Origin of the sequence: Halodesulfovibrio spirochaetisodalis, from assembly GCF_001672295.1 — a bacterium.
GTDB lineage: Bacteria > Desulfobacterota > Desulfovibrionia > Desulfovibrionales > Desulfovibrionaceae > Halodesulfovibrio > Halodesulfovibrio spirochaetisodalis.
In genome coordinates, this window is sequence record NZ_JXMS01000026.1 from 1 (window position 1) to 43887 (window position 43887).

The 43887-nt window shown below is 47.0% G+C and carries 33 protein-coding genes; 21 read left to right on the forward strand and 12 right to left on the reverse strand.

Annotation, left to right across the window (positions count from 1 at the left end; all coding sequences use genetic code 11):
• The first annotated feature begins 532 nt into the window (after positions 1–532).
• The 4 genes from SP90_RS12805 (at position 533) to ahcY (ending at position 7621) form a co-directional block, all read left to right on the forward strand.
• Entirely contained in the window at positions 533–3022 is a 2490-nt protein-coding gene (locus SP90_RS12805) for a glycosyl hydrolase family 18 protein (RefSeq protein WP_066856957.1), read from the forward strand.
• Between the two features lie 131 nt (positions 3023–3153).
• Positions 3154–4875, forward strand: a complete 1722-nt coding sequence (locus SP90_RS12810; RefSeq protein WP_066856959.1) for an Ig-like domain-containing protein — start codon at positions 3154–3156, stop codon at positions 4873–4875.
• A 363-nt stretch (positions 4876–5238) separates the two neighbouring features.
• Positions 5239–6159: an ArsR/SmtB family transcription factor gene (locus SP90_RS12815; protein WP_066856962.1), complete on the forward strand. Its 921-nt coding sequence runs from the start codon at positions 5239–5241 to the stop codon at positions 6157–6159.
• A 22-nt stretch (positions 6160–6181) separates the two neighbouring features.
• Positions 6182–7621 (forward strand): adenosylhomocysteinase, encoded by a 1440-nt coding sequence (gene ahcY / locus SP90_RS12820; protein ID WP_066856965.1) that lies wholly within the window; start codon positions 6182–6184, stop codon positions 7619–7621.
• A gap of 77 nt (positions 7622–7698) precedes the next feature.
• Here ahcY and SP90_RS12825 read toward each other — a convergent pair whose 3' ends face one another.
• Entirely contained in the window at positions 7699–8124 is a 426-nt protein-coding gene (locus tag SP90_RS12825) for an MOSC domain-containing protein (protein ID WP_066856968.1), read from the reverse strand.
• Positions 8125–8277: 153 nt separating this feature from the next.
• On the reverse strand, positions 8278–9267 hold the full coding sequence (locus tag SP90_RS12830) for a MerR family transcriptional regulator (RefSeq protein WP_082936447.1): 990 nt from the start codon (positions 9265–9267) through the stop codon (positions 8278–8280).
• A gap of 510 nt (positions 9268–9777) precedes the next feature.
• Between SP90_RS12830 and SP90_RS12835 the strand changes: the two genes are divergently transcribed.
• The 3 genes from SP90_RS12835 to SP90_RS12845 all read left to right on the forward strand — a co-directional run bounded on the left by SP90_RS12835 (position 9778) and on the right by SP90_RS12845 (position 12820).
• Positions 9778–10755, forward strand: coding sequence for a TRAP transporter substrate-binding protein (locus tag SP90_RS12835; protein WP_066856972.1), 978 nt, complete (start codon positions 9778–9780; stop codon positions 10753–10755).
• A 223-nt stretch (positions 10756–10978) separates the two neighbouring features.
• Positions 10979–11533, forward strand: coding sequence for a TRAP transporter small permease (locus SP90_RS12840; RefSeq protein ID WP_066856974.1), 555 nt, complete (start codon positions 10979–10981; stop codon positions 11531–11533).
• Complete coding sequence (locus SP90_RS12845; RefSeq protein ID WP_066856977.1) at positions 11534–12820, forward strand: TRAP transporter large permease; 1287 nt, start codon at positions 11534–11536, stop codon at positions 12818–12820. It abuts the gene before it with no gap.
• A gap of 232 nt (positions 12821–13052) precedes the next feature.
• On the opposite strand, the gene cobT is transcribed toward SP90_RS12845, so the two are convergent.
• The gene (gene cobT, locus SP90_RS12850) at positions 13053–14204 is read right to left on the reverse strand and encodes a nicotinate-nucleotide--dimethylbenzimidazole phosphoribosyltransferase (protein ID WP_082936448.1); all 1152 of its coding nucleotides are present in this window, start codon (positions 14202–14204) and stop codon (positions 13053–13055) included.
• A gap of 155 nt (positions 14205–14359) precedes the next feature.
• Here cobT and SP90_RS12855 point away from each other — a divergent pair, with 155 nt between their 5' ends.
• The 9 genes from SP90_RS12855 (at position 14360) to ilvD (ending at position 22350) form a co-directional block, all read left to right on the forward strand.
• Positions 14360–15718 (forward strand): trypsin-like peptidase domain-containing protein, encoded by a 1359-nt coding sequence (locus SP90_RS12855; protein WP_231895569.1) that lies wholly within the window; start codon positions 14360–14362, stop codon positions 15716–15718.
• 208 nt (positions 15719–15926) lie between these two features.
• On the forward strand, positions 15927–16115 hold the full coding sequence (locus SP90_RS12860; RefSeq protein WP_066856980.1) for a ferredoxin: 189 nt from the start codon (positions 15927–15929) through the stop codon (positions 16113–16115).
• Positions 16116–16490: 375 nt separating this feature from the next.
• Complete coding sequence (locus SP90_RS12865) at positions 16491–17162, forward strand: YkgJ family cysteine cluster protein (RefSeq protein WP_066856983.1); 672 nt, start codon at positions 16491–16493, stop codon at positions 17160–17162.
• Positions 17162–17551 (forward strand): hypothetical protein, encoded by a 390-nt coding sequence (locus SP90_RS12870; protein ID WP_066856985.1) that lies wholly within the window; start codon positions 17162–17164, stop codon positions 17549–17551. Before SP90_RS12865 ends, SP90_RS12870 begins: the two co-directional genes overlap by 1 nt.
• The gene (locus SP90_RS12875; RefSeq protein WP_066856987.1) at positions 17541–18173 is read left to right on the forward strand and encodes a tetratricopeptide repeat protein; all 633 of its coding nucleotides are present in this window, start codon (positions 17541–17543) and stop codon (positions 18171–18173) included. The genes SP90_RS12870 and SP90_RS12875 overlap by 11 nt, the downstream gene beginning before the upstream one ends.
• On the forward strand, positions 18151–18810 hold the full coding sequence (locus tag SP90_RS12880) for a DUF3833 family protein (protein ID WP_269449361.1): 660 nt from the start codon (positions 18151–18153) through the stop codon (positions 18808–18810). Before SP90_RS12875 ends, SP90_RS12880 begins: the two co-directional genes overlap by 23 nt.
• Before the next feature lie 226 nt (positions 18811–19036).
• The gene (gene ftsE, locus SP90_RS12885; protein WP_066856991.1) at positions 19037–19744 is read left to right on the forward strand and encodes a cell division ATP-binding protein FtsE; all 708 of its coding nucleotides are present in this window, start codon (positions 19037–19039) and stop codon (positions 19742–19744) included.
• Positions 19744–20616, forward strand: coding sequence for a cell division protein FtsX (locus tag SP90_RS12890; protein ID WP_066856992.1), 873 nt, complete (start codon positions 19744–19746; stop codon positions 20614–20616). The genes ftsE and SP90_RS12890 overlap by 1 nt, the downstream gene beginning before the upstream one ends.
• A 66-nt stretch (positions 20617–20682) precedes the next feature.
• Positions 20683–22350, forward strand: coding sequence for a dihydroxy-acid dehydratase (ilvD, locus tag SP90_RS12895; protein ID WP_066856993.1), 1668 nt, complete (start codon positions 20683–20685; stop codon positions 22348–22350).
• A gap of 202 nt (positions 22351–22552) precedes the next feature.
• Here ilvD and SP90_RS12900 read toward each other — a convergent pair whose 3' ends face one another.
• The 6 genes from SP90_RS12900 to SP90_RS12930 form a co-directional block, all read right to left on the reverse strand.
• A complete protein-coding gene (locus SP90_RS12900) occupies positions 22553–23107 on the reverse strand; it encodes a hypothetical protein (RefSeq protein ID WP_066856994.1) in 555 nt (184 codons plus the stop codon).
• Positions 23108–23538: 431 nt separating this feature from the next.
• Positions 23539–24093: a hypothetical protein gene (locus SP90_RS12910; RefSeq protein ID WP_066856998.1), complete on the reverse strand. Its 555-nt coding sequence runs from the start codon at positions 24091–24093 to the stop codon at positions 23539–23541.
• A gap of 22 nt (positions 24094–24115) precedes the next feature.
• Positions 24116–25489 (reverse strand): RHS repeat domain-containing protein, encoded by a 1374-nt coding sequence (locus SP90_RS12915; RefSeq protein ID WP_066857001.1) that lies wholly within the window; start codon positions 25487–25489, stop codon positions 24116–24118.
• A gap of 368 nt (positions 25490–25857) precedes the next feature.
• Complete coding sequence (locus SP90_RS12920; RefSeq protein WP_066857004.1) at positions 25858–26334, reverse strand: hypothetical protein; 477 nt, start codon at positions 26332–26334, stop codon at positions 25858–25860.
• Between the two features lie 2 nt (positions 26335–26336).
• Positions 26337–26864, reverse strand: a complete 528-nt coding sequence (locus tag SP90_RS12925) for a hypothetical protein (RefSeq protein WP_066857007.1) — start codon at positions 26862–26864, stop codon at positions 26337–26339.
• Between the two features lie 302 nt (positions 26865–27166).
• A complete protein-coding gene (locus tag SP90_RS12930) occupies positions 27167–30142 on the reverse strand; it encodes a DEAD/DEAH box helicase (RefSeq protein WP_231895570.1) in 2976 nt (991 codons plus the stop codon).
• 218 nt (positions 30143–30360) lie between these two features.
• On the opposite strand from SP90_RS12930, the gene SP90_RS12935 reads away from it, so the two are divergent.
• A complete protein-coding gene (locus tag SP90_RS12935) occupies positions 30361–32067 on the forward strand; it encodes a Na+/H+ antiporter NhaC family protein (protein ID WP_066857010.1) in 1707 nt (568 codons plus the stop codon).
• Positions 32068–32627: 560 nt separating this feature from the next.
• On the opposite strand, the gene hypF is transcribed toward SP90_RS12935, so the two are convergent.
• On the reverse strand, positions 32628–34964 hold the full coding sequence (gene hypF / locus SP90_RS12940; RefSeq protein WP_066857013.1) for a carbamoyltransferase HypF: 2337 nt from the start codon (positions 34962–34964) through the stop codon (positions 32628–32630).
• A gap of 239 nt (positions 34965–35203) precedes the next feature.
• Here hypF and SP90_RS12945 point away from each other — a divergent pair, with 239 nt between their 5' ends.
• Together SP90_RS12945 and SP90_RS12950 are read left to right on the forward strand one after the other, a co-directional pair.
• On the forward strand, positions 35204–35773 hold the full coding sequence (locus tag SP90_RS12945; protein ID WP_066857016.1) for a cupin domain-containing protein: 570 nt from the start codon (positions 35204–35206) through the stop codon (positions 35771–35773).
• An 8-nt stretch (positions 35774–35781) separates the two neighbouring features.
• Positions 35782–37431 carry an AMP-binding protein gene (locus tag SP90_RS12950; protein ID WP_066857019.1) on the forward strand — a complete coding sequence of 550 codons (1650 nt, stop codon included), beginning with the start codon at positions 35782–35784 and terminating at the stop codon, positions 37429–37431.
• Positions 37432–37507: 76 nt separating this feature from the next.
• Here SP90_RS12950 and SP90_RS12955 read toward each other — a convergent pair whose 3' ends face one another.
• Positions 37508–40138, reverse strand: coding sequence for a c-type cytochrome (locus SP90_RS12955; protein WP_066857022.1), 2631 nt, complete (start codon positions 40136–40138; stop codon positions 37508–37510).
• Position 40139: 1 nt separating this feature from the next.
• Positions 40140–41201, reverse strand: a complete 1062-nt coding sequence (locus SP90_RS12960; protein ID WP_066857025.1) for a hypothetical protein — start codon at positions 41199–41201, stop codon at positions 40140–40142.
• Between the two features lie 435 nt (positions 41202–41636).
• Between SP90_RS12960 and SP90_RS12965 the strand changes: the two genes are divergently transcribed.
• Complete coding sequence (locus tag SP90_RS12965; protein ID WP_066857029.1) at positions 41637–42425, forward strand: type III pantothenate kinase; 789 nt, start codon at positions 41637–41639, stop codon at positions 42423–42425.
• A gap of 77 nt (positions 42426–42502) precedes the next feature.
• Positions 42503–43792 (forward strand): phosphopyruvate hydratase, encoded by a 1290-nt coding sequence (eno, locus tag SP90_RS12970; protein WP_066857032.1) that lies wholly within the window; start codon positions 42503–42505, stop codon positions 43790–43792.
• Positions 43793–43887 lie beyond the last annotated feature (95 nt).

Consider the following 43887-nt stretch of genomic DNA (forward strand, 5'->3'; position numbering starts at 1 on the left):
TTTTTTTCTTAATTCATGACTATATTCTTTCTAAAAAGATTATGCATCGAAATAACAGCATTTTAAAACTAGAAATAATAAACACAGTTCACACTATACATTGTTATGAAAATTAAATCTCTTTTATCACAGTACGTATAACAAATTTTCTGAAGACATCTGCCACAAATCCCATACAGCGTACATTGTGAAACAAGGCAACGAACATCCACTCTATTGTTATAGACAAGTCAGATGGAATGTAATGGCCACAAATGCTTTGCCAGAATCAGCAAGGGTGACACTGACGGCAACAGAGCAATTTCTTCGAAAATTGCCACAATACTTGTGCGCAAGCGCATACCAATGGAAATCGCGAGAGGGGAACGGCACAGAGGATAGTCCAAGGCGTATTTCAGGACACTTCTGTGTACGGATTAAAACTCGGGGGGATAGGACAAACTATGGGGAAGGACCCCGAAATGGAAGGAGACACCATGAAAAAAACCTGAGTTGTGTTACTAAACACCACCCTGTCACGTGGCTCGTAGCATTGCTACTTTCCTTTAACCTTTTCCTAGGAACAGCATTTGCTGCTGTTGACACTGGTGGACCTGCTAACACCAGTGATCATCAAAAAAACGTTATTGGCTACATCACAAACTGGGATGCATGGAAAGAACAGAAAGCAGGAGTTCCACAGCAGGGTGGCTTGACCCACATGAACGTGGACTTCAGCAAATACAACATCCTCAACTTTGCTTTCTTTGGCGTTGCTAAAGACGGTTCAATGCACAGCGGGGACTACAGAAACAAAGACATCTACAAAGAAGGCACTGTTCAGGAACCTGCCGGCCTGCTTAACACCGATGTTTACAGCAGCTTTGACCTTCATATTCTGTACGGTGAAATGGAAGGTGTATGGTGGATTAGCGAATCTGTTGCCCAACAGGCAAACGCTCTTGGCTTCCAGACAACCGCAGGTTCATCTACATGGTCCAATCCTGCATGGGGCGTATACAACCAGCCACTCCCGCTTCCTCTTCCTAAACAGGGTGGAGCAAAAGGTCTTATCGCAGAAGCGCATGCGCGTGGCGTAAAGCTTATGGCTTCCATCGGTGGTTGGAGTATGTGTCGCCACTTCCCAGAAGTAGCAGCAGATCCGACAAAACGTGCTCGTTTTATGAAAAGCGTTAAGCAACTCATGGACATGGGCTTTGACGGCATTGATATTGACTGGGAATACCCTGGCCCGTTCACTGGCATGAACTTTACAGGTTCTAATGCAGACTACGCTAACTTCCTCACTCTCATGCGTGAAATCCGAGCTACCATCGGCAACGACAAACTTCTTACCGCTGCATTTTCTGTTGATGTAGAAAAACTGAAAGGTTTTGACTGGGTTGAACTCAATAAGGTTATGGATATGTACAACTTCATGACTTACGACTTCAACGGCGGCTGGTCTGACAAAGCTGGTTTGAACTCAAACGTTCACAAATACCAGAATCAGGATATTGAACGCTTTAACTGGGATACACTGCGTGACTACATCATCGGTGCTGGAATCCCGCTTAACAAAGTTAACATGGGTATCCCGTTCTACGGTCGTGGTGTAATCTGCGAAGGTGAAGCAGGACTCAACAAAGCTACCGTAAAACGTGATGAATTTATCCAGCCTGATGGTAACATAATCACATGTGCAGACTACACAAACTGGCCTAAAGAAGTATACGACGGTACCCCTAACTACTTCTTCACCAAAGAAAAAGCATTGGCTTCCGGAAGTGGCTGGACATACCATTGGGATACTGAAGCACAGGCTCCGTACCTTACTAAGGGGTCATACTTCCTGAGCTTTGAAGATCCAAGATCAGTTGAAGTAAAATCCCAGTACATTGTGGATAACGGCTTTGGCGGAACCATTGTATGGACAGTTTACGGCGACCTTGAACTCAAGGGAACCGCTACAACCTATGGTTCAAAGCTTGTTAAGTACAGCGATGTACGCTCTGAACTCGTAAATAAAATCAACGAAGTCTTTGCAACAGGATCATCCACTGCTCCTCCTCCACTTACAGCTACTACAGCTAAGTCCGTTTCTTCCACAGTCGGTGTAAGCACATCCTTCTCTGCTGCGGCTAGCGGCGGTAAAGCACCTTACGCTTACGCATGGACATTTGGTGACGGAAAGACAGCTACTGGAAATCCTGCGAGCCATGCATACGCTTCTGAAGGAACATACCCTGTTGTTGTTACGGTAACAGACAGTGCAGGAAAGAGAATCTCTGCAAGCAGCACTGCGTATGTAACCGGCAACACCGTACCTGAACCTACTCAGTTCTCAGTAAGCCTTCCTGCATCTATCAATGCAACAGTTGGCACACCGCTGGAACTTAACGCGACCGTTGAAGGTGGCACAGCTCCTTATTACTACTCCTGGGGCATTATCTCAGTCGGTACAATCTCAGGCAACCCAGCAACTCATACTTTTACAGCACCTGGTACATATAACGTACTTCTCAACGTGTTTGACGCGACAAACAAAATCGTAAGTGCGTCAACAACCATTGTTGTAACTGAAGAAAATACCATCCCTACCCCGACTCCAGATCCATTAAGTGCAGTCGCAGGTGGCCCATACTCCGGCAAGACTGGTGAGTCTATCACCATGACAGGTCGCGCTTCTGGTGGTGAGGGGTCATACACCTATGCATGGAGCTTCGGTGATGGTACCTCTGCAACAGGCCAGACTGTGAGCCACAAATACTCTACTTCCGGCAGCCACACTGTGCGCCTCACAGTAACCGACAGCAGTGGCAAGAGCACATCTGTTCAAACAACTGCGTCCATCACCAAGGACACTACAACTGCGACTTGCGGTGGGCTTTCCCCTTGGACTGCAAGCGCAACATACGTAGGCGGCGACCGAGCTTCTCACAATGGCCACACATGGGAAGCAAAATGGTGGACCCGCGGAAACGAGCCAGGCACAGGCGGCCCTTGGGGGCCTTGGAAAGATCTGGGCGTTTGCTCCAACTAAATCCCCCCTATCCCATTATCATGTAGATAATGGAGCCCGGTTTACCTTTTCCCCTAGCAGGTAAACCGGCCACATACCGATGGGATGAAGGCTGCCACAACGGCCTTCATCCCTATCTAAAAGGAAAGCCAATGAGAAAATTAGCAATCATACTCTGCTCCATGGCGTTGCTCACTGCATCATGCTTGTACTCCATGGCTGCATTTCCCCCGAAAGTATTTGCCCCGTATGTCGATGTCTGCACATGGCCAACATTCTCCATTTCAGAATATCAAAAAAACACATCACAAAAGTACACTACGCTCGCTTTTATTGTCAGCGATAGCTCCGGTAACCCTTCATGGGGCGGTTACTATCCTGTAGCGGACAAATTTTATCTTGAAGAAATTGAAGCAGTGAGAAAAGCCGGTGGCGATGTTATTGTTTCCTTCGGTGGCGCCAGCGGCACCGAACTTGCGCTCAAGCACGGAAACGTTGCAGAACTTCAGGCAGCATACCAGTCTGTTATCGACACATACAATCTGACCTGGGTTGATTTTGACATTGAAGGCGCTGCTGTAGCTGACCGTCCTTCCATTGACCGACGCAACAAAGCCATTGCAGGTCTTCAGGCTGCAAACCCAGAACTCAAAGTCGCATTCTGCCTGCCTGTCCTTCCTCAGGGACTCACAGGCCAAGGACTGTTTGTAATCCAGAACGCAAAACAGAACGGGGTTCGTGTAGATCTTGTGAACGTTATGGCAATGGATTACGGCGACTACCCTGCACCGAATCCAGAAGGCCAGATGGGCAAATACGCTATTGATGCAGCAACCAACACCCATCGCCAAATGATAGACATCGGCGTGAACACACAGATCGGTATCACACCAATGATTGGCCAGAACGATATCATGTCCGAACGCTTTTATCTGAAAGATGCGCAGCAGCTCTTCGAGTGGGCCATTGCTCCTGCCCAGCTGCCATGGGTCGGCATGCTTTCCATGTGGTCAACAGGTAGAGACAACGGCGGTTGTGCCGGATCTCTTTCTGCAACATGCAGCGGCATCACGCAGGATGAATTTGCCTTCACCAAAATCTTTCAGAAATATGCAATGGATGACACTGGAAACAACTTTCCAACCGTTGCAATCACATCTCCGGCAAACAAAACTTCGCTCAAAGCAGGTGCTGATATACTTGTTAAAGCAACTGCCAGCGACAATGACGGCACCGTAGGAACTGTTGAGTTCTTCCTGAACGGAGAATCTCAGGGTTCTGATGCTTCCGCACCGTTCGAAATGCTCATCAACGACCTGACAACCGGAACCCATCAGCTTCTGGCTGCCGCCACTGATGATGCAGGAGCAGTAACCAAGTCTGCACCTGTGACAGTTTTTGTCGGTAATGTTTGCACATACGATGCATGGCAAGCTTCTAAAGTCTACACTTCAGGCAACAAGGTTTCCTTTGACGGCCATCAATGGGAAGCGAAGTGGTGGACACAAGGCAACCAGCCTGGAACCGGCGGCACCTGGGGTGTATGGAAAGATCTCGGCACATGCGGTAGCAGCAGTGCTGTTACACCTCCACCAACTGGTGAAACCGACGAAACACAGACTAGCGGCACTGAAACTGGAAGCACACAAACAGGTGAAACACAGACAGGTGAAACGCAGACCGGTAGCGAACAACAGACTGGAACAACAGGCTGTTCTGTTCCTGCATGGCAATCTGCAAAAGTCTATGTAGCCGGAGATCAGGCTTCATTCGAAGACCACCTTTGGAAAGCCAAATGGTGGAGCCAAGGAACCGAACCCGGTTCTGACGGTCAGTGGGGCGCGTGGGAAGATCTGGGAGTCTGCAGCAAGTAGTAATTTGCTACTGAAAAAGACAGATAAAGCCAGATGCCACAGCTTGCATCAATAACGAAAGCGGGGCTGCACAACATGTTGTGCAGCCCCGTACTGTTTCTTCACACTAACCAGTATGGCTCATAGCGAACCATCTACCTTAGATTATGTAATCAGTTCTCGAAAAACAGCTGTTCTGCAACAGCAGCCTAAGACATCATATCTACCCAATTTTAAATACAAAACGGACAAACACTGCTCCCTCAAACGCTTTGATTTTCAAGGTTGATTGGCTTGACCGTATCCCTAAACTTAGATAAAGCTGTATCAACTTTTCTTGATTCAACTCAATCAAGACAGCCGAAAATAGCATAGGAACAAATTATGTCGACCATACTTCCTGTATTCAAGGCGCTGGCAGATGAAACCCGCCTGAGACTATTGCATGTTCTCAACAGGTACGAGCTTAGTGTTAACGAGCTGGTTACCATTCTTGAGATGGGGCAATCCCGTGTTTCCCGTCACCTCAAAATCCTTACAGGAGCAGGACTTCTCAGCTCCCGCCGTGACGGATTATGGGTTTTCTACAGTGCACCGCCTGAAGGTGAAGGAAGAGAGTTCATTGATGCTGTCGCACCGTTTATCGACAGCGACGAAACGCTTGATTCTGACATGGAAATGGCAGCCACTATCATTGAAGAACGAGTCCGCAAGACAAAGCAATTCTTTAATGCCATTGCTGAAGACTGGGATCAGCTCAACCGTGAAGTTATCGGTGAGTTTGATTTACCGGGTGCTATTATCGAGCGTATGCCCCGCTGCAAAGTTGCTGTGGATTTAGGCTGTGGAACCGGAACACTGCTTGAGCGCATGCTTGAGCGTTCGCTTAACGTTATCGGTGTTGACGGCTCCCCGCGCATGCTTGAGCTCGCCAAGCGCAGACTGGTTGAAGACGAAGACCGTGTGTCACTGCGCATCGGTGACCTTGAGCACCTTCCGCTTCGTGACGGCGAGGCAGACTTCGCCACCATTAACATGGTGTTGCACCACCTTTCCCACCCGGGAAAATCGTTAAAAGAAATCCGACGCGTTCTCCGCAAAGGCGGCCTGCTTGTGCTGGCAGACTTTGACAAACACGATAACGAAAAAATGCGTGTTGATTACGGTGATCGCTGGCTCGGTTTTGATATGAGAAATTTAGCCTTAAAACTCACAGAAGCTGGCTTTGCGTTACGTCAAAGCACAATGCATCCTGTGCGTAACGGGCTGACAATTCATTTAATTGTAGCAGAAAATACACAATAAATTTCTTAGGAGAAATTGAGAAATGACTGACGCAAGCCGCGCTATCAAGCTTGATCTTAGCCTTGAAAATAAAGTTGCTGACATGTCTCTTGCTGACTTCGGTCACAAAGAAATGCAGTTGTCCGAACGTGAAATGCCGGGTCTCATGGAGACCATCAAAAAATACAGCGACGCAAAGCCATTGAAAGGTCTTAAAGTTATGGGTTCCCTGCACATGACTATCCAGACCGCAATGCTCATCAAAACGTTGCACGCTCTTGGCGCTGATATCCGTTGGGCATCCTGCAACATTTTCTCCACTCAGGATCACGCAGCAGCAGCTATCGTAGATTCCGGTATGGCAAAAGTATTCGCATGGAAAGGCGAAACTCTTGAAGAATACTGGTGGTGCACTGAGCAGGCTCTCACATGGCCTGACGGTTCCGGCCCTGATCTCATCGTAGATGACGGTGGCGACGCAACCATGCTTATCCACAAAGGTGTAGAAGCAGAAAAAGATTCTTCCATCGTAGAGAAAGCATACGACAACAAAGAGTTCCAGATTGTTATGGATCGCGTTGCTCTTTCCCTGCAGGAAACCCCTGGTAAGTGGACTCGTATCGCAGAGAAAATCAAAGGTGTTTCTGAAGAAACCACAACTGGCGTACACCGTCTCTACCAGATGGAAAAAGAAGGCAAACTTCTCTTCCCTGCTATCAACGTTAACGACTCCGTTACCAAATCCAAGTTCGACAACCTCTACGGCTGCCGCGAGTCTCTTGCAGACGGTATCAAACGCGCAACCGACGTTATGATCGCCGGTAAATCCGTTGTTGTTCTCGGATACGGTGACGTTGGTAAAGGTTGTGCACAGTCAATGCGCGGCTTCGGCGCACGCGTAGCAGTAACTGAAATCGACCCTATTTGTGCACTTCAGGCTGCAATGGAAGGCTACGACGTTGTTACTCTTGATGATGTTGTTGAAACTGCAGACATCTTTGTGACCGCAACCGGTAACTTCAACGTTATCACTGGCGCTCACATGGAAAAAATGAAAGACGAAGCCATCGTTTGTAACATCGGTCACTTCGACAACGAAATCGAAATGGCATACCTCGAAGGCGACAACGGCTGCACCGTTCTTAACATCAAGCCTCAGGTAGACAAATGGACACTGAACTCCGGTCGCTCCATTATCGTGCTTGCTGAAGGCCGTCTTGTTAACCTTGGTTGTGCAACAGGTCACCCTTCTTTCGTTATGTCCAACTCCTTCACCAACCAGGCACTTGCGCAGATCGAACTTGCTTCCAACGCTTCTCTGGAAAACAAAGTGTACACACTGCCTAAGCACCTTGATGAAGAAGTTGCACGTCTCCACCTTGACCGCCTTGGTGCAAAACTCACCAAGCTTACTGATGCACAGTCTGAATACCTCGGCGTTGCTCAGGACGGTCCTTTCAAAGCAGACCATTACCGCTACTAAACCGGTAATACTTATTACGCATAAAAAAGGCTGCCCCTTACACAAGGGCAGCCTTTTTTTACTATTTTAATAACCTGCTATAAAAGCGTAATCTCATCGCCCGCAGTGATCTCGCCTCCCTTCAGAACCTTTGCAAAAATCCCTTCAGTCGGCATAACACAGAACCCTACGGCTTTGTGAATTTCACACTTGGAATGACATTTTTTCCCTATCTGTGTCAATTCAAGCAATGTGGAGCCAATGGAAAACTGTTGCCCCACGCGTAAAAAGGTAATGGGGAATCCACTTACCAGTAGATTCTCTGCAAAATCACCTGCTTTCAAGGTCGGCAGTTTATGGCGCATCTTATCGACGCTTTCCACTGCCAAAAGACTCACCTGCCTGCCACTACCAGCATGGGCATCGCCCTCAATGCCATGATCTTCAATCAGCATTGCAGAATCTACAGGCTTTTTTTGCTCACCTTTCTTTTTACTCACACAAATTGCTAAAACTTGTCCCATCTCAATACCCCGTTATTCTTAAAACAATAAAAGAAGTACGCACTTTTTAGTCTAACAACAGTACGTCAGGTTGATACCGTACTACCATCTTTCAGACACAGAGTACACACAGGCACGCAGAACGCACCGTTCTATTGCCTTAAAAAACAAACATTAACGGGAGTATACGTCAGAAATAAAATCTTGCAGAGCGCCGGGAGTAATTTCATGACCATTTGTTGTCATATCTTTAATGACCATAACGGAACCACGCAGTGTAGAGGTCTGCGCCATTGTAAGACAAATATTATGAGGAATCTGTGCGCGTTCCTGCAACAGATCAAGCTGCCAGCCGGAATTATTCTCTGACCAGCGGACAGTATACGCATCTTCTTCAACAAAGTGCGTCATCAAAGAGGCCCGCAGATCATTAAGGGTAATACGGCTGTTACCCCGTCCGACCAGCGGCGTATATTCACCCTCATTGTCCTGAATAAGCAGCGGGAGAGCGAGCATCTTACGTGGTGGGTCGTGGGAAATGACTTCGCGCAACGGTACCATACGGTGCACAGTCGCTTTTCGTCCATGTTCATCAATCTCTTGCGCGCTGTCACCTTCAGACACGGTAATGCCTTGTTCCATTGAGCAGGATACAGCTTCCCATAACGCTTCTGTACGGTCAGCCAAGGCACGGATTTCTTCAAGCACAGGGTCTGTGGAAGATTGAGGAGCAGCAGCAATATCAGGCACACCAAGCTGTTGTAATCGTGCTTCAATAGATGCCATTTTTTTCAGCATCTGTTCCTGTTTCATAGAAAGATTAACCATGCTGGTGGCAAGGCTGCTCATGGCCTGTTTGTAATCATCAGGCAATACAACTTCAACAACCTCTGCCTCTTCCTCCTGTTGTTCAAAAACAGGTTGAGCGACAAATTCAAAACGATCAGCAAGGCGCTGGTGTGTTTCTTCAATAGAAAGACCGGAACTGAACAAGTCCCGGATAGCGCGGCAGACTTCAAGCGCCTCTTCTGTGAACTGAATCGGCTTTCCCTTACTTGCTACAGGGATACAGTCTGGAAATTTACGTCGGTAACTTTTAATAGTTGTTTCTGAGACACCCAGAATTCGGGCAATTCTTTTGTGCGTCAAAGGCATCTGGCTCATGATTTCCTCGCAACTTCGGTAGTATAACGATATCGTAATCGATAAGTTATTTATCAGAAGAGTGCAACTGCCAGTCCTGAACAAGACGTTCACTCTCAACAAAAAAGTGCTGCGCCATATACAAACATTCAACTCGCAAATGAGGTATACTTACTACCGGACTACGCAGATTCCTTACTACACTTCTCCCAGAAAAGCAGATTACCGACTTGTCCCCACTCCTCACGAAAAAACAAACATCAAAACTACGTTGTTCTTTTGACTACAGTAGACACCCCAGTAAAAGCACATACTCACAACACAACCAATCATATCAAAAAGGTATATTGACTTTTGTGTCCGTTACAATACAAAACGGGCTACCGTTATATGGTTACTTGTCATTTTCTTTTCAGAATATCAGCAAGTATACCGTAGGTAACAATCATAAATTATGTGAATACAATTACTTCAGAAAAAATGAACAGCGAGACCGTTGCTTCTGACATCAGAAGGTTACTGGGAGACCTTATGAAGTTTTCAAAAATACTGATTCTCGTCATCGCGGCGATCTGTTTTACACTTCCGGCAATGGCTGCAACGCAAGTCCAGCTTGCTGTGGTGACCAAACCGGGTTCTGCACAATATGTTGCGGCTGAAAAATTTGCAGAGCTTATTAAAGAACGCTCCAAAGGCGAATATAATATCAAGCTCTATCACTCAGGATCACTGGGCAAAGAAACAGAAATTTTGCAGCAGGTTCAGCTTGGTGCAATCCAAATGGCTATTGTCACACTCGGGCCATTTGACACCTTTGTACCTGAGATCAAAGCAGTAGCGTTTCCGTTTCTGTTTAAAGATTACGAAACAGCAGACCGTGTGCTTGATGGCCCTGTAGGTCAGGAGGCACTGGACTCTCTGGCACAGGCCGGATTTAAAGGTTTGCAGTTTTCCGAAAACGGATTCCGCAACCTCTCCAACAACCGTGGAGCAATCCATTCTGCCAAAGATGTGAAAGGGCTTAAGCTCCGCGTCATGCAGTCCACCTTCCATAAAGAGTTATGGCATACTCTTGATGCGAACCCGACCCCTATGGGCTGGCCTATCTACTCTGAATTACAGCAGGGAACCATTGACGGACAAGAAAACCCGTTATGGGTATTTGAAGAGTACAAGCTGTACGAAGTCCAAAAGTACCTCGCCCTTACCGGCCATGTTTATTCAGTACACATCGACATTGCCAATCTTCAATGGTTTGAATCGCTGCCGGAAAAAACACAGGCTATATTCCAGACTGCAATGCGCGACGCTGCAATTTACCAGCGAAAAGTAAACCGCAAAAAAGAAGCTCAGTACCTTGCAAGCCTCAAAGAAAAAGGCATGATTGTGGATGAGCATCCGGACATTGATTCCTTCCGCACTAAAGTGGCACCTATGAAAGAGATGGACATGTACAAAGAGCCTAAAACTCGTGCTCTGCTCACCAAACTTCTTAACGCCACTCAATAACTTTTTCCAACAACCCACAATTGAGGCCGTGCTGTAGTGCGGCCTTTTTTTTCGTCCGCTATATTCTTCTTGCGCCAAACGGGTAAAAAAGAGGAAGATAGTCTATTACTGAGACAACCGCTTTGTATTTGGATTTCAGTATAAAAATCCATGTACCCGTCTCGAGAACTCGGCGAATACTACACAGAACCTCTTTCAAACCCACTCTTACTCAGGACTTCTTATGTTCCGCAGCGTTGCTTCGTTAATAATGTCCATCAGCAATTGTCTGGACACTGCCTGTCGTTGGCTTATATGCGCATGCGCTCTTGCCATGGCTGCTGTTACAGCCTCTCAGGTTTTTTTCCGCTACGTTCTTAACAATTCACTGTTCTGGTCTGAGGAACTCGGAAGAGTGCTACTTATTCAGCTGACTTTTTTTGGTGCAGCAGTCGCCTTAAAAGCACATGCCCATATCGGTCTGGATTTTCTGGTACGCAACATGTCCGAAAAAGGTCGCAAATACGCTGCCCTGCTGGTGCAGATACTTAGCTCCATCTTCTTTGCTGTTATGATGTGGTACGGCTTCCAGTTCGCCATGTTCCTTAAACTACAATCAACAGCCACACTTGGCATATCCCGCATGATTCCATTTTTGGCTGTCCCTGTGAGCGGAGCAATCATGCTCATACACTCCGTGTCCTGCTTCTTTGAAATTCTGGAATTCACTCCGCATCATGATGCACTCTGTGAGACCATTCATAATGGCTGCAACACAGCTGACCACAAGGAGCAATAAATGACACTGCTCCTCTTTGCCATGCTGATTATTCTGTTCTGCCTCAACGTGCCGATTGCTATTGCCGTCGGGTTAAGTGCTGTTATCGCGTTTGTTATTGACGGCAATATGAACATGATCCTTATTACCCAACGTCTTTATGCTGGAGCAGACTCTTTTCCGCTCATGGCAGTGCCGTTATTCATGATTGCCGGTCAGCTTATGGGGGCTGGCGGTATCTCCCGTCGCATAGTCAATTTCGCTGATGCGCTTGTGGGACATTTACCCGGTGGCCTTGCTGCGGTATCCGTCGTTTCCGCCATGTTCTTTGCCGGTATTTCCGGCTCAGCCGCTGCGGACACCGCAGCCGTGGGTGCCATCCTTATTCCGTCTATGGTTAAACGGGGCTACACTCCTGCCTTTTCCGGTGCAGTTCAAGCCGCCGCGGGTTCCATCGGAGTTATTATTCCACCTTCAATCCCTATGATCATCTTCGGAGTACTCACCGGTGCCTCCATTGGAAAACTTTTTGCTGCTGGCATCTTGCCCGGTATTCTCATGGGAGTAAGCCTGATTGGAGTCTGCGTGTGGAATGCCAGACGCTCCGAAACAGCAGATACCTCAGCAAGCAGAACCTTCTCCTTTGCTCAGGTATGTAAAGCTGGCACCTGCGCCATCTGGGCGCTTGGCGCGCCGTTCATTATTATCGGCGGCATATTAGGCGGTGTGTTTACAGCCACTGAATCAGCAGCGGTTGCTGTTGTGTATGCGTTATTGGTGGGTCTGTTTATTCACAAAGAAATCTCACTCAAGGAACTGCCTGACTTGTTCATTTCTGCCAGCATCACTTCAAGCGTGGTTATGTTCATCATTTGCGCAGCATCTATCTTCTCGTGGTACATGGCAATTCAGGAGATTCCTGCAAGCATTGCCTCTTCCATTCTTTCACTCACGGACAACCGTATCCTGCTGTTACTGCTCATCAACCTTCTGCTTCTCCTTGCCGGAACTATTCTGGAAACAACCGCAGCACTCATTCTATTTGTTCCTGTCCTTGTCCCAATGCTTCCTACACTCGGTATCGATCCTGTCCAGCTTGGAGCCATAGTTGTGGTGAACCTTGCCATCGGCATGCTTACCCCGCCTCTGGGAGTCTGCACCATTGTTGCCTGCTCTATTGCGCACACGCGTATCGGCACTCTGGCCAAAGCTATTCTACCGTTTCTGTTGGTGTTGTTATTCGACCTGCTGCTCATTACGTTCTGGTCTCCATTAACAACCCTTCTCCCAAATCTATTCTTTACATAACAGATAGTTAAAAAAGTTTTCAACAACATGTTCGTAACATGTAGATTACTTGTGCGCTTTTTTCAAAAGTTATGAACATTTTTATGAACAAGTTATGCACATCTGACATATTTTCAATAAAACAAGACAGTAAAGATAAATTCATCAGGCTTTGAAGACAAAAAAAGACTGCTCCATGGAGCAGTCTTACTAAATTCATTGTAACGGAGAACCCAAAGCCCCCATTCCCATTTTAGCGGGGAAGATTATCAGGCGGGTCCACACGTACATCATCATATGTAGTCATCTGGTTGTACGTATTACACGCACAACGCATCAGGAACAGTGCAAGTGGTACACCGCTGCCCTCACCAAGGCGCAGCCCCAGATCATGCAACGGGTCAATATCAAGCTGCTCCAAAATCTTTTTATGCCCTGCTTCTGCGGATGCGTGAGAAAAGAAAGCATAATCTTTCACAGACGGGCAAAGTTTCCACGCGGCAGTATAGGCAGCCGTTGCAATAAAACCATCAAGAAGGACAAGCTGGTTATTAGCGGCGCCGCCAAGAATCAATCCAGCCAGCGCGGCAATCTCATACCCACCAAGTGATGCTAAAATTTCCACAGGATCACCGGATTCAATGGCATCAGCATGCAAGCCCAGCGCACGTTCTATCACGCGAACTTTCCGCTTAATTCCTTCCGCGTTTATGCCGCCTCCGGCTCCGGTAATATCTTTAGGCAGGAGCTGCAAAAAGGAACAATACAACGCCGTAGACGGGGTCGTATTGGATACACCCATTTCGCCTGTGCCAATAGCCGGACACCCTTCAGAATGCGCTTTATCCGCCAATGCTGCACCTATCAGCAACGCTCGAATACACATCTCACGACTCATCGCCGGTGCTTTGGAAATATTTTCAGTTCCCTGCGCAATCTTACATTGCAGCAGCGAAGGGTGATCAGGATAGGTTCCACCTTTGGAAGCAAGATCAACCACGCACAGTTCAGCGCCTGCAGTGTCTGCCAGCACGTTAATCCCAGCACCACCATCACAGAAATTCTGCACCATCTGGCGGGTTACATCCTGTGTAAATGCAGACACACCCTCTTCGTTTACTCCATGATCACCAGCAATGGCGTAAATACGAAGCGGGTCTGCCACGATTCCATGCGTCTTATTTTGAATACAGCACATGCGCACAGCAAGTTCTTCCAGTTTCCCAAGGCTCCCTACCGGCTTCGTCAGATTATCAAGACGATGCACAGCAGCAGCACGTAACGAATCAGAAACCGGCTCAACCCGATGCAGCAGATCGCGCAGCAGTGCTTCATTCTCTGCTGTGTCTTCGTAGGTAGAAAATGCTTCTCCTGCGAATGCGTACTCCGGTATGGAAGATTTCATGAATTCTCCTGAAATAGTGTGGAAGAGTAGATACCGCAACGCTGTTTCGATGACTTCATAAAGCACAGGTCTAGCTTTTTTCTTCAGACATCCTTACAGTCTGCGATAGCTTAACCCTAATTTTATACAACTCACCAAGAACAGGATAAAGGTATATGATGCGTCGACTCTTCGCAATCATCCTTACAATAATGCTGACTCACAGCATGGCATTTGCTGAAAATAACTACGAAAAACTGCAAAATGAAGGCAGTGTCCGCATTACGCCGGTAGTATCGGCAGTTCACAAAGCGGCACCTGCTGTTGTGAGCATCAGCACTGACAGAATTGTTGAACGGGCCGTAAATCCATTTGCGAACCTGCTCCCCCGCAATCCGTTATTCGATGACTTTTTCCAGCAAGGTCGCGGACGCAGAAAGGTTAAAGAGCAAACTCTCGGTTCCGGTGTTATTATTGATTCGCAAAATGCCATTGTCTTAACAAACGCCCATGTCATTCAAGGTGCAGCACAAATTAATGTTACGCTACTTGATGGCAGGATGTTTACAGCCTCCATGCTCGGCTCTGATCCTGACTTTGATCTTGCCGTACTGAAACTTGATGCAGCAAACAATTTGCCTGAACTGCGCATGGCACAGTCAGACGATTTAATGCCGGGCGAAACAGTTATTGCCATCGGCAACCCGCTCGGCTTCAGTCATACAGTGACAACAGGGGTAGTATCAGCGCTCGACCGTTCCATAAAAACGCAAACATCAACCATCACCGACCTCATCCAAATAGATGCAGCTATTAATCCGGGGAACAGCGGCGGCCCATTGATCAACCTTGCCGGAGAACTGGTGGGAATCAACACCGCTATGTTGCGTCAGGCTGCAAACATCGGTTTCTCCATCCCTATTGATAAAGCCCGCAGAGCTGTGACAGAGCTGCTTGAAAGCGGCCACATTGAACCTGTATGGCTTGGTATTTCCGGTCAAAACCTCGATGAAAGCACAGCTAAATGGTTACAACTGCCTTCCACTAAAGGTCTGCTCATCACATCCGTATATGAAGGAACATCTGCCCAGCAGGCAGGACTCCTCTCCGGTGATACCATAGTCAAAATTAATGGCAATGCAGTGACAGACCATAGACATTACGTACAGTTACTGAAGAACATGACCAAAGGGGAACAGGTAGAAGTAACCTACATCCGTAATGGAGAAACATATTCCAAACCGGTTGACGCTCAAGCATACTCAGAAACTCTTGCAGCAAAGCAAATCCAACAGCGCTGGGGCTTCACAACAAAAGAAGGGGACACCTACCTGACCATTGCTTTTGTTCGTCAGGGCAGCCCTGCAGATAAACTTGGTCTGCGCGCAGGAGACCTGCTTGTAAACATCAGCGGGAAAAAGATTACTGACATGTCTCAACTGTATCAGGCATTTTTCACACACAGGTTGGATTCATCACTCATTTTACTCGTTGCGCGTGATGGAAAAGGCTACCGCGTCCGTATGGATATCTAGCTTATTTTACATAGATATTTTTTTTCTGGCGTGATACCCACACAAAAAAAACTGCAAAGCATGCAGATAATGTTTTTCAGGTCTTGACACTGAAGACAGGTCAGGGCTAATTGCAGGTTTCGATGAGACTGCTGCACGAAACCTAGTCACTAGGTGCAATGCGTAATTACAGACTCATCGAGACCAAAATCAAACCTGGAGGATTACCATGGGTTACAATGTTACCGTTGATACAGAGAAATGTACTGGCGACGCAGAATGCGTAGACGTATGTCCAGTTGAAGTTTTTGAAATGCAGGACGGCAAAGCTGAGCCAGCAAACGCAGACGAATGTCTCGGTTGTGAATCCTGTGTTGAAGTTTGTGAAGCAGACGCTATCGTTATTGAAGAAATGTAATTCAATACGTGCGTGTTTCGCATGCTTTGATTTTTGAACCGGACAGCGGGGAAACTCGCTGTCCGGTTTCATATATAGGGAGGGGGATACGGCCCCTATATATCAGCGTAAATTTGTTCAACAAACATCACGAGCAAAAAATTCCTTCCTGCTGCAACCGTTGGCGCTCAACGCCTTTATGCAATTTTTTTTATTCTGCTGCTGTTCTTCCCTTGCCAGTCGGGCGTTTCGTTACTAATAATTTGTAGCAAACGGGCACAACGTTGCGAATGCCTGTTTGTATACTACTTAGAATTTATTGCTCCAATCATAGTTATATAAAAAGGCTACCGATTCTGGACAGTTACATTGTCTATGGAGGTAGGGAGTTTTCTGATGAAATTGGATTTTTCTGAATTTTTTGCACAATACGAAGCACTTGTTGCTGAAGTAGATTCTGTTTTCAACCGTGTAGCCGACATGCACAGTGACTGTATCACCTGCGACACCGGTTGCAGCGACTGTTGTCACGCACTGTTCGACATCAGCCTGATTGAAGCGCTGTACATCAACCACAAATTTCTTGAACGCTACCCGTTCGGTGAAGAGCAGTCCAATATCGTCGGCGCAGCTAACGCAGCAGACCGTGCAATCTACAAGCGTAAACGCCAGTTATACCGTGATTCCATGAAAGGTGCTGACCCACGGGAATTGCTTGAAGCAATGGCAAAAGAACGCATTCGTTGTCCTCTGCTCAACGACGAAAATAAATGTCTTATGTACGAATTCCGTCCGATCACCTGTCGCTTATACGGCATCCCTACCAACATCGGCGGTAAAGCACACACCTGCGGACTTTCAAAATTTGAGCCGGGCAAACCGTACCCTACTGTATCTCTTGATACTATTCAGGACCGTCTTGGTAAAATCAGCCTTGAATTGTGTAAATCAATCAAGTCTAACTACAAAGAACTGCCTGGCGTATTTGTTCCTGTGTCCATGGCACTTATTACAAACTACGATGATGAATACCTTGGCCTGAAAGCGCCAAAGAAAAAGGGTAAGTAATGAGTATTTCTGCAAGTATGTATCGTACTGGTGCAGATCATGAACTGACACCGGAAGAAGAAGAACAAAAACGGTTTATGTACGACAATATGGCGCCACGTCGCCGTAAGTTCATTGACCGCATTGGATATGATAACTGGGATCCGTTCCCGAAACCGAACGATCCTATGGAATTGCGTATGGACATTTCCAAGCGCACCACACAGCAGCTCGTTCGCGAGTTTCTCCAGTCTCACAGAGGCCAGTATTCCAATGACTATGGTCGCGGCGCATTAGAGTCAGCTGTCGGCATTGTTAATAAGGATGAGAAGTACCGCGGCATTTTCGACTTCTGCGTTTGGTATTACAACCTCTTGATTGAAGAAGGGCATATAGATCATGACGACTAAAGAATTCGCAAGTATTGAAGAGTACGTTGCATTTTTACGTAAAGAGATTGATGAGAACCCGGAATGTGCTAACCACCACTACAACCTTGGTGTAGCACTGCTTTCCGTACGTGACTGGAACGGTGCCGAGGCTGCTTTCCTTGAGTGCATCCGTAACTCCAACCGTTTTGCTGAAGCATATGTACAGCTCGGCGGTATCTGCATGCAGCGTAACGACCTTGAAGGTTGCATGCAGTACAACAAAGAAGCTGCACAGTGCCGTGCTAAGTTCCCTGTACCTTGGGCAAACATGGCATTTGTTCATCTCCAGCAGGGTCAAGCTGAAGAAGCAATTAAATGTGCGATGAAAGCTCTCAGATGGGATCCCGACTTTGTTCAGGCTCAGGCTACTATCGCTTCTGCACACTACATGCTCGGTGAACTCGAAGAAAGTGAAACCGTATCCCTCAAAGCGATTGCAAAATACCCTTCTTTTGCTCCTGCATACAACAACCTTGCTCTTGTTGCTCTCGAGCGCGGTGACTTTGCAGTTGCTATTGAAAATGTAGACAAAGCAATCGAACTCGGCTTCGAAGTTGACCCTAACTTCCTCGCTGAGCTTGCACCGCATCGCGAAGCGTAAGCTTCACGCATATGTTGCGGAATATTCCGCGACGCAGTGTGTACCAAAGACGAATATCAAAGGCTGTTCCCGAAAGGGAGCAGCCTTTTTTTGTTATAATCAGTGGGGAAGCACTGCCACTGAGGCATACTGTTCACTACAGACACACAGCATGGAGAACAGTATGAATGACCACATAATTCTTGAAGACTTTTTTCAAGGCGAACTGGATTGTCACGGCGTGCTCATACGACGCAACGGCGATATCTGGCACCGTTTTGCAGGCTCCTTGAATGCGGAATGGACACCGGATGCAGACGGCATGCTCCGTGGCGTAATGCACGAAACAATAACATTCTCCTCCGGCGACACTCGCGAACGGATATGGAAACTGACCAAAGAAAACGAAAGCGGATATATTTCCACTGCTGATGATCTTGAAGGGTTAGCCACCATCACAATCCGCGGTTTTGAAGCGATTGCAATGTATCGCATGAAAATACCGACCCGTGCAAAAGAAGTGGTTGTTGATGTGGAAGATATGATGTGGCTTACCCCGGGAAATGTCATGATGAGCAAAGCAATTCTACGCAAACTTGGTGTGAGGATTGGAGAAATTATTACTGTTCTTGTTCCCGTAAAAAAGATCAACAGATAAAATTTATTTGAAATTAGCTACCGCAGTCCAAATAAAATGCAGCCCAAGGCACAACGTGCTTTGCGCTGCATTTTATTTTTTGTTCAATTCATTTCTAGCACTCTGTCATTCCTTGAAAAGAATGTGAGTAGTGAGTATCCTGCCCTGTCCGTGTGTTAATTTTGTTGATTTTTACATAATTGTATACAACAAAGAATCCATCAGCTTTTTACAAGGCAGGAGTGCTTTGCTTAACGTTACAAACCTATCCCATAATTTCGGATCATACTGGGCGTTGAAAAACTGCTCTTTTTCCTTAAAGAAAGGGGAGTTCCTTCTTCTTACCGGTTCATCCGGTGCAGGTAAAACAACGCTGCTGCGTTTGTTGTACGCATCTCTTCCGGTTATGCGTGGTAAGGTTAATGTTGCAGGGTATGATTTAAAAAACTTACCCGCACGACAAATTCCCAACCTGCGTCGAAGCGTGAGTGTTGTTTTTCAGGATTTTAAAATTCTGCCATACCGTACTGTGTACCAAAATGTTGCGATGGCGCTTGAAGTTCGAGGACTCAATCAGATTCATATAGATAGAAGAGTTCGTGCCGTTGTTCGCGGGTTAGGTCTTGAACCGCGCATCAACACCTTGTGCGGAGAACTTTCAGGCGGTGAGCAGCAACGTGTAGCTGTGGCCCGTTCCGTTGTGGTGAACCCTAAGATTCTTCTTGCTGATGAACCGACAGGGAACCTTGACGAAGAACTGGCAGCTCGCATGATGGGGATTTTCAAACAATTCCACATGCACGGAACAACTGTTGTTCTGGCTACACACAGCAGCGAGCTTGTACGGATGCATCCTGAGGCCAGACAACTCCGTCTTGAGCATGGAAAAATTGTCGCTGCAAACTGGCGCGGTGCGCAAATCTTTTCCGAAAAGATTAAAGAGGTGCATTCATAATGCGTGTCTTCTTTAAACTCATCAGACAAGGATTTCGTGACATTGCCCTGCATCCTTGGGCGCAACTGATGACGCTTCTTGCTGTATCGTTCATCACCTTTCTCGCCGGACTTATGCTGCTGTGCGTAAGCAATCTGGACACCGAGCTTAAGGTGACTCGAGGCGAAGTCGCTTTTCAGGTGTACTGGAATGAAAAGGCTTCTCCAAAAAAAGTAAAAGAAAGCTGGAAGACGTTGCAAAAAATGGATGGTGTTGTGGAGGTGCTTACCTACACTCCGGAAGAAGCGTTGAAGGATTTAGGCTCTACGCTCCCTAAAGGAAGTAAAGGTATGCTGCTGGCTGATAACAGCCCGCTCCCGTACACCGCAGTGCTCAAGTTTTCTCCGCGCAAAGGTGATGTAGCCGAATGGCAAAGCAAAACTCAGGCAGCACTGGAACGCATACCGGACGTTAAGACTGTCCGTTCCAGTAATCTGAAGGACGATGTCAGCCGTGCATGGCAAGAACTTTCAGACTCAATTACAATGCCTGTACTGGTCTTTTTAGCAGTTATCCTCTCCATTGCGGTAGGGAACACCATGAAGTTTTCACTCATCAGCAGAAAAGATGAAATTGAAATTCTCAAACTCGTGGGTGCTAAAAACTGGTATATTCGTACTCCCCTGCTTGTCGGCGGGGCACTGCTCGGCAGTGTGGGCGGCATCCTCGGTGTTGCCGGTCTGTACACGGCATGGTGGAATCTGAAAGACACGTTCAACTTTGCGCCGCTTCACTGGGAACTCCACTTCCTGCCTGTAGATCAAGCATTATTGCTGATAGTTATTCCGATGGTTGTCGGAAGTATCAGCAGCTGGGTTGCTGTACGTAGTTAATGCTGTGCATTGTTGCCAGCAGCACATATTTTTAGATTGACCAGAAACACTACAGGAAGCTTAACTATGCGTAGTAAAAAAATGACAGGCGGACTTGAAAAAGCGCCGCATCGCTCCTTACTGTATGCTCTCGGGCTTACACGCGAAGAAATTTCCCGCCCGCTTGTGGGTGTTGTTAACGCAGCCAACGAGGTGGTTCCCGGTCATATTCACCTAGATACCATCGCCGATGCTGTTAAAGCAGGCATCCGTGCCGCTGGCGGTACTCCTATGGAGTTCCCTGCTATTGCGGTCTGTGACGGCCTTGCCATGAACCATGAGGGCATGCGTTTCTCTTTACCGAGCCGCGAACTCATCGCCGACTCCATTGAGATTATGGCTACAGCCCATCCGTTTGATGCACTCGTCTTTATCCCGAACTGTGATAAATCTGTTCCTGGCATGCTCATGGCTATGCTGCGCATGAATATTCCGTCCGTCCTCGTAAGCGGTGGCCCGATGGCTGCCGGTACAACCAAAGGCGGGGGAGGCGCAGACCTCATCAACGTATTTGAAGGCGTTGGACAGGTTAAACTCGGCAAAATGACCGAAGAAGAGCTGGAAGACCTCTCCGAGACAGCATGTCCGGGCTGCGGTTCCTGTGCCGGTATGTTTACCGCAAACTCCATGAACTGCCTTTCCGAAACCATCGGCCTTGCTCTGCCGGGTAACGGGACAACACCAGCCACGTCTGCTGCGCGTATCCGCCTTGCAAAAACAGCAGGCTTCAAGGTTATGGAACTGCTTGAGAAGAACATCTGCCCGCGTGACATCGTAACAGAAGCGTCTGTATCCAACGCGATTTCCGCTGATATGGCACTTGGTTGCTCCACAAACACGGTACTGCACCTTCCGGCAGTATTCGGTGAAGCAAACCTCGATATTTCGCTCGAGCTGTTCGATAAAATCAGCAAAAAAACTCCGAACCTCTGCAAGCTTTCACCTGCAGGCGACCAATACATTCAGGATCTCCACAGAGCTGGCGGCATTCCGGCAGTACTTGCTGAATTACGCAAAAAAGACGCGCTCAATCTCGATGTAATGACTGTCACAGGTAAAACCCTCGGGGAAAACCTTGAGGAAATGAAAGCAACCAACTGTGACCCGACCGTTATCCGTCCGATTGAAGAGCCATATTCAGAAGAAGGCGGCATCGCTATCCTTTACGGTTCCCTTGCTCCACAAGGCGCTGTTGTAAAACAGTCTGCAGTAGCCCCTGAAATGATGGTGCGCACAGCAACCGCACGAGTCTTCAACTCAGAAGAAGATGCTTTTGAAGCCATTATGGCGCAGAAGATCAACAAAAGTGACGCTGTTATCATCCGCTACGAAGGCCCTAAAGGTGGCCCTGGCATGCGCGAAATGCTCTCACCGACAGCAGCAATTGCCGGTATCGGACTCGGTGCAGACGTTGCCCTGATCACAGACGGCCGATTCTCCGGCGGTACCCGTGGTGCAGCAATCGGCCACGTTTCTCCGGAAGCAGCAGACGGCGGCATGATCGCATTCGTAGAAGAAGGCGACAAAATCGAAATCAATATTCCAGAACGTAAACTCAACCTGCTCGTTGATGAAGCAACTATTGAAGAGCGTAAAAAGGGTTGGAAGCCTCTGGAAAAAGAAGTCACCTCTCCATTGCTCAAGCGCTACAGCCGTATGGTTAAAAGCGCTTCATCAGGAGCAGTATACAAATAAGCAGGCACGATGCCTCCCATAAGCCTCGTCGCTTATCTTCCATGACCTCTCGGTATATAAAGAAGGGCTGCCCTGAAATCAGGACAGCCCTTCTTTTTAATGACACCCCACATATTGCAGCATCATTACAAAAAATTTCTCGAACAGGTCATGTGCTCGCATATGTCTACCTATGCCTCACTCATGACGCTGCCTTTCATCGTTAGTGTGCGTTTACAAGAGTCTCTAGTTGCTTTTTGCTTATCATAACAGTGCGCCCTTCTTCCCATTGAGGGCAATACACCATTGAAAAGCTACCAAGCGGCGATATGCGTATCAATTCTATATCTTCATTAGTTAGGCGCACTCCACTAGCTGGTACTAAGGGACTTAAAATAAGGCCTTCTTCATCACACGCTGCACCGCTGTAATAGGAACCAGCAAAGAGTCCAAAACTGCAAAATGAGACTATGCAGCTAACAATAAATAAACATACGTTAAGTAAAGTAGGCGACCCTAACACCAAACTAAATTGTAGTCTTATAACAGAACCATATAGTATCGTAAAAAAAATTCCGTTTCCCCATCTTCCCAACCGACTTGAATAGACAACAGTGCCCTTTCCTGTCCATCCATATGCCTTGAGAAAAAACATTGTAGCTTTTTCTTGCAAGTTAACTCCAGCCACACGTAAACAGATGCTACTTAATATAATAAAGAAAAAAAGCTCAGCTGGTATCAGTAATAGGACTGCAATAACAATATCTCTAATTACCATAACCACTTCTCCTCATGGTCGGTGAATTCCCACATTGCTCACACATCCGAGTTCATCTACTTTTTCTCACGTCCAAGATAGAACAGAAGAAAAGCGATCATCGCAAAGAAAAAATTTCCTCCTACGACCAGCCAAATTGCAGCAGTATACAAGTTTATCATTATGCAAAAGATAAGAAGATAAACTCCACTAAGCGATATAGTTAAGGGAACCCAATACCGCATTCTTTCATATGGCAAAAACATAGAGGCAACGCACATAAATACGATAACAGTATTGCCATACGTCATGAGCCCAAATTCACCACCGTCCTTTTCTAATTAAAGCGGATAGTTTGGATGAGCCACAACATAAATGTGAGAGTTGTAACGTACCCTAGAACTCTTGAAATTTTTCTCATAGCTGCCAATCAAGTGAGCTGTCTTTCATAATCAATATGCGTTTATGAGGTGTTCAAGCTGCTTTTTGCTTACCATTACAGTGCGCCCTTCTTCCCATTGAGGGCAATACACCATTGAAAAAGTACCTAATGACGTTATCCTCAGCAGTTTCTTTTCGTTATTAGGTAGGCGTACTCCACTAGCTGGTACTAACGGGCTTAGAATAAGTCCTTCTTCGTCACACGCTACACCGCTGTAATAGGAACCAGCAAAAAGCCCAAAACTGCAAAATGAAACTATGCAGCTAACAATAAATAAGCATACGTTAAGTAAAGTAGGTCCCCCTAACACCAAACCTAATTGTAGGATTATAACAGAGCCATATATTATCGTAAAAAGAACTCCGTTTCCCCATCTTCCCAACCGACTTGAATAGACAACAGTGCCTTTTCCTGTCCATCCATATGCCTTGAGAAAAAACATTGTGGCTTTTTCCTGCAAGCTAACTCCAGCCACACGTAAACAGATGCTACTTAATATAATAAAGAAAAAAAGTGCAGTAGGAATAAGAAATAAAAATGCCATAATGGCTTCATAAAGATCCATAAAAGTCTCCTTCGTCTCCTAACTATCTCCCCCTTAAAGAATCACCATTCGGACCTAAAATTTTGAAACTATCTCGTAGTAGCTGAGAGTAGCTTGAATAGTTCTTCACATTCTTGGAAGACATGAAATCTGAGAACCGTGACAGCCTACTTGCATCTCCATCTTGATCTAAGTCTCTATCGAACGCTTCTTCAATCAAGTTTACAAGTGGTGTTGTTGGGGTGAATTTATCAAAAAAAGATATGGCATCATCAAACCCTCGCCCTAAACCACCTGCCCGCTTTTTAAGATAGCTTGCGTCAATCCCCCCTCCCTTCAGCCCCAGAGGATCAACCAGATTCACAGGATCATCCAAACAATACCCATATACATCTGCGTCACCACCATGACGACCTAGCGGATCTTGCTGAATAAAGAAACCAGTTGCTGGATCATAGTCACGGAATAAGAAATGGACTAACCCTGTATCATCATCTAGCTGTCCGCCGCCGAAACTGATCATTGCCACAGTAGCAAATTTGTTATGCGACAATCGCCTGCCAAAGCTGTCCGTCTCTTCAATGTGGACGACGCTACCAGCTTCGTCAGCAATAGCTAATAATGTTCCAACATGGTTATATGCTAGGAAATATTCTTTTCCATTGCATGAAAGAGATGCTGGCTGCAATCGGTTTTTTTCTGATTCCTCATAATTGAACACAACATGATTTTTATCATCCCCTGTGCATGCAGCTTGAAGACAAAGCATATCTTTCCAGCAATATTTTTCTGTAACGTTCCCGTTTACAAGCTTTGAAGAACGTCTTCCTAACGGGTCATAGGTATATGTGATACAGCGACTATCAGGTAAACATATTCGTTCAAGGAAGCCATAGGTGTTATAGCCAAAGGTTGTCACCCTTGAGCCTCCGCGTTTTTGAACAACTCTTCCTCTATCATCATACACAAAGGTAATATTACCTTTGAGACTTCTCACCTGCTCAAGCTGTGATAAATAGTTGAACACATACCGAGTCCCATTCAATTCCCATAACCTTTCGCCACGCGAACCGTATTGATATTGCTCTGAAAGAACGCCATCAGTTTTGACGGCAGCTAACCGTCCTTTATTATCATACGCATATTCAAGCACCTTCTTCTTGTGATTAAATATGGTATTGCATCGTGTAATTTGTCCTTCATCATTCCGAAATAACTCCATTACTCCAAAAACAATGCCTTTAGGTGTTGCAAAGTCTGTTCTTTGATATTTCAAAATATTATCAGGCGTCATATCTATCTTGTCATCAGCACCTGCTTGGGTAATGGCTTCTCTCCCCATACTTCTTGATATTGGCTGTCGAAAAACTTCCCTGCGTAAAAATGCTTCTGTGGTCATTGCTTTTGGCTGCTGCATAAGCTCTCTCCTGAAAATGAGTTTGAGCTAACTTACATAGCGATTATTTTAACCTCGCTCTGAAGCAGGCGTGAACTTCTCCTCACAATGGTTCCACCGCTACCTGCCAAAGCTAGACAGTCATTTTATACATTAATTGCTAACTACAAAAAAAGAGTGACATGCTCGCCACTCTTCAGTTGGGTCACTCTACTTCAAAAATGAAAGCAAAGACTATTCACTCTTTTTATAGTGAACAAACAAATGTTCACTTTATCACTTGAAATAGAAAAAGGTAGCACATGGCCACCTTTGTTAGTTTCATTGGATTAGGAACTTATATGAAAGGATTCGAATATAGATAAAACACAGATGCAAAGCTGTATCTGCTACTCCTTCTTTTCTTTTAACCTTTGTTCTTCAAGATGGTCATACAAGAAGAAAACTTTTGGTTTTATCTTTGGGCATACCTTCTGTGCTGCTTTCAGTGCTTTTTTCTTAGTTTTCATAAAAAGAATAAGCTGCCTTGAGTTGATGGTAGTTTGGTACGGTGCGTCACTCTTTATCACCCCTAAAGGCGTCAGCAAAAGGATCGGGTTCTTAATAACATATGTTCCATCAGGCTTAACTGCTGTAATGATGGATTTAGCAGCAGCTTTGTTATACTTTGTAGCTGATTCTTGGTTTAACCACAGCGTAATAAAATAAACATACGGATCTTTTTCTATAATAATATTTAAATCCGATGACTTAATCTGATCAACAGAAATCTTTGTAACATTGTCGCATGAAATGGGAATAGTTACTTCTGCACATGCCAGCGAACTCGAAAGAGCTAAGAGTAATAATGCAATGATATAGTTCATAGTTAATTTGTAATATTGTAGGTGAAAGTACAATTATCAACTCCATCAGTCATTATATCAACTTGCCATGTAAGGGGGAGTTCTCCAAATTTAGTAAAATGATAAGTCCGCGATGAGTTAGGTAACATGTGTCCTGTTTGAGTATGCTGTGAGCCATCAACCCAAATATGTGCACCTCCTGCCATTGGACCAAGACTCCTAATAAAGACGTTAATACTTTGGCCAGCAGTAAATTGTTCTGAAGCTGTATCACGCCATCCATCAATTTTTCCGAATCTTCCAACGAGAATAGATCCTTCTACCATTTCACACTTGCAATTGGGATGTGGACGCTCTGGTTTTTCCCAATGAACTCCTTGCCCCATTGCTTGGCATTTTTCACATGCCCCTTCGTTGGGGATAACTTTCCAATATTGCGTTTGCAAATTATTTCTACGAGTTCTGGTGTCTGAGCCAGATGAGTCATGGGATTTAAAAACTTCTTTTCTCATAAACTCTTCAGTGGTCATTGCTTGAATTGAGCTAGGCATGAAATCTCCTGACATTATTTACTGCTAATTCGTTATTTATATTTTTCTAATAGTATTTCGTTGTGCTAATAATAATATCATTAGCAAGTATATCAAACTGATACGAGGCAGGCGCTAGCTAGGTATTACAATGACCTTACGGTAACGTTAGAAATATTGACGGTATGTGAATCCTATCCTTAGCCATTCGGCATAAAAAAAGAGTGGAATGGAGCCACTCTTCAATTGGGTTTTCTATTTCATTGATGCAATGCACTCGTATACTGGAGAACAATACAAAATGTTCCCGCCACCACTGTCACCTACCATGCAACAGGAACGCGGACTTTTTGCTTAGCTTTATTCGTAAACAATAAGTAACCATGCTCCTTGCCATACCTGTATAGATCACGGGTAATGCGCACATCCGCTTCACAATAAGTTGCAATTTCTTCAATTTTGCCCTCTTTCCACCATTTCAGTGCCTGCAGTCCGTCAGCAGATTTCGGAGCATCAAGAGTTGCAGAACCCAAGTTGTCCAAAGACACCCGATAGTTTAGACGCTTGCGAATTTCATCCAGCAAATCGAGAGTAGGAAGCGACTTCAAATTATAGTCCGCATAGGCTGAAAGCACTTTGTAATCAAAGCGAATAATATTGAATCCGATAATGCAGTCAAAATCTTTCAGATGTTCCAAAAGCTCCGGCATATCTTCTTCCATGTAATGGATAAAGGCATCTTCCTTGGAGTCATACAGCACAGCTACGGAAACCCGCATCAAGTCAGCCCGATGCCAGCCACCAACCTCCTGTGCTGATCGCTGTGTTTCAATATCCAGCACTGCATAGCGGCGAGGATTTCCCTCATTATCAACGTTCGATTGAGGCTGAGAGTCTTTTGGAATCTCAGGCGTTACTTTCCTACCGGAATCCACCGTCAGCACCTTTGAAGAAAACGTGCCGGAAGATGCGGAAAGCTGCCCAAGCGGCTCCACTGTAAAAACTTTATCGGCAGGTGGAGTACCCTCTCCCTTTGCCATTTCTTGAAGAAGAAAAATACTGCCCGCCTTATCAATAGGGCGGTTACCGGAACCACACTTTGGAGAATGCACACAACTTGGGCAACCAAGCTCACAGCCGCAATCACGGACTACTGCAAGGGTTCGCTCAAACACTTCGTGCGCCATAGTAAACGCATGGCGGGTCAGCCCAGCTCCACCTTCCATTCCGTCATAGACAAACACTGCCGGTTTCCCCACTTGAGCATGCATAGGCGTAGAAATCCCACCAAGATCATTACGATCTGTAAGCACAAGAATAGGTAAAATCCCGATCATGGCATGCTCCAGCGCATGAATGGAACCCATAAAATGCAGAAACTCATCTTCTACTGCACGCTGCACGCCGAGCGGTACTTCAAACCAGATGCCCTCGGTCTCAAACACAAGCGGCGGGATATCCAGCGGAGTAATACCAAGCAACTTTCCGCCCTGCACACTTCGTTTTTCAAAACCGCTGATAATCTCTGTTACCCGCAACTTGCCAAAACACATGCGGGTTCCCCACACGAGTGTCTGGTCAACCACTTCAAGAATCTCTGTACTCTTATTGCTGCGGATACGGGTGTAGTAGTTCACACGCCCTTTTTTAGCCTTTGCAGTGCGAGTTCCAAAATCAAGTTCAGTAATTGACCACGTCTGTCCTTTATGAAGATACACAGCGCCGGGGTGCGTTTCTTTGAACGCTTTCACGCCATCAACGCTACCAATGACAGTTCCGTCCTCTGACTCAATATGGAACGTATTACCCGCGCCGCGAAGATCGACATGCCTATGCGGTCGTTTTTTTGCCGCAAAAATGGTTGTACCAGCAGCATCGCGCAGCAACAGCCCTGTTTGCTCCAACTCGAGTATTGCTGCTTGCACTTCAGGTTCCTGCACCCATTCTTCAGAGGCACGCAAGGTAAGCTCAGCAGCTGCGCATTCTAGATGCCGTTTCAAAATAACAGGGTTATGCGGATTCAGCACTGCTGACTCAGGAGGACGGGAAAAAAATTCTTTGGGATGCCGCATAAAATACTGATCAAGGGCATCCTCACCAGCTACCAATACTACAGCAGATTCCTGCTTTTTGCGTCCTACACGGCCACCTCGCTGTAACGTGGACATAATAGAACCAGGATATCCGACGAGGATACATAAATCCAACGCGCCAATGTCAATCCCGAGTTCCAGCGCACTGGTGGAAATAACTGCGAGCAATTCACCGCTGGACATTTTCTGTTCAATCTCGCGCCGTTCTTCAGGTAAAAAACCTGCCCGATACGCGGAAATCCTGTCCTTGAAGGCACCGGATTTCTGTCCCGCCCACATGCTTATAAGCTCCGTCATCTTACGGGACTGCGTATACACAATAGTGCGCATATTGCGCATCAAGGCAGACTTGAGCAAAGAAATAGCAGCAGAAGAAGGACTCTGATGAGGATCCATGAACACAAAATGTCGTTTACCCTGTGGTGCGCCGCTTTCTGTAATAACTGTGGGGGTAATGCCGGTCAGATTCTCGCAAAGCTCGGCAGGATTCCCCACCGTGGCAGAACAAAAAATAAAGGTCGGAGTGATGCCGTACTGTTTGCACACACGCAGCAGCCTTCGGAAAAGCTGTCCCATATGAGAACCCATAACTCCACGGTAGGTGTGCACTTCATCCACAACAACAAACTGCAGGGATGCTAAAAATTCTATCCATTGTTCATGGTGAGGCAACATCGACAAGTGCAGCATCTCAGGGTTCGTCATCAAAACCGTAGGCGGCTTTGTACGAATCTTCTTTCGGAAATGAGGCGTGGTATCCCCGTCATAGATGGCTGCCTCAGGACGAGCCTCTTTAGGCCAATGCGCAGTAAGGGACTGGAACGTTTTATGTTGATCCTGTGCCAGTGCTTTAAGAGGGAACAGGTAAAGCCCTCTGGCATCAGGGTCTTGTAAAAAGCGCTCGATAACCGGCAGGTTGTAGACAAGGCTTTTACCGCTTGCGGTAGGAGTGGCAACAACCACGTGCCTGCCAGCCCGAATATGATCTGTAGCAAGTGTCTGGTGCGCATACAGGCTATTAATCCCCTGCATGGCAAGCAAGTCCTTAATAGCCTGCGGCCACGGACGGCGATTTTCAGCATGCACAGCCTCCACATCCGGCAGAACTTTGTGGTATACCACCTGATCTCCCAGACGTTCTGACTCGCGCAACGCCTCAACATATTCCGCTACAATATCCTTATCCTCGTACATACGCCCGACCATGCTGCGCACCCTTTTGAAAGTCAATCAGCAAACAGTGAAATGCCGTAAAAAAACACCCTCCACATCTTCATGCAAGTGCAGAAGCAAAAAAATAACTGTAACACTCCGATTTGCTATTTCTTTTCACTTTACCCATACCAAACAGACAAAGCTTGCAAAGCAAGGGTATTTCTTTTAGGAACTACGCAAAAGAGAGCAACATTCGGGAGAGAGTGCTTATGAGACGTTTTCATTTATTGCTACTGCTTTCAGTAGCAACAATCATTTTTACTGCAGCACCGGCCTTGGCAGCCGACTCAAGCAAAGGCGCTGCAAACTCACAAATTTTTGGATTCTGGACACTGGTTCCGCCACTGGTAGCAATCGTACTTGCATTTATCAGCCGTAACGTTGTCCTGTCCTTGTTCCTTGGTGTCTTTTCCGGCGCAATGATGCTGGAAACAAAAGGCTTCAATATCTACAGCGGTGTTATCGGTTCTTTTCACCGTGTATCCAACGAAATTTTAGGTTCGCTTGCTGACTCTTGGAACGCAGGTATTGTATTACAGTGCCTTGCCATCGGCGGTCTTATTGCCGTTGTTTCCAAAATGGGCGGCACCCTTGCAGTTGCAGAAGCACTTGCAAAAAAAGCAAAAGGCCCGCGCAGTGCCCAGTTCTTCACATGGCTCATGGGTCTGGTAATCTTCTTTGATGATTACGCAAACTCACTGACCGTAGGCCCTATCATGCGCCCGGTTACTGACCGCATGCGCGTTTCCCGCGAAAAGCTTGCTTTCATCATCGATGCTACAGCAGCACCTATCGCAGGTATCGCCCTTATTTCCACATGGGTTGCGTACGAAGTAGGTCTTATCAAAGACGGTTTTGAGCAGATCGGTATCCAGATGAACGCATACGGTGCATTTGTTGAAACCATTCCGTACCGTTTCTACAACATCTTTATCCTGTTCTTCGTACTCGCAGGCATTATGCTGCTTCGCGAATTCGGCCCAATGCTGAAAGCTGAAGAACGCGCACGCAAGCACGGTAAGGTTCTTGCGGACAATGCCAACCCTATGGCTTCTGAAGAAACAACACAGCTCGAGCCGGGCGCACACGTTGTTCCTTCCATCTGGAACGCAATTATCCCGATCGGCACCCTTATTGTTACTGCCTTCCTCGGCTTCTACTTTAATGGTCTCAGCGCGATCGACAACGCAGAACTGCTCGCTAAAATCAACGAATCTCCGTTGAGCTTCTTTGCAATCCGCGAATGCTTCGGTGCATCCGACGCTTCCGTAGTTCTTTTCCAGGCTGCGCTTCTCGCGGGTATCGTGTCCATGGCTATGGGCGTATGCAAAAAAATCTTCAGCATTGAAGAAGCTATCACAACATGGATTCTCGGTATCAAGTCCATGAACATCACTGCAGTTATCCTGCTCCTCGCATGGTCCCTTTCCGGTATCATCAAAGAGCTTGGTACTGCTATGTGGCTCGTGAGCGTTCTTTCTGACACCCTGCCTGCATTCCTGCTGCCGTCCATTATCTTCATCCTCGGTTCCATCATCTCCTTTGCGACAGGAACCTCATACGGCACAATGGGTATCCTCATGCCACTGGCAATCCCGCTGGCATGGGCTATCAACCCGGATCAGGCATACCTGCTCCTCAACGTAGGTGCAGTTCTTACAGGTGCTATCTTCGGTGACCACTGCTCACCAATCTCCGATACCACCATCCTGTCTTCCATGGGTTCCGCATGTGACCACATTGATCACGTCCGCACCCAGCTGACATACGCAGTAGCCGTAGGTGCAGTATCCATCCTCTTCGGCTTCCTCCCTGCAGGTCTCGGTCTCTCTCCTGTGATCACCCTGCCTGTAGGTCTCGCTGCTGTTCTCGGCATGCTCTACCTCTTTGGTAAAAAGCTGCCTGAAACAAATTAGTCAGCCTGCATATAGTAATACGAAAACCCTCGACAGAATATCTGTCGAGGGTTTTTCTTTTATCGGGCTACAGTGAAGTGGCTCCGACGGGCAGGAGGGCGTTGCCCCCTGCACCCCCACAAGGGGACACGTCCCCTTGACCCCGTATATACGCGAGTTACACTCAGTAGTTACAACGTTGAAAGCCGCGTAGTGGGCTACCTTTCTGTATAAAAAGCAGATCGCATTTAAGGGGCAGCCTAAGGGCAGAGAAAATCCTTATTTCCAGATTGGCGTAACCACTATGCAGCATAGGAATTATAAAAAGTCTAGAGTAAAGCCTACATAACATCTGTCTCACCTGACTGATCGGAATATCAAGCAAGTTTTAACTACCGAAGCTACAACAGCCTTTTCCTTTCGTTATGGAAAGGTAGCCTGTTCACGGCTTCCTGCGTCATAAATAACGGGCAGATTCGCGTATACTCGGGGTCAAGGGGCAAGCCCCTTGCGGGTGCAGGGCAGAGCCCTTGCCCGCCGGAGGCAAAAAAATCCCGCAACCAAACACTATACGAACCATCCTACGAATTATTCAGCAGCCATTGTCTGCCATAGGCAGCCTGCCCAAGCGAAATGCATCCATCGTTAGGCGGTAGCTGAATATGTTGGATAACGTTCAACCCCTTTGCAGCGAGTGCTTTAGGAAGCTCCGTTCCTATTGTGAAACTCTGCAATACTCCGCCAGAAAGAGCAATTGTGTCGATACCGGTTGTGCTGGCAGCATATTCTGCTAATGCAGCGCACCCTTGAACAAGCCCGAGATGGAACTTGCGGGAAATGGCTCCCACTGCTTCGCCACGCTCCCAATCCTGATAGCACTGAAGGAATAGCTGAACAGTATCAAGCTGAAGGACATCATCAGACTCCACCAGCGGGCAATCATATGCGTCAGTTATGGACAAGTCCTGTGCATCTTCCAAGAGTATTGCTGCTTCACCTTCATAGGTAACTGTATGACAAAGCCCGAGCATGGCCGACACCGCATCAAAGAGACGTCCGCACGAAGATGTTAGGGGCGTATTGATATTGCGCACCAGTAACTGTGGCAGAAACTCGGACTGCTGGCTAAACTCATCCAGCCATGTCCATTGCTTGTCAGAAGCTGTAATTCCCAACTTCCACAAAATACCCTGTGCAATACGCCACGGCTCATGGATAGCTGTTTCGCCCCCAGGAAGCGGTATGTGGGCAAGCCTTCCAAGTCTGTTATGCTCAAGGGATACGTTATCCACCTGAAGTAGCTCACCGCCCCATATCATTCCGTCTTCTCCGTATCCTGTCCCGTCCAGAGCGAGGCCTAAGGCAGTTCCTGTAAATTTGTTTTCCGCCAGCACGCTGAAAATATGTGCAGCATGATGCTGAAGCCCCAGCACAGGAATATCGTGTTCTTTTCCATACTCACGGGCAAAACGGGTTGTCATGTAATCAGGATGCAGATCATGGACAACAGCCTCTACACTCACTTCCAGAATTTGCGGTAAAAACTCCGCAATCTCTTCATAAAAGGAATAGACTTCGAGATTCTGCATATCCCCAATATGCTGGGAGACAAATGCTTCATTATCACGCGTGAAGCACAGCGTGTTTTTTAATTCAGGCCCTACACCGAGTACTGACGGTGCAGTATCTGCCATAAACACAGGGCGCGGCGCAAAACCACGTGCGCGCCTGAAAAACTGCGGCTTACCCGTATCTTGCTGCACACGGACAACCGAGTCATCAACGCGCACAAGAATATCGCGGTTATGCAACAGGAAAATATCTGCAAGAGAATGCAGGCGCTTCAAAGCTTCACGGTTGCCAAGCGCAATCGGCTCACTGCTCATATTACCGGAAGTCATGACTAGAACAGGCAGCTGTGATGTCTTTTGCGCGTAGTACTTGAAAAGCACATGATGCAGAGGAGTATACGGCAGCATTATGCCTACATATTGTGTTCCCGGATTCAAGGAAGCTGCAAGCGGCGCATCACTTCGCTGTTTACACAGCACGATCGGACGCTCCTTGCTAAGCACTAGTGCCTCTTCATCCGTTGAGATATCAGCAATGGCACGGGCAGTTTCAATATCTTTCACCATCACTGCAAGCGGCTTGCCCCAGCGATTTTTGCGGGTACGCAAGGTTTCAATAGCCTGTTGCCCTTGAGAACCTGTTGCCATGCAAACCAGATGAAACCCGCCAAGTCCCTTAACAGCCGCAATCTTGCCATCTGCCAGCCTTTGAGCGGTCTGCACAATGGCCTCAGTTCCACGACACAACTCTACACCGTCTGGCTCACTCAGCCACACATACGGCCCGCACACATCACATGCATTAGGCTGTGCATGAAATCTTCTATCCAACGGGTCTTCGTATTCTGTTTTACAATCAGGACACAGGGGAAAACAGGACATAGATGTTTTTGCCCTGTCATATGGAATGGAGCGAGTAATCGTGTACCGCGGCCCGCAGTTGGTGCAGTTGGTAAAAGGATACTCATACCTGCGATTTTCAGGATCAGACATGTCACGGAGACAGTCAGCACAAGTCGCTACGTCGGCACTGATGAGAACGCGGTTCCCCTCCTTGCCTTCGCTTGCCAAAATTGTGAACTCTTTTTCACCGTCAACAACGGAAAGCTCTTCCTCTGTTTTGGAAGTCACCTCCGCCAGCGGCGGCAGTTTGTCTACCAAGTCAAATGCGAAACCGGCTAGTGTTGCTTCGTCTCCCTGCACCTCAATAAACACTCCGTCAGAAGTATTACTGACAGTACCTGTCACCTTATTATCCAAGGCAATCCGGTACACAAAAGGACGAAAACCAACACCTTGAACCTGACCAGTAATGATATAGCGCTTGCGGTATAGAGTATGAGTCATGCAAAACTATACCCCAAATATATATGCGAGAAAAGAGAACGGGTGTGCTCAAACCTCGAACTCATTTTTTGCAAAAATGTTATTTTGCGTAAGGGGTTACAATTATTTAAAACAGCATTGCTCATTACTGCAAAAACAGACAGATAAACACCACTCAGCCCCCCTCAACACTTGAATATTCTTGTAACGTCGGCTACCTGTTAAGTTTGATTTAAACAATTTTGTAGTGTGGAGAGACTATGGCTACTGAAAAATTAGGGAACCGCATTCGCAAGTTTCGGGAAGAGCGCAGCTTAAGCCGCGCTGAACTTGCTGAAAAAGCAGATTTAACTGAACTGTTCATCACTGCGCTGGAAGAAGAAGACTTGTACCCTTCCATCGCACCATTGCAGAAAATTGCCCGTGCACTGGGCGTTCGCCTTGGCACATTTATGGATGACGAAATATCTGTTGATCCACTTATTGTTCGCAAAGAAGCCCGTGAAGCAGACCTCACCATGCAGAAAGCCGGCGACAAAAGCCCGAGCTTCCTGTTTCATTCACTGGGCAAAGGCAAAACCGACCGTAATATGGAACCGTTTTTCATTCATATTACACCGGAAGCAGAAGAAGACCGCAAAATCTCTTCCCATCAGGGTGAAGAGTTTATTGTTGTTACCTCCGGTACACTTCTTGTGCGCTACGGCAAAGAGGAACACATCCTTGAAGCCGGCGACAGTGTCTATTTCAACTCCATTGTACCGCATTACGTAGGTGCGGCTGATGGTGCAGAGGCTGAAATCTACGCAGTAATCTACTACCCTGACTAGGAAATACCATGCAAGCATTCGAACTTCGCGAAAAAACCCTTGGTCAGCTTCTTGATGAAACCGTTGCAAAGTATCCTGACAACGATGCTGTCGTGTATGTAGACCGTGACTACCGACAGACCTACAAAGAATTTGGCAAGGTGGTTGATGATCTGGCGCAGGGCCTTATGGCTCTTGGTGTTCAGAGGGGCGAAAAAGTTGCCGTGTGGGCAACAAACGTTCCGTACTGGGTTGCACTACAGTTTGCGACAGCAAAAATCGGTGCCATCCTGCTAACCGTTAATACCAACTACCGTAAAAGCGAACTAGAATACCTGCTATCTCAGTCTGAATGCGAAAACCTGTTCATCATGGACGGCTACCGCGACCATGATTTCGTGCAGACTATTTACGATATGATTCCGGAACTGCGTAATCAGCCACGTGGCAAGCTGAACGTAGACAAGTTGCCGTCATTACGACGCGTCATGTTCCTTGGTGTGGAAAAACACCGCGGCATGTACTCCATTCCGGAAATCATGGCTATGAAAGCAATGGTATCAGATGAGGAATATCAGGAACGGCAGGACTCCCTCTCTCCATATGATGTGGTAAACATGCAGTACACATCCGGTACCACAGGATTTCCAAAGGGTGTTATGCTCACCCACGTGGGAATCGGGCTGAATGGATACTGGATTGGTAAAAACCAAGGCTTTACACACGAAGACAGACTTTGTCTGCCAGTGCCGCTGTTCCACTGCTTCGGCTGCGTACTTGGTGTTCTTGCCGCAGTAAACCACGGTGCCACCCTTGTTATTCTGGAAAACTTTTCACCTGTTCACATTATGGCTTCTGTGGATCAGGAGCGTTGTACAGCACTGTACGGCGTACCAACCATGTTTCTTGCCGTGCTTGAACATAAGATGTTCAACAAGTTCGATTACTCTTCGCTCCGTACCGGCATCATGGCAGGTTCCATCTGCCCTGAACCGCTTATGAAGCGCGTTATCGAAGACATGAACATGACCGAAGTAACTATCTGCTACGGCCTGACAGAAGGCTCACCGGTAATGACACAGACACTGCCGGATGACAGCTTTGAACGACGCACACAGAGCGTTGGTAAAAAAATGCCGGGTATTGAAGTCCGCGTTATTGATCCTGAAACCGGAGAAGAATGCACACGCGGTACACAGGGTGAAGTTGTCTGCCGTGGCTACAACGTCATGAAAGGCTACTATGCAATGCCGGAAGCAACAACCGCAGCCATTGATAAAGACAACTGGCTCCATTCCGGTGACCTCGGTGTGATGGATGAAGATGGCTATGTTGTTATCACAGGCCGCATCAAAGACATGATCATCCGCGGTGGTGAAAACATTTATCCGCGTGAAATCGAAGAGTTCCTCTACGGTATGGATGGCGTGCACGATGTACAGGTTGTGGGTATTCCAAGCCGTAAATACGGTGAAGAAGTTGCTGCCTTTATTATTAATAAAGAAGGGTACAACCTTGCACCTGAAGACGTACGCGACTACTGCCGCGGTAAAATAGCATGGCACAAAGTGCCACGTCACATTGCCTTTGTTGAAGAATACCCGATGACCGCATCCGGTAAAATTCAGAAGTTCAAACTTCGTGAGCACTCCGAAGAATACTTCGGCGAAATCAAGTAGTCGGATTTCTACTAACTAAAAAAAGGGATGGAGCCATAAGCTTCATCCCTTTTTTAGTTTACTATTCAACTAGCTGTTATTCAATGATCGGATGGTGCGCGGAGTCATACACGCTCATTTCTTCCGTATGACAAACACAGCCACCCTGTGAGCCTAACGGTGCAGCAAACTTCTGATACTGCAACGGCGCAATGTTGTTCCGATCTTCACCGTATCCATTTTCTGCAGGATACAGCGCATGTGTTGCACCATGACATGCCTGACACATTACAGCATCCAGCTCATCTTTTTTATTCTTATACAGTTCCTGACTGCCCTCAGCCCACTTGTTTGCCGCCGAGGCATCACTGTCCGGAAGTTCTTCATGATCATGGCATGCACTGCAGTCAGGCTCATTCACCCATGCTTCACGAGGCGTTACCTCAGCAAGAGGAACAGAGGCACGAGGAATCAGGTCTGCCATGAGGAATTCAGCCCTTGGCTTTCCTTTTTCCTGTTCAGCCTTCAACAGACTCAAGGCATGATCTGCCATTGTCCCGTGGCAGCTTACACAGGTGATATCACGATCAACATGTAACCCGCGCATCGCCTGTGTATTTGTGTTTGGCCCCGCAGGATGACAGCTCATACACGCTGCTTCTGAATCACCTTCCATATAGTTTGCATGCCATCCATGAATTGCCGCGGAAAATGCAAGGATATCCCGTTTAGCATCCTTTCCGGCACGAGGGGATTCATGACAGGACTGACACTGAGGCGGTGTGCCTCGTTCAACTTTTTCTTCAAGACTGGTACCGTTAATTTTATCGTGCGCAGCCAGAATAGTATTCGCAGCCTTATCCGAAATGCCTGCGATTCCATCTACACGCCATCCACCGTCATGACAATTTTTGCAGCCCCATTCAGTTGATACAGGAACTGCGACTTTGGTGGCAGCAAGCAACTTACCGTCCGATGTTCGAGCTTCCACCCGAAGTATCGGATAAGGATTCACCGTACCGTCATTGGAGTATGGGAACACAGGCAACGAGCATGCTACAAATGCTCTGTTCTCTTCCTCAAGAGTGAATGTACCAATCAAATTCTTGTCACACACACCAGTGTCCGGTGGTAACTCCTTACCTGTTAGCTGCTTTGCGTACTTCCAAAATGAAACATGCTCTGACGGTGTCGAAAACGCATTCTCAATCCTGTAGGTAAGCGTAACGTCTTCAGTAATGATCTCAGGAACCTCATCACGCAGGAATAATTGTGCGCGTATGGTAGAGCCGGGAATCTGCATGGTAAATTTGCTGTAGTTATCGGAAATGGTGTTCATCCCCTCTGTTGCCCATGCAAGCAGTACATATTCATCCTCTTCCGGATTGAACTCAGGTATTGCCACCTCTTCCACATGCGGCTCTTTTACCGGAGCTTCTTCAAGCGGCTTATGCAGCACAGTCGCAATATAGGCTGAAAGTGCCTTGATCTCTTCTTTATTGCCAAGAAACGGCGGCATAAACTGGCGCAGTTTTCCCTGTCCGGTAAGCTGCACTGTCATTCCGTGACGTGTGAGCCCTGCAGCAACCCTGTCAATCGGGAGCATAGGCCCGTTCAAACTGTGACAGCCCATACATTGAATGCGATACAGTTCTTTACCGGCTGCAACCAGATTCTCATCTGTTATTTTATTGATACCAATCCATTTTGCTGAAGCGAGCATGCCATCTTTACGGACTGCCTCAGTCTGATCCACCAGCACCGAACTCGACCACATATAACTATGAATCATATACGGACGTCTGCCAGCTTCACGAATCCATTCAAACATACCTATCTGTCCGAGACCAACCAGTAGAAGAACTCCAAGCAATGCAGGACGTACCTTTTGCGGAGTAATGTACGCATAAATGAGCACACCGATCAACAGCGCGACAGAAAGTGGAAGAAATATTTTTACCAACTGCGGTGTCTGAGCAGACTTGGTGAGAATCATGGCAAACTGCGCTTCTGGAAGCGCCATAATGTACCAGACCGAAGAAGCAACAAGCAGTACAAAAGGAAACGCTACAAAACGAACTGCGTACCGGATCATTTCTTCGCGAGTTGCTGTGTCTGCAATTCGATGTGCCGTAATGAATGCAAACAGCCCTGCCAGAATAAGACAGATGGCAAAGCGCAGCCACAATGACGGCCAGAACGTAGGGTTCCAGAACCCGTCCCAGAACGACTGGGTTTCGACCCAAGCCCCCGGGGTCAACATCATTGTAATGATGCCGTTGACAACAAAGAGGGAAAGAAATGCAAATAAGGCATAGAACCACCCCACAATCATGTGGTCTCTGCGGGACATTTTTCCAAATCGATAATGGTAAATAACCAGCGCAACAATTTCTCCGAGGAAAAATACCCACTCTGTTGCCCAGCCGAATGCGAAGCGGTGGACAAGTACGGAGGTCGCTGCAGGCGACAACAGGCCAATAGTAAACCAGATGCCTACACCGGTCAGTCCGCCCGCTACCATCGTCAAAAGGAGAAAGAATTTTGTATGCCGTTTAACGTATGCAATAATCTCAGGGTTCTCTTCCGCATACCCTTTACGCTCTGTCAGAACGAGAAAAAAACCGCCTCCAACAGCAAAATGCGCAATAAAAACATGAATAATCGCCATGCAGGCAATAATGAAACCACCGGAGAAGGTCGGTAGCCACCAAACTGGATATTCCATGCTACGCCTCCTCGCTGCTACGCATTGCAAGTTTAATCATATAGCCAATAGCAACCAGCCCGAGCATAAGGGCAATAATAAACATAATGAATGGTGAATACTCAGGCTGCACAGGAATAGCAGCAACACCACCATACGGATCGAGCATGGCTTTACGGACAAGCGCCCTCATTCCCGCCATGACAAGAACGGTACCGACAAGCATGACAATAGTGCCTGTCAGCCTTCTGGTAGCAGCCTGAAACAGCAGCATTGCAACAAACGCCATACCGATAAGGAATGCTCCGGTGTAGAACTCTGAACCGCCGACAAATAAAGCGCGCACCGGTTCAGGTAACGAGAACAGCAGCGCAAGGCCGACTACCAGTTGAACAAGCGTTCCACAGAAAAATATGGTTATGCCGAGTTGCTCCTCACGAAATGCCATTTCTTTTGACTCGCCCCGCATGCGGTAACGGGCAATTACCGCCAGCACTAAGCCGCCTACAGCAATGGATGCGACCACAACATGCAGATAACGCATCGGTACTGTCGGATCATCAAAATTTAGAAGCGTACCATCCGGAGATGCAAAATAGGCACTCCAGACATCAGGACGAAGCATGAGGGTCATATTATTTGTCATGATAAGCCCGACACACAATAACGCCGCCATACTGATAAAAATAGAAAAAGAGAATTTTGTATGCGTTCCGTAACGTCCAGTAAACACATACAGCGCATAATAAGCGATGATGGCAAGAAAGATGACACTCAGCCAGTATGCCGCCATAAGAACAGAACTTGTGTACAGGTACTGCCCGTACAACGCCTGAATAAATAACAGAGGGGCAACCCCAAGATTGACTGCAAAGGCAAAAAGAGAAGGCAGAGCCTTGGACATGTACGTAACAGCAAGACTGTTTTTACTGACAACACTACGGACTGAGCAAACAACAGCTCCCCCTAGAACAGTGTTGATGAGAAGAATATGCAGGGCAAAAGTCAGGATAAGTAATCCTTCCAACCAGCCTGCAGCTACTGGAAGGGCATCCGGCGCAGGAATGAGAGCAGCAGCTTGCATTAAATCTCCTTAAAAAATTGTCTGCAAAAAACTTGTAAACTGTTTCATGCAGCATTATTTGTTTTTTCTCTTTTTTGTTCTCTTGTTTTATTCTATCAAAGAGGGTACGTGCCGCTACAGCGCAAGTCGTTGGCGCAGTTAAGGGAAAGACCGGAAATAATAAAACAGCAGCGCAGCCCCTGAAAACACCACCGCATGGTACTACAGGTTCCAACGCATCCCTGTGTATTAGTTACGGCATTCAGCGCTGTTTCTAATAATATGTGGATATCGTACTGTATACTACTATGTATTGTCTGTATTCAAATGAAATTTGAATATAACAATCAGACAGAGAACATGTTGCAACAGGTAATATTATCCGGATTTTGTTATTATAATCACAAAAAAGCTGTTGATTACATACTCAGGCGTTGAGATTCAACCAGAGGAAATATGACTAACACTGTTTTATTATTCGACATTGGGAATACCAATATTAAAATTGGTATTACACAAAAAGAAGATCTCGCCACAACATATGTCTTACCCACAGACCCGCACCAAACTTCTGATTCGATTGGGTTTCGTATTCTGGACATCCTCTCACACATGTCTGTTTCCCCTGACGAAATCAGTGCCTGCATAGGCAGTTCCGTTGTTCCGGACATGAACCCGATCATCCGTAAAGCAGTTACACGCTACCTTAACCAGAAACTGCTGCTGGCACCCGAAGACATTCCTATTCCTCTTGAAAACAGATACACCCGACCGGAGCAGGTAGGTGCCGACCGTCTTGTTGGCGCATATGCAGCCCGCAAGCTCTGTCCAAATGCACGTTCCATTGTTTCTGTAGACTTCGGCACTGCAACAACCTTTGACTGTGTTCAGGACAACGCTTACCTTGGCGGACTCATCTGTCCGGGCGTTAAATCCGCTGCGTCCGCATTAGCCAGCAACACTGCAAAACTTCCACAAATCAGCTTGGAAGTGCACAGCAACATGCCGGTATTTGGTCGCAGCACCTCTACCAGTATCAACCACGGGTTTATTTTCGGGTTTGCATCCATGACAGAAGGGTTATGCAAACGACTTTCCACAACTTTGGAAGGCCCGATGGAAGTTGTGGCAACAGGCGGCTTTGCAAAAGACATCGCCCGTGTTGCTTCCTGTTTTGACCATGTCCGCTCCGACCTTTTAATGGAAGGTCTGCGGTTATTATATTTGGAAAGCGGCATCCGGTAACGAACCGCTGTCGCTATAGTTTTATACTATTTGTGAGAAAAGAACGGCCGACAGGCCGGACTACAAGGAGTTATAGAATGAGCACTATTGTTTCCGTATGGGCTAGAGAAATTCTGGATTCCCGCGGCAATCCGACTGTTGAAGTTGAAGTTTCCCTCGAATCAGGCCACTCCGGCCGCGCTGCTGTACCATCCGGCGCATCCACAGGTACCCGTGAAGCACTCGAACTGCGTGACGGCGACAAAGGCCGCTACCTCGGTAAAGGTGTTGAGAAAGCAGTAAACAACGTGATGGGTGAAATCGCAGAAGGCATTATCGGCCTCGACGCTACCCGTCAGGTTAACATCGACAATATTCTCCTCGAACTCGACGGTACTGAGAACAAAGAACGCCTCGGCGCTAACGCAATGCTCGGCGTATCCCTCGCTGTAGCCCGCGCTGCTGCAAGCTACCTCGGCCAGCCTCTCTACCAGTACCTTGGCGGCATCAACGCTAAAGTACTTCCAGTTCCAATGATGAACATCATCAACGGCGGCGAGCACGCACCAAACAACCTCGATATTCAGGAATTCATGATCATGCCTATCGGTGCTCCTACATTTGCAGAAGCACTCCGCATGGGCGCAGAAGTATTCCACGCTCTTAAAAAGCTTCTCTCCGACGACGGTCACGTGACCTCAGTTGGTGACGAAGGTGGCTTTGCTCCAAACCTCAACAGCCACGCAGAAGCATTCGACTACATCATGAAAGCGATTGAAAAAGCAGGATACGTTCCTGGTAAAGAAATCGCTCTTGCAATCGATGCAGCAGCTTCTGAATTCTACAAAGACGGCAAGTACGTTCTCGGCGGCGAAAACAAAACTCTTTCTTCTGAAGAAATGGTTGAATGGCTCGCAGAATTCACCGAGAAATACCCGCTGATCTCTATTGAAGACGGCCTTGCAGAACAGGATTGGGACGGTTGGAAGCTTCTTACAGACCGCCTCCCTACCACCCAGATTGTTGGTGACGACATCTTCGTAACCAACCCTGAAATTCTTGCTGAAGGCATCGAAGAAGGCTGCGGTAACTCCATTCTGATTAAACTCAACCAGATCGGCACCCTTACCGAAACCCTCGACACCATTGAGATGGCAAAAGGCGCTGCATACTCTACTGTTATCTCTCACCGCTCCGGTGAGACTGAAGACAGCTTCATTGCAGACCTCGCAGTGGCAGTAAACTCCGGCCAGATCAAAACCGGTTCTCTCTCCCGCTCCGACCGTCTTGCAAAATACAACCAGCTGCTCCGCATTGAAGAAGACCTCGACGACGATGGCATCTTCTTCGGCCCATTCATGGCAGCACACTTCGGTCTCAGCGACTAAGCTTCGCTCCGAACTAGTTTACTAATAAAGCCGGAACGCATCATGCGTTCCGGCTTTTTTTTGATACCTCCGGCGGGTCTACGACGCTTCTTTTT

Coding starts and splice junctions, on each gene's coding strand:
- SP90_RS12810 (WP_066856959.1), top strand. CDS start 3,154: ATGAGAAAATTAGCAATCATACTCTGCTCCATGGCGTTGCTCACTGCA.
- SP90_RS12815 (WP_066856962.1), top strand. CDS start 5,239: ATGTCGACCATACTTCCTGTATTCAAGGCGCTGGCAGATGAAACCCGC.
- ahcY (WP_066856965.1), top strand. CDS start 6,182: ATGACTGACGCAAGCCGCGCTATCAAGCTTGATCTTAGCCTTGAAAAT.
- SP90_RS12825 (WP_066856968.1), bottom strand. CDS start 8,124: ATGGGACAAGTTTTAGCAATTTGTGTGAGTAAAAAGAAAGGTGAGCAA.
- SP90_RS12830 (WP_082936447.1), bottom strand. CDS start 9,267: ATGAGCCAGATGCCTTTGACGCACAAAAGAATTGCCCGAATTCTGGGT.
- SP90_RS12835 (WP_066856972.1), top strand. CDS start 9,778: ATGAAGTTTTCAAAAATACTGATTCTCGTCATCGCGGCGATCTGTTTT.
- SP90_RS12840 (WP_066856974.1), top strand. CDS start 10,979: ATGTTCCGCAGCGTTGCTTCGTTAATAATGTCCATCAGCAATTGTCTG.
- SP90_RS12845 (WP_066856977.1), top strand. CDS start 11,534: ATGACACTGCTCCTCTTTGCCATGCTGATTATTCTGTTCTGCCTCAAC.
- cobT (WP_082936448.1), bottom strand. CDS start 14,204: ATGAAATCTTCCATACCGGAGTACGCATTCGCAGGAGAAGCATTTTCT.
- SP90_RS12855 (WP_231895569.1), top strand. CDS start 14,360: ATGATGCGTCGACTCTTCGCAATCATCCTTACAATAATGCTGACTCAC.
- SP90_RS12860 (WP_066856980.1), top strand. CDS start 15,927: ATGGGTTACAATGTTACCGTTGATACAGAGAAATGTACTGGCGACGCA.
- SP90_RS12865 (WP_066856983.1), top strand. CDS start 16,491: ATGAAATTGGATTTTTCTGAATTTTTTGCACAATACGAAGCACTTGTT.
- SP90_RS12870 (WP_066856985.1), top strand. CDS start 17,162: ATGAGTATTTCTGCAAGTATGTATCGTACTGGTGCAGATCATGAACTG.
- SP90_RS12875 (WP_066856987.1), top strand. CDS start 17,541: ATGACGACTAAAGAATTCGCAAGTATTGAAGAGTACGTTGCATTTTTA.
- SP90_RS12890 (WP_066856992.1), top strand. CDS start 19,744: ATGCGTGTCTTCTTTAAACTCATCAGACAAGGATTTCGTGACATTGCC.
- ilvD (WP_066856993.1), top strand. CDS start 20,683: ATGCGTAGTAAAAAAATGACAGGCGGACTTGAAAAAGCGCCGCATCGC.
- SP90_RS12900 (WP_066856994.1), bottom strand. CDS start 23,107: ATGGTAATTAGAGATATTGTTATTGCAGTCCTATTACTGATACCAGCT.
- SP90_RS12910 (WP_066856998.1), bottom strand. CDS start 24,093: ATGGATCTTTATGAAGCCATTATGGCATTTTTATTTCTTATTCCTACT.
- SP90_RS12915 (WP_066857001.1), bottom strand. CDS start 25,489: ATGCAGCAGCCAAAAGCAATGACCACAGAAGCATTTTTACGCAGGGAA.
- SP90_RS12920 (WP_066857004.1), bottom strand. CDS start 26,334: ATGAACTATATCATTGCATTATTACTCTTAGCTCTTTCGAGTTCGCTG.
- SP90_RS12925 (WP_066857007.1), bottom strand. CDS start 26,864: ATGCCTAGCTCAATTCAAGCAATGACCACTGAAGAGTTTATGAGAAAA.
- SP90_RS12930 (WP_231895570.1), bottom strand. CDS start 30,142: ATGGTCGGGCGTATGTACGAGGATAAGGATATTGTAGCGGAATATGTT.
- SP90_RS12935 (WP_066857010.1), top strand. CDS start 30,361: ATGAGACGTTTTCATTTATTGCTACTGCTTTCAGTAGCAACAATCATT.
- hypF (WP_066857013.1), bottom strand. CDS start 34,964: ATGACTCATACTCTATACCGCAAGCGCTATATCATTACTGGTCAGGTT.
- SP90_RS12945 (WP_066857016.1), top strand. CDS start 35,204: ATGGCTACTGAAAAATTAGGGAACCGCATTCGCAAGTTTCGGGAAGAG.
- SP90_RS12950 (WP_066857019.1), top strand. CDS start 35,782: ATGCAAGCATTCGAACTTCGCGAAAAAACCCTTGGTCAGCTTCTTGAT.
- SP90_RS12955 (WP_066857022.1), bottom strand. CDS start 40,138: ATGGAATATCCAGTTTGGTGGCTACCGACCTTCTCCGGTGGTTTCATT.
- SP90_RS12960 (WP_066857025.1), bottom strand. CDS start 41,201: ATGCAAGCTGCTGCTCTCATTCCTGCGCCGGATGCCCTTCCAGTAGCT.
- SP90_RS12965 (WP_066857029.1), top strand. CDS start 41,637: ATGACTAACACTGTTTTATTATTCGACATTGGGAATACCAATATTAAA.
- eno (WP_066857032.1), top strand. CDS start 42,503: ATGAGCACTATTGTTTCCGTATGGGCTAGAGAAATTCTGGATTCCCGC.